Below are 57,671 nucleotides of genomic sequence, written 5' to 3' on the forward strand. Positions count from 1 at the left end.
GAATTATTTTAAAAAAACTTTTTTCTCGCTATTGCTCAGCTGATCACAAAGGGTAGAATGTTTTCATCTTTAAACGAAAGGACAGCCGAAAGTTGCACCTTCCTTCAATAACGATTTGCCGCACAACAGGTAAAATTTGAGCCGGCTGTCTGATAATGTTTCACATGGAACAAATGTGCTGAACGTTTGTCTATTGCAATAAATATGAAAACATTTATTATAAGTTATATATTTGAAAAAATGGAATTTTAAAATTTTTATTATTTCCCAGGTTAAATTGTTTGCGTTCCCTTTATTATCATGTAATAATTTCTGTTAACAACATAGATATTTAGTATTTCAAAACAGATCTCTATAATACTGCAAGTGGTGGTGTATAAAATGGAAGGAATCAATCAGTTGCCAGTGAAAGTAGGGGATTGGGTAAAAGGAAAAACAAAAAGCGGCGAATTTATTTACGGTTATGTTGAAACGATAGATTCATCACAAAAGATTATAAGAGTAAAAGTTATGGCTTGCGACAATGAAATCGTCGTTGGTAAAACAGTTGAAACATTAAATCATTGGGTAAAAAAATTGCCCGTATCTCCAATAGAAAATGAAGAGCAGATTAAAGCATTAATTGATTTAGCCTTGTTAACAAAAGATGAAAATTGGTTTATGGAGCTGTCCAACAAATTAAAACAATTAACGAAAGAAAAGGAGAAAGAAAACATAATATAAATGAATAGGACAGCTCCGATGATAATTTTTTCACAATAATTTTTATGATCGTTTTAATACGATTCACGTTCCCCCGTTATAACTTTATGTTATCCTCCCAGAATATAGAGCATTTTATTATTTCAATATATTATATTTCTTTCCCATTGCCAAAAACCTTTATTCTTTTATAGCTGCCCACATTCCTACATTGTATATATTTTTTATCAGCTCAATTCAGTTGTTATGTAATGAAGGAAGACGTTTGAAAAACATCATCATACTGATCAATATTTGTTCACAATAGGGAGTTCTGCCTACATATGCAGAAGAACCGGCGGCATTTTTCAAAGTGATCGTTGGAACGTCGTTTCGTCTTTTTTTATGAAACATACTAAAAAATCACTGATTTTAAACATTAAGAATTACCGTTTAAATGCCATGAAGCCGTTTCATTTAGAAAGAACAGGGCTTTGCCAAATCACCATTCGATCAAGTTAATAACTAGTAATACAATTTCCAAACATATGCATAACGGAAAAAAGAGAATGATTTGGCCTTCCGTGCAGCAGCAAGAAAGACTGATTCCAATCTTTTGGAATCGGTTTTTTTATGACCAATTTTGTCGATGCGTCCAGTACGATCGGCAACTGTAAATTTCTGTATTTGCGGGATATCAAAAGAAGGGCGCCCCAATTTCTCATGATTGAAAAAATAAAACATACTAACATTAGTAGTACAGACCTAGGCCAAGGTTTGTGCTACTATTTTTTTATAGTAGAAGTGAAGGAAGGTCGAACATCCCCTGGGACCAAATAGAGTCCGTATTAAAAACAGACCAACTTCACATCCTTATTTGAATCAGTTTAGTATGTTGGGTCCGAAGAGACCGTGTATAAGAAAATGGAATCAATAAGGCAATGTGAAGAACTTCTATGTTTGGCTAAAAAGGAGAGGCAGAAAATATGAAACACGTAGTGGCATTTGATGTCAGTATGGGGAAAAGTACAATGGTCATTTATGACCGTTATCGTCAATGCGAATATGAGGGTGAAATAACCCATAACCGCTACTCTTTCGAGAAATTAAACGAAACCCTTATATCTTTAACACAAAAAGATGCACAGGCACCTGATATTGTCTTTGAAGCAACAGGCGTATATTCAAAACCACTAGAACGATTCTTAGGTGATCAAGGTTATATGTATTATCGAGTTAACCCACTCGAAGCGAATATTCAAATGGCTTCAATGAGGAGACAAAAAACAGATAAAAGCGACGCTCATGAACTTGCGAAAACTCACTTTAGAGTTGAACGTGAACAAACTTATCAAGAAGGGGAATATTATAAACAAATGCGTGCAATGACGAGATATTATGATGAATTAAGTAGTGAAATGACGCATTTATATAGTCGTTTACATGCGATTCTACAATTGAGTTTTCCCGAGTTAGAAAAGCTATTCAGTAAACGTTCTGCTTTATTTTTGAATGTCGTTCAATTATACCCTCATCCGGATCATGTGTTAGTTTGTTCAAAAACAGTGATTCGTAATCGTTTAAAAGCCAACACAAGAAAAAACTTATCATTGGCACGTGCTGAAGAAAAAGGGATCGCTTTAATCGAAGCAGCAAAAGAAGCGTATCCAGCAATTTCAAAAGATGATATTCGCTGTGAACAAGTGCGGGATTATGCCAAACGGATTGCAGACTTGAAGGAGAAAAGAGATCAACTTGTCCAAAAGATGGTTAAATTATCGAAAGATAAACAAGAGTATCAGATTTTAATTTCATTTCCAGGAATCGGAGAAACGACTGCAGTTCGTTTAATTGGAGAATTAGGAGATATTCGACGATTCAAAAACCATAAACAACTGAATGCTTACGTCGGTATTGATATTATGAGATATCAATCTGGGAATACCTTTTATAAAGACAAGATTAATAAAAGAGGAAATAACAAACTTAGAAAGATTCTATTTTACATGATCCAGACCATGATCCAACTACGGAAAAACACACAAAATCATATTGTAGATTATTATGATAAATTAAAAACGCAACCCCAGAGGAAACCTCATAAAGTTGCGTCCATAGCATGCGTGAATAAGTTCTTGAAATCGGCTTATCACCTTATCACACATAATCTGAAATACGATTACGAAAAGGCAACAATGCATCAGTAATCGTAAGTAAGATTATATCACAAAGACCTGACGAAAAAAATGGAAATCGTGAGGTCTATTTGTCATGCGAAAATTTATTTTGGAAGGAAGGGGTCCCCCTTCCTTCCAAAATAAAATCTATATTAACCAAATTATTTAATAAAAAATACTTGACTAGAGGTAAGAAAGGGGATTTCCAGCATTTTTGGTTTAAAAAGTTTCAAAAATAAAAGAAGCTTCATTCAGTGGATCGCTAGTTCTCATAGCTTTTTTGTAATGCTACAATATAGGAGAATATTAGAAAAATTCGATAAACATTGTAAGCTGGCATGTGATGCGATTGGACGAAAAGCTTTAATCAACAATTGAAGGAGGTGTTTTATGATGAAGAAAAGAGAGTATGTCAAACAATGTTGGAAGCGCTTTATTTTTGAAAATAAGCTCGACGAAAAATTATCTCCCATTGTAAAGGATTCATGGATTCGTTCCAAAGAAATGAATGTTGATCCTTTTCAACGATACGGTCAAATGAAAAAAATCAAAATAGACCATTACAAGCCTTTAATTGAATGTTCGGTTCCGTTTATGGAAGGATTGTATTCAATCGTAAAGGGCTCGGGTTTTTTAGTGATTCTTTGCAACGAAAAGGGACAGTTGTTAAAATCAATTGGCGACGCTGATACGTTAAAGATGGCAGCTGATATTCAATTTGTGGAAGGTGCTGATTGGAGTGAACAAGCAATGGGAACGAATGCAATCGGCACTTCGATTGTGATCAATCAACCTGTACAAATATATGCTGAGGAGCATTATTCGGAAATTTGCCAGGCATGGACATGCTCGGCTGCGCCCATTCACGATTCAAAAGGAAAGATAATCGGCGTATTAAATGTTTCAGGCCCATATGAAAAAGTGCATCCACATACTTTAGGAATGGTAGTGTCAGCAGTGAAAGCGATTGAGTACCAACTGGAGCTGATTGAAAAGACAGAAAAAAACATTATGATGCAAAGATTTCTTGAAGCGACTACCAATAATATGAAAGAGAGCATCCTCATTTTCGATACGGAAGGGCTCATTATTAAAGTGAATGATCAATTAAAAAAGCTGCTTCAATTGAATCATTCTTGCCTGGAAGGGAAAAAGATCAGCGAAGTTTTTAGCAACAAATCGATTATTTCCAATCGCCCTCGACATCTTCAAAATCATGAACTGCACTTAAAAATAAAACAGTCAAACAAAGTTTTTCATGTTCTAGTTGATAAACTCCCCATTTATAAAGACAGCCAATGGATCGGTTCAATGATGATTATAAAAGAGATTCAAAAGATAAGACAATTTATTAATCATTTATCAGGCAATCAGGCGAAAATCACTTTTTCTGATATGATCGGGAAGCATCCCCAGTTTCTCCAAAAAGTAAACGAAGCGAAGCTAGCAGCAAAAACGGACTCAAATGTATTAATTTTAGGAGAAAGCGGTACGGGAAAAGAAATGTTTGCACAAGCGATCCATAATGAAAGTGACAGAAAACATAAGCCTTTTATAGCCATCAATTGCGGCGGAATTCCTCGAGATTTATTAGGAAGCGAACTGTTTGGTTATGCGGACGGTGCTTTTACCGGAGCGAAAAAAGGGGGAAGTGCAGGAAAATTTGAGCTTGCCGATGGCGGTACGCTTTTTTTAGATGAGATTGGAGAAATGTCTTTGGAAATGCAAGTATTGCTTTTACGAGTCATACAAGAAAAGGAAGTGGTGCGAATCGGCGGGCATAAAGTTTTGCCTGTTGATGTTCGCATCATCGCAGCGACGAACAAAAATCTTCGGGAAGAGGTCGAAAAAGGCAGCTTTCGGGAGGATTTGTTTTTCCGGCTTAATGTCATGCCGATCACTTTGCCGTCATTGCGAGAAAGAAAAGAAGACATACCGCTCCTTGTTCATCATTTTATTGAAAAAAATTGTGAAAAGTTAAATAAGCCTTTTCCTGAAATCAAACCGGATTTTTTTCAAGCGTTAATACATTATCATTGGCCGGGAAACATTAGAGAATTGCAAAATATAGTAGAAAGAACTTTAAACAAATTGACGAAGCCTGTTTTAACTATTAAAGATTTGCCTGAGGAAATTATAAAAACGGACTCCAAGCCAAAATCGGAAACGGTGTTTATTCATCGAGATGAAATGAAAAAGCAGTCGATCTTGCAAGCTTTACGTCTATATAACGGCAACATCACAAAAGCTGCGCAATATTTAGGGATATCACGAAGCACTTTTTATCGGCAAATGCAAAGATTTCAAATCCCTTATTAATATCATTTTGTTTCATTTCGTATCAAATTGTATCATTGTGTCTCTAAAAAGCGTCCCAAAACGGGACGTTTTTTGTGTAGCATAAAAAATCTTATTCATTTTCAATGAAACTAAATATATCAATCATAAAAAATGTAGTTTGGCACAATTTTTGCATTTAACTATTTGAAACCGTTTTCTATTTTGGTAGAAGGGAGAGAATACATTGGCAATTTCTAAAAATGATCTTTTATGGATGTATGAAAACATGTACAAAATTCGTTATTACGAAGACAAAATGGCAGAAGCTTATTCTGAAGGGAAAAATCCGGTTTTCAATATTGGGGCGGGTCCTGTTCCTGGCGAGATGCATTTGGCAACAGGGCAAGAACCGGCAGCCGTCGGCATATGTGTTCATTTGAAAAAAGAAGATACGGTTACGTCGCCGCACAGGCCTCATCATCATGCCATCGCGAAAGGCGTTGACCTAAATAAAATGACGGCTGAAATTTTCGGAAAAGAAACCGGGCTTGGCAAAGGCAAGGGAGGACATATGCATTTGTTTGATCCGGATGTCAAGTTTTCCTGTGGAGGAATTGTTGGAGCAGGAATCCCACACGCTCTTGGAGCAGCTTTAGCTGCTAAGAAAAAAGGGAAAGACTGGGTTGCGGTTTCATTTATTGGAGAGGGAGCTGCCAATCAAGGAGCTTTCCATGAGTCATTAAATATGGCAGCACTTTGGAATTTACCTCTTATTGTGGTGATTGAAAATAATCAGTACGGAATTTCTGTTCCGAAAACAGCATCGACATCTGTAGCATCTAACGATGTTCGTGCAGCTGCATATGGCATTAAAGGATATTACGTCAAAGACAACGATCCGATCAGCATGTACGAAGTATCAAAAGAAGCAGTGGAACGCGCCAGACGAGGCGAAGGTCCATCGATTATTGAAATTGAAACATATCGTTACTTGGGACATTTCCAAGGGGATCCGGAGTTGTATAGAGATAAAAATGAAGTGTCGCTTCTTCGGGATAAAGATCCGATCGTCCGCCTTCGAAATCTATTAATCTCTGAACAAAACATAGCGGAAAACGATCTTGACATCATTGAAAATAAAGCAAAACAGGAAGTAGACGCTGCTTATCAATTTGCACGCAGCAGCAATTATCCGAATCCGGAAGATGCTTTAAATGATTTATACGTTTCGTAAATAAACAGGAAAGGGGTTATAAGCTGTGCAAGGAACAAAAACGCGCTTATTAACGGGAAATAAAGCCATGGCGGAAGCGATTAAATTGGAGATGGAGCGGGATCCAAACGTGTTTGTCATGGGGGAGGATGTCGGGGTTTACGGGGGAATCTTCGGATCGACAGAAGGATTATTTCAACAATTTGGATCAGATCGAGTGATTGATACCCCGATATCTGAAACTGCATTTATTGGAGCGGCCGTTGGCGCAGCAGCCGAAGGAATGCGGCCGATCGTTGAATTGATGTTTGTCGATTTCTTTGGCGTTTGCATGGATCAAATTTATAACCATATGGCAAAAATCCCTTATATGTCGGGCGGTCGAGTGAAGCTGCCGATCGTGCTGATGACCGCTGTTGGCGGAGGGTACAGTGATGCTGCTCAGCACTCTCAAACTTTGTATGCAACGTTTGCGCATTTGCCGGGAATGAAAGTGGTGGCTCCATCCACTCCATATGATTTAAAAGGGATGATGATTTCAGCCATTCGGGATGATAATCCAGTAGTCTTTATGTTCCATAAAACATTGCAAGGCTTAGGATGGATGGATCAATTAGACGCATCAGTCGGTCATGTTCCGGAAGAAGCCTACACGGTGCCGTTAGGAAAAGCAAACGCTGTTAGGGAAGGGAAGGATATAACAATTGTAGGGATTCAAATGACGACTCATCATGCGCTTGAGGCTGCCAAAAAGCTGGAGCAAGAAGGAATTGAAGCAGAAGTCATCGATTTGCGTTCACTTGTCCCGTTAGATCGTGAAACAATCCTGAAATCCATTAAAAAGACTCATCGATTACTTGTAGTAGATGAAGATTATTTATCATACGGCATGACGGCGGAGATTGCTGCCATAGCTGCAGAGGAAGGCTTGTATGACTTAGAAGCTCCGGTCAAACGATTGGCTGTACCAGATGTGCCGATTCCTTTCAGCCGCCCGCTTGAACAGTTTGTTTTACCGAATGCAGAAAAAATTTATCAAGAAGCTATAAAACTCGTTAATGAATAAATCTACCATTTCTTTCACAGGAGGCCAACATGATTATTGAAATTAAATTGCCGCAATTGTCGGAAGAATATAATGAGAGCTTAATTGCATTTTGGCATGTGTCTGAAGGGGATGAGGTGGAGCAAAATGACATACTTGTTGAAGTTCAAACGGAAAAGGCGGTATCGGAGCTGCATGCACCTGCAAGCGGAATCGTGAAGGAAATCCGTAAAAAAAGAGGAGATACAGCATCTGTCGGCGAAGTGCTTGCAACAATTGAAACAGCTGAACGCGACGGGCAGCCAGACATAAAACAAGAAGAAACGAATGAAAGATCGGAAGAACAAATAGCAACGGAGCAAAAGGTCGAGAAAAGGGCGACGCCGCGAGTGAAGAAATTAGCGAAAGAGCTAGGGGTGGATTGGCGGCTTGTGGAGCCGACTGGTTTAAACGGGAAAGTATCGGAAGAAGATATTCGCAACGAGTACAAGAAGCGGGAAAAAGAGAAGCAAACAAATTCTTCATTCATAGTTGCCGCGCCATCCGTGCGCAAATTTGCAAGAGAACATCAAGTGAATCTTGAAGAGGTAATTCCATCGGGTCCAAACGGCAAAATATTAAAAGAAGATATTGAGGCCGTGATCAAAAGGCGCAAAAATCAGCAGCTTGAAATGGAAAATCAGCAAAAACATCAGAAGGAAGAAACAAAGACCAATTCGGTACAAGATGAATATATTCCGCTTTCAAACATTCGCAAACTCATTGCACGTTCAATGGTTCATTCGAAAAAGACGATTCCGCATGTAACACATTTTGATGAAGCGAATGTTACTAAGCTTGTTCAGCATCGGCAAAGCATAAAATCGTTTGCGGAAGAGGAAGCAATCAAACTCACCTATTTAGCTTATGTTGTGAAAGCGTTGACGATCGTTTTGAAAAAGTATCCACAATTAAACGCTTCCTTTCATGAAGAACGTGAAGAAATCATTTTGAAGAAACAATACCATATCGGTTTTGCTGCTGATACAGACCGCGGTCTTGTCGTGCCGGTCATACGGCATGCAGACCAAAAAACATTATTTCAAATTGCTAAAGAAATTCACGAGCTTACCCTAAAGGCAAGAGATGGTTCCATTCAAGCGGATGAAATGACAGGCTCTACATGTACGATATCGAATATCGGATCAGCTGGCGGCGCATGGTTTACACCGATTATCAACCATCCGCAATCGTGTATTCTTGGCATCGGCCGAATCGAGAAAAAAACTGTTGTGGTCGATGATTCGATTGAAATTGCATCCATGATGGCGTTATCGCTCAGTTATGATCACCGGATTATGGACGGAGTGTTGGCACAAAAAGCATTGAACGAGCTAAAAAAATATTTGAACGAGCCAAATTTCATTTTTGTCAATTAATGTGGGTTTGAAGAAATATAGACAATATTGGGGCTGTTCAGACAGTCAAATCTCCATTGAAAACAAAAAACATCAAATATCAACGTTTTTAAAATTTTAAAGGGGCACGTCTATAAGCCGAAAAAGTCTTATAGACAAGCCCCTTTGTCCTTCACAACAATTTTAAATTCTGCCCTTGAGACGTTCTTACTTTTTTTACTTATTTCAGATCAATTGAAAACAGACCGACGCCTAGCATTTTTATGGGCTGCTTTAACAGGTTTCCCTAAGAACAGTAGCTGGGGTCCGATTATTTTATTTTTTGGTTTTCTCCGCAAAATGAAGCGGATGTCTTCTCGACTTTTTATGGTAAAATAATTAACAACAGTCTCTATTAAAGGAAGAGGATGCATGTGAAAAATTGGCTGCCCATTTTGTTTATTAGCTGTGGTTTGTTTTGTGTCGCATATGGCGGATGGAAGTTATGGTCAATGCACAGCGCACAAAATGAGGCATTGAAGGAAGCCCATCAGCTTGTTGGTGCAGAAGGTCTAAAGAAAAAGGAGAGAAGCGAAGTTGTACCAAGCGACTTTCAACCGAAAATGGACGAGGTGATTGGCATTTTGCACATCCCGAAACTTAAAGCACAATTGCCGATCGTTGAGGGGACGGATGAAGACGAATTGGAGAAAGGCGTCGGTCATTACAGAGGCACTGCTTTTTCTGGGCAAAACGACCAAATCGTTTTATCAGGACATCGGGATACAGTTTTTCGCAATGTTGGCGATTTAAAAATTGGAGATGAACTCATTGTTGAAATGGAGTATGGTCGTTTCACATATTTGATTCAAGAAACAGAGATTGTTGATGCCGATGATCGAACAGTGATCCGATCTACTGCTCCAAACGAAGTTTTAACGTTAACAACATGCTATCCGTTCGGTTATATTGGAAATGCGCCACAGCGATATATTATTTATGCGGTACCGGCATAATTCAGTGGAAAAACGAGCCCTTGCTATAAAGCATCAAGGGCTCTTTTCTGTTTTAATAAAGTCATTCAGCCGTCTATCGGTAACTGTTCATTTAGCATTTGAATGAAGTTAAATGAGCGGTAATTGAATGATAAATTTGGGGCTTTAATTGCAGATTAAGGCGATGTCGATTTCAAATTATTTCATAGTAAGATCCAATGGGCATTCATAAATAAAAAATTCTAATTTTTGATTGGAGAGTTGTTCGAGTTTTGTTTTTCAATATTTCATTACTGTACACGTGCATGTATGCTGGATGTCTCTTGCAATTGGCAGTATATTTTACACTTTACATCTGCATTTTGCTGAAAAAAAGACTGCTAAACTGTCTGGATGAATAATATTGGATTACCTGTTATGACCAGAAGCCCGGTTTTTTACTATTGGCACCCAATGGTTCAGTTATTGCTGTGATTGGATATTTGCCATCGGATACAATGTGTTGCGTAGTTTGAAGAATTGACTTTGTCAATCATTTAAAATGCCGCCTCGGAATATATAACAATTTGTTTTTTATTCTAAAAACCTTTTTTCCCTTTTAACGCTAATAAAGTTTTACAAACAATTAATTTTTAAAAAAGTAGAAAAAGTATTGCTTTTTATTTTGTAATCGATTACACTAGATTACAAATCTAGCATAAAAAATAATACAGCCAAAGGATTTTTATCTAGGAAATGGAGATCTGGATATGGTTAGAATTAGCGATGTTGCAAAAATGGCAAATGTGTCCACAGCTACTGTTTCCAGAGTTTTAAGCAATTCTGGGAACGTCAAAAAAGAAACGGCTGAAAAAGTATTGGAAGCAATCAACAAAGCTGAATTATCAACCAAATTTATTGGCTCGACAGCTGAGACGCTTAGAAACAAAAACGGTTCTTGTTGTAGTGCCTGATATAACAAATACATTTTTCTCAAAAATATTGAGAGGGATAGAGCAAGTAGCGATTGAAAACGATTACGAGGTCCTTCTGGGCGACACCGGGAATAGTTTAGAGCGTGAAAAAGGCTATTTAGATATATTGCGCCAGAAAAAAGCAGATGGAATGATTTTGTTGACCGCAAGACTTGAATCTCATTTATTAGAGGAGATTTCTCATGAATTCCCAGTGGTGCTCGCATGTGAATATTTGGAGGGATCGGATATTCCAACTGTTTCTATTGATAATATTAGCAGTGCCAGAAAAGCTACGGAATATTTGATCAGCTTGGGCCATAAACGAATAGGATTTTTATCAGGCCCAATGGACGTAATATTGAGCAGAGACCGCTTAAAGGGCTTCAAGCAAGGAATGATGCAGCATGATATTGCGATCGAACCGAATTTAATTCAAGAGGGAGATTTTTCATTTGAGAGCGGTTTTAATTTAATGACAAAACTGCTTGCGCTTACTGAACCGCCAACTGCTGTTTTTGCGTCAAGCGACGAAATGGCCATTGGAGCGATAAAAGCGATCAAAGCAAAAGGATTGAAAGTTCCAGATGATATCTCAATAGTTGGTTTTGACGATATTAAATTCGCATCTATTTTTGAACCTGCGCTAACAACTGTTTCACAGCCTATGTTTGAGATAGGTCAGAAAGCGATGGAATTATTAATAAAACTTATTCAGAAAGATAAGCTGGAAAAAAGCCAATATATATTAGAAGATCAACTGGTTATTCGCGAGACATGCAAAGAGAAGAAGAAAGATATGATTAAAATGTAATGGATTACAAAAATATACGCCTTATTCCCCTGATTTTTTTCATTTTAATGTAATCGATTTCATTTTATGGGAGGTGATGGAAGCTTTTCAATACGAATGGGGTAAAAAAGCAACTGATGAACATGTAAAAGAATTAGGAGGGGTAAAAATGAAGCTAGGCTACCAGACCAATACTTGGGGCGGTGTTGTTGGCCATCCGGCAGGGGTTACGTCAATTAAAGATCTTTACTATTTGGCAAATGGATCAACAGAAGAAGCATTAAAAGATATAGCTGCTTCCGGTTATAAAGGTTTTGAAATTTTTGACGGAAATTTGATGCAATATGTAGATAGAAAAAAAGATTTTCAAGCATTAATGAACGAGTACTCTTTAGATTTTGTGGCGGTGTATACAGGCGGAAATTTTATTTTTCCAGATATTTTGGAAGAAGAAATGTTGAAAATTGAAAAGGTTGCAGCATTTGCTTCCGAATTAGGCGCCAATCATCTAGTTGTCGGCGGGGGAGCTGTACGTTCAAACGGGATTTTAGAAAACGATTACATTCATTTGGCAAATGCATTAAATAAAGTTGTGGAGATTGCCCAAAAGTACGATTTAATCCCAAGTTATCATCCTCACCTGGGTACGATCGTAGAATCACCTGCTCAATTAGATAAGCTGATGCCTTTAACAACTATTAATCTATGTCCTGATACGGCGCATCTTGAGGCAGGCGGAGGCGATCCAATCGAAATTATCAAAAAATACTCATCTAGAATCAAATATGTCCACTTTAAAGATTATGATAATGGTCAATTTTTGCCATTAGGAAAAGGACACCAAAATTTTGAAGAGATGACGAGAGTATTGCAAGAATCTAATTATGACGGCTGGATCACGATAGAATTAGACAGCTATTCGGATCCAAAACAAGGTGCAGAAATCAGCAGAAATTATTTAAAAAATATTGGTTTGTAACATTTTATGAAAAGGGGATGGCTTATGAGAAAAATTTTCGCGATATTTTCCATATTTGCAATAATTAGCAGCCTTATTCTCGTCGGTTGTAATCAAAACAAATCAAACAATGAAAATAGCTCTTCTGATCAAAACAAATCATCATCTGAAGCTCCTGCATCAGGACCTATCACGATTAATAAGGAAATTTCAGATAATCAGTTAATTTTAAGTAAAGGCCCGCACGGGGAAACAGCAGTTTCCGCCAAAACATTGGAGCTGACCGAAGAGGAAATAGCAAAAATAAAACAAGGAAACTATAAAGCGGCGATTGTCATGCATTATGCAGGGAACGACTGGTCAACCGCCCAAATTGACGGGTTAAAAGCAACGTTTGAAAGAATGGGAATAGAAGTAGTGGCTGTAACGGATGCAGACTTTAAATCTGAAAAACAAGTTTCGGATATTGAAACAGTGCTTGCTAAAAATCCGGATATTATTGTCAGTATTCCAGTAGACCCGGTATCTACCGCTGAGGCTTATAAAAAAGCTGCTGAATCAGGCGTAAAATTAGTTTTCATGGATAATGCGCCTCAAGGGCTAGAACATGGAAAAGATTATGTGAGTGTTGTTTCAGCAGATAACTACGGAAATGGAGTTGCAGCAGCTGAAATTATGGCTGAAAAACTGGGCGGTAAAGGGAAAATTGGAGTTATCTTTCACGATGCTGATTTCTTTGTGACGAAACAGCGTACAGAAGCTTTCGAAAAAACAATTCAAGAAAAATATCCTGATATTGAGATTGTTGCACGAGGCGGAATAACAGATCCAAACGATGGTGAAAAAGTGGCTTCGGGTATTTTAACGAAAAATCCTGATTTAGACGGCTTGTTTGTCGTTTGGGATGTACCTGCTGAAGGTGCACTCGCAGCAGCACGGACAGCCGGGCGTGACGATTTAGTTATTACGACCATTGATCTAGGAACAAATGTAGCTTTGGAAATTGCTTCTGACGGTATTGTAAAAGGATTAGGAGCGCAGCTTCCGTATGACCAAGGAATTTCAGAAGCTATTTTAGCTGGATATGCATTGTTAGGCAAAGAAACCCCTCCGTATGTGGCAGTTCCAGCTTATAAAGTCACAAAAGAAAATGTTCTTGAAGCATGGAAGCTTGTTTACCATAAAGAGGCACCAGATTCTATTCAGAGTGCAGCAAAATAATCATTATTCATTTTTTAAACTCAATGGGAGGTAAGGTTATGAAAAAGTTTAACATAGCAATGATCGGCGCTGGATTTATGGGGAAAGCCCATTCGCTTTCATATGCAGGTATGCCCATGTTTTTCTGGCCTGCTCCTGGAATCCCCCATCGCAAAACGGTTGTCGATGTTACGGATGAATTAGCAAAAGAGGCAGCTCAGCGTTTTGGTTTTGAAAGCTATTCTTCTAACTGGAGAGAGGTTATAGAAGATCCTGATATAGATATTGTTGATATTGTAACACCTAATGATACTCATGCTGAAATTGCCATTGCAGCGGCAAAGGCCGGCAAACATATAATAAGCGAAAAACCGTTGGCTAGAAATGCTGAAGAAGCAAAAAGGATGCTGGATGCTGTAAGAGAAGCAGGAGTTAAACATATGGTGGCTTTCAACTACAGAAGAACGCCAGCCGTAGCTTTAGCAAGAAAATATATTGAAGAAGGAAAAATTGGAAAAATACTGAATTTTCGCGGAACGTATTTGCAGGATTGGTCCGCAGATCCTCAATCACCTTTGTCCTGGAGATTCCAAAAAAAAGTTGCAGGTTCAGGTGCACTCGGAGATATTGGAACACATGTAATTGATTTTGCGCGGTATCTCGTTGGGGAGATCACAGATGTCATGGCAGTAACAAAAACATGGGTGCCGGAAAGACCGATTCAAACGAGCGGAGTTGATAAACTCGGCACAGTCAAAGGTGAGGCAGAGGCTCCTAAAGGTCAGGTTGACGTTGATGATGAATTTACAACGTTAGTAAAATTTGAAAACGGTGCCATCGGCAGTATTGAAGCAACACGTAATGCATGGGGAAGAAACAATTTCTTGACATTTGAAATCCATGGAGAAAAAGGGTCATTATATTTCAACTATGAACGACGTGATGAGCTGCAAGTTTGCTTTGCTGATGATCCAAGCGACAGCAAAGGATTTAGAACAATTTACACCGGTCCTGAGCATCCGTACGGTCAAGGATTATGGCCAATCCCAGCGTTGGGAATAGGGTATGGCGAAACAAAAATTATCGAAACTTATGATTTCATAAAATCCATTGTAGAAGATACTGAAGTTTCGCCGAATTTCTACGATGGCTATCAAATTGCCGTAATTTGTGATGCGATTTTAGAATCAGCTGAAAAAGGGATATGGGTAAATTTGAAATGAAAGAACAACTATTGAGGCTACTCTTGCTTTGAGTAGCCTCAAATTAAAAGAAGGTGATCAAAATGGACAAACCTTTATTATCATTGAAAGGAATTTCAAAATATTTTAACGGCATCAAAGTTTTAGACTCGGTTGATTTTACTTTAAACAAAGGTGAAGTTCATGCATTAATGGGGGGAAATGGCGCCGGCAAATCCACATTAATGAAAATATTAACAGGCGTCTATCAAGCTGATGAAGGTGAAATATATATTGAAGGAAACAAAGTAACGATTAAGGATGCGAACGATGCGAAAAACAATTATATTTCCATGATTTTTCAAGAATTTAGCTTAATCCCTTCACTGACTGTCGCTGAGAATATTTTTTTAGCTCGAGAGCCAAAAAATGCAATCGGGATACTTAATGATAAAAAGAGTATAGCCAGAACAAGAGAAATACTCAAGGAAATGGAAATTGACATCAATCCAAAGGATATCGTCGGAGATCTTGGTGTTGGGTACTGGCAAATGACTGAAATAGCAAAAGCTTTGTCGCATGAGACAAAAATATTAATTATGGATGAACCTACATCATCCTTAACGGAAAAAGAAACAGATGTTTTATTTAAAATCATCAATAAGTTAAAAAAGAAAGGTATTTCTATCATATATATCTCACACCGTATGGACGAGATTTTTAGAATATGCGATAAAATTACCATTTTACGTGATGGAAAAAAAGTTGCAACTGAACAATGTAATCAAATCGATATGGAAACTGTCATTCAGCATATTGTAGGGGATGATTTAGATAAATCGTTTGAATGGAAAGAAAGATATTATTCGACAGAGGGAACTCCAGTCTTAGAAGTCAAAAATTTAACTTCCAACTCCAAAGTAAAAGATATCAGCTTTCAGCTCTACTCAGGAGAGATTTTAGGAATTGCTGGATTAATGGGGAGCGGAAGATCTGAATTAGCGCGTGCCATTTTTGGCATTGACCCAATAAATAAAGGTGAAATTTATATAAAAGGCAAGAAGCATACAATCAAAAGTCCATCAGATGCGGTTAATGCCGGCATAGCACTTATTCCAGAGGACCGGAGGCTGCAGGGGTTAATTCTAGATTATAGTGTGAAAGAAAATACGATTTTACCGATTCTATCAAAATTAAAAAAAGGAATTTTCATCGACCATCGCAAGGCTAATATGATAACGGAAAAATTTGTAAAAAGACTAAATATTAAAACAGATCATATTTTTATAAACAGCAAAGCTGTTGTCTGGGGGCAACCAGCAGAAAATTGTATTAGCGAAATGGCTTGCTAATGACCCTGAAATATTAATTTTAGATGAGCCTACGATCGGTGTAGATATTGGCGCAAAAACCGAAATCATAGATATTATTCGTGAATTAGCTGACAGCGGGAAATCAATCATCGTCATTTCTTCTGAGCTGCAGGAGCTGTTAGCGGTAAGTGATCGAATTCTAGTAATACATGAAGGAAGAAATGTGAAAGAACTAAAAAGAAAGGAAATTCATTCAGAGGAGGTTCTCCAGCATGCTATCCAAGGACATTAAATTTAATGAGCAAGATCAGTTGCAAAATAACCTAAGTCCTTCGAAACGATCAATGGCATTTGATTGGCGCAATTATATTGTATATATAGCTTTTATTGGAGTGTTAATCTATTTTTCCGTTACGTTATATGACGATGGTTTTCTATCAACATCAAACTTATTGAATATCGCCCGCCAAACGGCGATGATTTCGATTATGGGAGTTGCGATGACTTTTGTAATTAGCACGGGCGAAATTGATCTTTCTGTCGGATCTATTACGGCGTTATCCTCTTTAACAGCAGCATTAGCGCTGCAAGCTGGCTTCGGCTTGATCGGGGGTCTGGCAGCTGGATTAGGAACCGGTTTGTTAGTTGGATTAGTAAACGGTTTTCTAGTTACGAAGATCGCCATCCCCTCATTTTTAGTTACGCTTGGGATGATGGAAGCGGTAAAAGGCTTGGCGATGTGGATAACAAATACTGCACCAGTGCCGATTGTCCATTCTACGTTTAATTATTTATTTGGTTCAGGAGATATCGGACCGATTCCTATTTTATTGATTTGGACAGTTGTGATTACAGTTATCGGCCATATTTTATTGAAAAAAACCGCGTTTGGCAGGCAGACACTAGCAACCGGGGGAAATGAAATTGCTGCCAAATATACAGGAATCAAAACGAATCGAATTAAATTTATTGTGTTTCTAGTTTCCGGTTTAATGGCAGGATTTGCTGGCTTATTATATGCCGGCCGGATGCATTCCGGGAGGTTTACATTTGGTGAAGGCGACGAACTATCCGTTATTGCTGCTGTAATTCTTGGCGGAACAAGCCTATTCGGGGGAGTCGGAACCGTTATCGGCACCGTTTTTGGTTCTATCATGATTGGAACAATAAACAATGGATTAATCATCATGGGGCTTGATGTAAGCCAGCAGATGATTATTAAAGGGTTGATCATCATTTTGGCCGTGGCGTTCGGAAGGAAAACGTTAAAAAAATAATCATCCAAAAGAAAAGGAGCATTGTTTATGTCAGTTATCAAAGTAGGCGTAATCGGGACAGGGTTTTCTGCTAAGTCGCACATAGAAGCACTGAGAAGATTAAATGGTGTTGAAGTGGCTGCAATTAGTGCCAGAACATTAGAGAAGGCAAAAAAAGCAGCCGAACAATTTGGAATCCCAAGGTATTATGGAAATGAAGATGATTTAATAAATGATCAAGAAATAGATGTCGTTCATAATTGTACTCCTAATTATTTGCATTATTATATCAATAAAAAAGTTTTAGCTGCCGGCAAGCATTTGCTGTCAGAAAAGCCGTTAGCAATGACGAGTGAAGAATCGAGTGAATTAGTAAGGTTAGCCGAAACAAAAAAGGTCGTCGCAGGAGTATGCTTCAACTACCGTCATTATCCGCTAGTTGCCCAAGTGAAAGAGCTGATGGCCAGCGATGAATACGGTCCGGCACATTTAGTGTATGGAACGTATCTTCAAGATTGGCTCCTGTATGATACTGATTACAACTGGCGTTTAAATGAGGAAAAAAACGGCAGATCACGTGCGATTGCTGACATCGGTTCCCATTGGTGTGATACTATTCAATATGTTCTCAATCAAAAGATTGTCGAGGTATTTGCTGATTTAAAAACGGTTTATCCTGTAAGGAAAAGACCGGTTGGAGAAATCGAAACCTTTAAAAGTGGAGGTCAAGATTCTTTCGAAGAAATAGAGATTAATAGCGAAGATTGTGGCAGTGTGCTGGTTCATTTTGAAAATGGAGCACATGGGGTATTCACCGTTTCGCAAGTAAGTGCTGGAAGGAAAAATTTCTTTACGTTTGAAATTGCCGCGCAAAAGAATACTATTTATTGGAATCAGGAAGAGCCAAACAAAATATGGATTGGACGCCGTGATCAGGCGAATATGGAGCTAGTACGGGATCCTTCCTTGCTGTCTGACTTTTCTTCTTCGCTGGCGCATTACCCTGGCGGTCATCCAGAAGGATGGCCAGATGGTTTAAAAAACTTATTCATTGATTTTTATAAAGCAGTAAAAGCGCATCCAAATCCAGCCTCTTCTTCCTTTGCCACTTTTGAAGACGGACACTATATTATGAAGCTGATTGAGGCTATATTAAAAAGCCACGAAGAGAAAAGATGGGTCAAGGTTGAGACAGGGGAGGTATTGAAATGAAATTAGGTGTTTTTACCGTACTTTACCAAGACCTGCCGTTCGAGGAAATGCTTGATAAAGTGCGAGAAATGGGGATAGAGGCGATAGAATTGGGGACTGGCAATTATCCGGGCAATAAACATTGCAATCCGGATGAATTGCTTGAAAACAGCATGAAACTAAAAGAATTTCAGCGGGCCATCGAAAGCAGAGGGCTGACGATAAGCGGTCTAAGCTTTCATGGCAACCCGCTTCACCCGGACAAGAAGTTTGCGGCTGAATCCCATGATGTATGGAGAAAAACAGTGCTGTTAGCAGAACGTTTGGAAGTATCAGTTGTGAATGGGTTTTCCGGATGTCCAGGCGATCATCCAAATGCGAAATACCCTAATTGGGTTACTTGTTCCTGGCCTCCGGAATATATGGAATTACTGGAATGGCAATGGAATGAAGTGACAATACCGTATTGGCGGGAGGAAGCAAAATTTGCCAAATTGCATGGTGTAAATAAAATTGCTTTTGAAATGCACCCAGGTTTTATTGTTTACAATCCTGAAACTTTATTAAAGTTAAGAGAAAATGTAGGGCCAAGTATTGGAGCGAATTTTGATCCAAGCCATCTCATTTGGCAAGGCATTGATCCTGTTGAAGCAATAAAAAAATTAGGACGTGAAAATGCCATATTTCATGTACACGCTAAAGATACTTATTTGGATCAAGCAAATATACAAGTGAATGGCGTTTTAGATACAAAGCATTACAGTAAAATTTTGGACCGATCATGGACATTTCGGTCGGTTGGCTATGGCCAAGGTGAAAAAGTGTGGAAGGATATTGTAAGTGCCTTGCGTGCTGCCGGATATGATTATGTTCTTTCAATTGAACATGAGGATATGCTGGCATCCATTGATGAAGGATTAGGAAAGGCAGTAAGCTTATTAAAGCAAATTCTTTTTAAAGAAGAAGTTGCTGAAATGTGGTGGGCATAACAGTCACATTGTAAAGGCAATCCCTAGGGAATTTTGAGAGTCCCTAGGTTTTTTTATTTGGGTTACGATGGGCATCACTTTTAATGCGAATTTTTTTGCGGAAAGTCCTCTGCAAATAAAAGCTTAGGATATTCATCTGTCTTTCTTAAACAATTACGAATAAAATTTATTCATTAAGCCATTTGTTTGTATGACGAGTGTAAAAAAAATAAATAATAAAATTTTCGTTATTAAAGAAAAAATGAAGATTGAATGATGAGAAAAACAAGAATTTCCAGCGTTTTCTGCGACGATCATAGATTTCATTAACTATATGTTTTTTTGACGAAATGAATAAAAAATATTGAAATTTTAAAAATTCAGATATATTATAATATTTGAAATATTAGTTCCGGAGGAAAAGGGAGGAGAAAAGATACCCAGGAAAATGAAAGCGTTTTAAAAAAGGGGAGGAGAATTTTGAAAGCGTTTTACTTAACAAGTACGGGGGGATTTTGATGAAAAAGAAGTTATTTTTGATTATGCTAGTTGTTTTCTTAGCCGTTTTATCGGCTTGTGGCAACAGCGCGATTCAGTCAACATCGAAAAAAGAAGAAGGCGGGAGCAAAAGCGGAGGAACAATAAAAATTGGTGTGCTGCTTCCAGATTCGGGGGTTTATGCTTCACTTGGAAAGCATTTGCACAAAGGTATGGAGCTGTATTTTGACAGCATTGATTGGAAAATTGGCTCCAAAAAAATCGAAATTATTAAAGAAGACAGTGAAGCTGATCCGCAAGTAGCATTAAGGAAAGCGAGAAAATTGATTGATCAAGATAAAGTGGACATTTTAACAGGAACGGTAAGCACGGCGGTAGCCTATGCCATTCGCGATGAAGTGGATAAGAAAAAAATTCCGTTCCTTGTTTCGCATGCGGGAGGAAATGATTTAACGAGAAGCAAACGAAGTGACTATATTTGGCGTTCTTCTTTTTCCTCGTGGCAGATTGGCAATTCATTAGGAGAATGGGCGTTTCATAACGTAGGAAAGACAATGTACATTGCAGCAGCAGATTATGCGTTTGGACGGGAAGTATCTGAAGCGTTTAAAGAAGCTTATACTGCCGCAGGAGGAAAAATTGTCGGTGAAGTTTACCCGCCTCTCGGAAACAATGATTATTCCTCTTATTTGACCACGATTAAAAATGCAAAGGCTGAAGCAGTATATGCATTTTTCGCAGGAAGTGATGCGGTGAGATTTGTTCAGCAATACGATCAATTCGGGTTAAAAGAAGATAAGAAATTAATTGGTTCCGGCTGGCTTGTTTCAGAGGACGTGCGGAAATCACAAGGAAACGCAGGAGTTGGAACAATTTCCTCTATTTTCTGGGATTATAGTATAAAAACAGAAGAAAATAGACAGTTTAAAGAGGCTTTTGAAAAGAAATATAATGAACGCCCGACCATTGAAGCATTGGAAGGCTATGATGCTGCCAAAATTATTGCAGAAGCGCTGACAACGCTTGACGGCGACGCCTCAGATCCAGATAAAGTGGTAGAAGCGATTTCTAATGTTGAATTCATAAGCCCGAGAGGCCCGATTAAGTTTGACAAGGAGACCCACCACGTTATTCAAAACATGTATATCATTGAAACCAAGCTTGTGAATGGACAGACGGAAAACGAAGTGATCGAAATTATTGAAGAGGTGAGAGATCCAGGAAAATAGATAAAAAAAGAGGTGATAATCATGGATATTATCGGGGCGCAGCTAGTAAACAGCATTTCATACGGGCTTTTGCTCTTCGTCATTACATGCGGATTGTCGCTCGTCTTTGGCATTTTAGGAGTATTGAACTTGGCGCATGGATCGTTGTATATGATAGGAGCTTATGTCTCATATTCGATTACCGTCCATTCTGGACAAAATTTTTGGCTTGCCTTAATCATTGCACCTTTAGCAGTAGCTGTTTGCTCTCTCATTATTGAAATGATCTTATTGCGGCCGACTTATCAGCTAGGGCACCTGTCACAAGTATTGTTAACATTTGGGCTTGCGTATGTCATTCATGATATGACAGCGGCGATATGGGGATCGGATGTTTTATCGATCCCTTTGCCTCAAAGTTTATCAGGTACGGTAACCTTATTTAATCAAGCCTTTCCTGTCTATCGTTTAGCTGTAATTGCAATAGGTTTAATTTTAGCGGGGCTGTTGTGGTTCATTCAAGAAAAAACGCGCTGGGGGGCGATCATTCGCGCTGGACTGAGCGATAAAGAGATGATATGTGCTTTAGGTGTAAATATTCAACTAGTTTTTACCGTCGTGTTTTTCATAGGGGGATATTTAGCAGGTTTTGGCGGAGTCATTGCTGCGCCGATCCTCGGGCTTTATCCAAGCATGGAATTCCAAACGCTTATTTTGGCATTAGTTGTTCTCGTTATAGGGGGCTTAGGGTCGATCGCTGGAACGTTTGTGGCCAGCTTAACGATTGGGATTGTTGAGACTTTTTGCCGATTTTTAGTTCCTGAGTTAAGCTTGTTCGTCGTTTTCGGATTAATGGCGGTCGTCTTAATCGTCAAACCGAACGGATTGCTCGGAAGGCAGGTGGTTAAGCATTGAACAAAAAAGGTTTCGTTCTTATTGCCGCAGTTATGTTGCTCATCTTTTCCCCCTTTATCTTTTCTTTGTTTTATTTAAATTTGGTAACTGAAATTTTAATTTTAGCTATTTTCGCTCTTAGTTTAAATATTTTGGTCGGATATACCGGGCTGGTTTCGCTTGGCCACGCGGCGTTTTTTGGAGTCGGGGCTTATATGTCCGCCATTCTTGCAAGGGAGATATCTCCAAACTTTTTCCTTACTCTTTTCGCCTCGCTTGCGGCTGCAATCATTGCATCCGCCATCATCGGAATTTTTTGCGTAAAGGTGAGCGGCTTTTATTTTCTTATGTTAACATTGGCTTTTTCGCAAATGATTTATTCATTTGTCCACCAGTCAACGACTATCACGGGCGGTTCAAACGGATTATCAGGCATTCCAAGCCCTTTAATTGGATCACTTGATTTTTCAAACCCGGTTTACTTTTATTATTTGATATTGCTTTTGTTTATATTGATCTACGGCGGTTTAAGCCTCATCGTACACTCCCCTTTTGGGCAAGTATTAATAGGGATTCGCGAAAACGAAACAAGATTGAAATCGATGGGCTATCATACAACACTATATAAGCTTGCCGCATTTGTTTTAGCCGGCGGGCTCGGCGGAGTAGCAGGATCGTTATATACAAGCTTTAACAGCTTCATTTCGCCTAGCGATGTATATTGGACGATGTCTGGCTCTGTTTTAATTATGGTTCTTATCGGCGGTTCCGGAACAATGATCGGGCCCGTTTTGGGAGCAGCATTTATCGTCATTTTAGAAACGATTGTCAGCTCTTATACGACCATGTGGATGATGATTATCGGGATTATCTTTATCTTGTTTGTCGTATTTTTCCCAAAAGGAATTGTCGGGCTTGGAAAATTGCTCTTTCAGTCATTTTCAAAATCCAACAAGCTGTCAGCTATTTCCGGAAAAAAATCCAATGCGTTGTATAACAATGATGTGAAGAATTGAGGGATGGGGCATGGAGAATCCTGTAATCTTGAAGATTGATCGCGTCGGCATGCATTTTGGCGGTCTTGAAATTCTTAAGGATGTTTCATTGGAAGTGAAAAAAGGTGAGCGGATAGGCATTATCGGTCCGAATGGAGCCGGGAAAACGACCTTTTTCAACATTTTAACCGGCGACCTGAAGCCGAGCAGCGGGTCCATTTATTATAAAGGAGAAAATATAACGAATGTTGCCAACTTTAAACGGACAAACGCCGGAATCGTCCGCACCTTTCAACGAAACAATTTGTTGAACGAACTGACGGTGCTTGACAATTTATTATTAGTTTTACAGCGGAAACATCATTTGCAAAACGTGTGGTTTAAAAAGAGAAACGAAAAAAAATACCCGAAGCTTTTCGAGGAAGCAAACCAATTGATCAAAACTTGGGGATTGGAAAAGCGCGCAAATGAAATAGTGAAAAAGCTGTCATACGGCGAACAGCGGCAAATCGAAATTTTGCTTGGCATTGCGATCAATCCGCAAGTTTTATTATTAGATGAGCCGACTGCCGGCATGTCGCAGGCGGAAACGGATTATATTGTCGATTTGCTGCACAATTTGCCGAAGGACTTGACCGTTTTAATTATTGAGCATGATTTGGAGGTCGTATTTGGACTGGCGGATAGAATGGTCGTTTTATATGACGGAGGAATTCTCATTGACGGCGATCCAAATGAAGTGAGAAATGACAGGAGGGTGAACGAAATATATATTGGAAAGGAGGAAGCGGCAGCACATGCTTAAAGTTTCAGATTTAAATACATTTTACGGCGACAGCCACGTCCTCCATAATGTTTCGTTAACGGTTGAACAAGGCAAGGTAACCGTCCTGCTGGGAAGAAACGGAATGGGGAAAACAACAACGATTCATTCTATCATGGGAATCATTCAATCAAAAAAAGGAAAAATTGTGTTTGAAGAACAGGAAATTCAATCAAAGACGAGCTTCCAGGTTTCGAAATTAGGCGTTGCTCTTGTTCCGCAAGGGAGAAGAATATTTCCGAATTTGACTGTAAAGGAGAATTTAATGACCACTTATAGGCCTGCCGAAAATGGCTGGACATTAGAACAAATTTATGACACGTTTCCAAGGCTGAAAGAAAGAGAAGCATCGATGGGAGGGGCTTTGAGCGGGGGAGAGCAGCAAATGCTCTCAATTGGACGCGCTTTGCTAACGAATCCTAAATTACTGCTGCTTGACGAGCCGTCAGAAGGATTGTCCCCATTGATGGTTCAGGAAGTGAAACGGATTATTCGTGAATTAAAGAAGCAAGGTCTTACAATGCTTTTAGTTGAACAAAATTTATCGATGGCGCTTGAGCTTGCAGACCGCATATATATTTTAAACAAAGGCTCAATCGTGTTTGAAGGCTCTCCCGACGAATTAAGCTCTGCTGTAAAGCATAAATATTTGCTGTTAAGTTCGTAAATTGCTCAGAAACATCTGATGATGATGCTGTCAAAAAGAAAAAGGGGCTCTTAGAAAGTCAAATCGCCATTGAAAACAAAAAATCATAAACACCGATATATCAACGTTTCTAAAACATTAATGGGGGCTAATAAGCCGTAAAATCGACTTATTAGCCCCCCTTTTTTACATATTTTCCAGAATAATAGAACGGAAGAAACAGGTCATGACGGTGATTTTCCTAAATAAACTGATGAGCGGGCAGCACCTTATTTTGCAAAAATAAATTGTCGGCGATTTGCAATCAAATTTTCCAAAAGAAAAACAGAGCTGCTGCAATTTACGGGTATCATTTCTAGAAATATTGATTCTTGATGCATAACCCGAATAGAGCTTTCGCAAAGCAGAAAAAGGTTCAATTTGGAACTCTTACATGCTGCAATTGCTTCGGAATGAACGATGAAACCAATCAATATAGGTAAAGCAAGCTGCTGCCTTTTATCGAAATTCCGCCACATTCTGTCCGCAAGCCTCGCTTAATTGATAGTTCATTGCACGAAATTCACGTTCGACAGGCTCTTAACATTACACATTTATGTAAGTATTTCTTTAGTAAACGATTATTTCCAAACCTCTTCGGCAATTTCTACGACATGGCGAAGTTTTGCCCATTGCTCGTCTTCTGTGAGCAGGTTTCCTTCCTCAGTTGATGCAAAACCGCACTGAGGGCTTAAGCAAAGCTGATTGAGATCAACAAATCGGGATGCTTCATCAATGCGCCGTTTAATTTCATCCTTATTTTCTAATTCTCCAAATTTTGACGTGATCAAGCCGAGAACGATGGATAAATTTGACCGGTTTACGAAGCGAAGGGGTTCAAAGCCGCCGGCTCTTTCGCTGTCGTATTCCAAAAAGAAGCCGTCCACATTTACGCCTTCAAACAATATTTCCGCCACTGGCTCATAGCCGCCGGATGAAATCCAAGTGGAACGGAAATTGCCTCGGCATATGTGCATCGTAATTCTCATATCATCAGGACGATTGGCAACAGCTTCATTAATTGTTTTCGCATACAATTGTCCTAACGTATCCGGATTTAAGCCGCGGGCCCGCATTTGCTCCTTTTGCTCTTCTGAACAAAGATATGCCCATGATGTATCATCCAGCTGCAAATAACGGCATCCAGCATCGTAAAATGCTTGAATTGCTTTTTTATACGTTTGGGCTAAATCGTGGAAAAACTCGTCTTGATCTTCATAAGCGCTTTTTTCAATCGTCCCTCTGAAATGAAGCATGCTCGGGCTCGGGATAGTCATTTTGGCTGTATGGCCGGAAGCGATGCTGTTTAGAAACTTGAAATCTTCAAGCATCGGATGGCCATTGAAATCTAGTTTGTCAACAACTTTAATAGAATGAGATTTTGTTTGTTTTTGATGGAATTGGATTCCGGTCTCTGTGTCGTATCCTTCAACACCTACTAAATTTTCAAGGAAGTCAAAGTGCCACCAAGCTCTTCGGAATTCGCCGTCTGTCACCGCTTTGAGGCCAATTTCCTTTTGTTTTTTGACGATGCGTGTGATTTCTTCGTTTTCCACCTCTCTTAATTGCTCAGCTGTTATTTCCCCATTTGCTTTTTTCAATCGGGCTTGTTTAATTCGGTCTGTTCTTAACAGACTGCCTACATGATCTGCTCGGTAAGGCGGCAAGTGGCGTTGCAATGATTGATGGGACATATGCTGTTTTCCTCCTTCTCCGGTTGAAATATTATGAATAATAACAAAAAATGAAAGAAAAGTAAACTTTATAAGCAAGGGGATTTTTCATTAGAGAGGTATGAATGCCATTTTTTGATAAATTTTCATAAAATAAAAGCCCTCAGCCGCCATGTGCGGCCAAGGGCAAATCACTTGCCTGAGAAAGATTAGCTAATGACAAATTCGAAGCTGCCGAATAATTTTACATCTTTGCCGATGAGGAATCCTCCTGTTTCAAGAGCAGCGTTCCATGTTAAACCATAGTCTTCGCGATTGATTTTTCCTTCTACATCAAATCCTGCGACAATGCTTCCGTCCAACGGGTTTTTCGATTGACCGTTGAATTCTACTTTGAACGTTTCGGTTCTAGTAACATTTCTAATTGTCAATTTTCCTGTTACTTCATAGTCATCGTCGGAAACCTTTTTAATAGATTCGCTGACAAACGTGATGACCGGATAGTTTTCGACATCAAAAAAATCCCCGGAACGAAGATGGTTGTCTCTGTCTTCATTTTTTGTGTCAATAGAAGAAGCTTGAACTGTTACTTTTACTTTTGCAGATTCGAGCTGATCGACATCACCGTCAACTTCTACATCAAATTGTGTGAATTCTCCCTTTGCTTTGGAAACCATTAAGTGTTTTACTTGGAAAGAAATAGAGCTGTGCACCTTATCTAATTGAAAATTTGCCATTTTTTATTTTCCTCCTTTTGTTTTGATATTATCATAACCGAAAAATATCTCGAATTCAAATATTTTTATATAAATATTTTTTGACAAGGTAAAAGAAAAAAGAACCAATTTTGATAAGATATTCTTTAAGTAGACAGTGGACAAGGCCCATATACTTAGAGGGGATTTTTTTGAAACGAAAAGAGCAAACATTTCGTCATTATTAAGAAAAAGGCTCTGCTTCCTTATTGACGAAAAGCACCCTTTAGAAAATTCGCGTTTTTTATTTTTGTTTAACCTCTGCAAGCAATTGGCTTATTGCAAAGGAATCAGGGCGGGAGAGATGGTTCGAATGGCGTTGGCATAGCCGATCAATAGAATGTTTTATAGAGAGAAGTGAAAGAATGAACAGTAAAAAGAAATCTTGATTTTGGATAATTCCAAAAAATATTTTTTTGTTTATGATTACAGCGGCTCTGATTTGAGGCGTTTTCCATCACATCATGACAGTGTATAAGCAAAATATCCACCATTAGGACAATTAGTTGAAGTAGATGGAAAGAATATGCACGTTTATACAAAAGGTGATGGAGAAAACACGATTGTGTTATTAAGCGGTTTAGGCACAGCAGCTCCCGTGTTAGATTTCGAACCCTTAGTAAATGAATTGGCAAAGAATCATAAAGTGGTCGTAGTAGAGAGCTTTGGATATGGATGGAGCAACGTAACGAATAAGGAACGAACAGTGGAAAATATAGTGGAGGAAATTAGAACCACTCTAAAAAAATCAAATATAGAAGGTCCATACATATTGATGCCGCACTCTATTTCTGGCATATACAGCATGTATTATGCTAATGCATATCCAGATGAAGTGAAAGCAGTTATAGGGATTGATTTCACCTTGCCGCAGGTTTTAGAGTATTTCGGCGAGTCAGCTCCAACAATGTCCGAATATATGAAGTATGTTTTCACCAACTGGAATTGCACGATTGGCATTATATATCATTCCTGATGATTTCCTTCCTAGTAGCTGAAAAAGGTACTTATTCCGAAGAGAATTGAACAATGACCAAAGCCATTTCTAGGCATATCAGGCGGGAAAGTTAAATTGACTGTTTGCTCAATATATTTTTTATTTCATTTGCTTCTTGTTTGTATCCTTTGCCTTGATTTTTACTTCGAAAGAAGATCGAGTGAACGAAGATGGGAAATCCAATGTAACTTTTTATCAAACGAAATTAAGCCGCAGTTTTTCAAGTAAAATAGTTACTTTAGAAGGAAATCATTATCTTCATTGGACTCGTTATAAAGAAATGAGTGCACACGTAAATGATTTCACGAAAACATTTGCAGGTGGTGTTCATTGAGGAAGCAACTAGATAAAGGACCTCCTTGGGGGTTCTTTATCTAGCGAATTATCAAATATTATTTGGTAGAGCTTAGCATTAATACGAGATTTTAATTCTTTATTGTTCAATAAATTTTATGACATCGCTCAAACTTTTTTCTGCCATGGAATGAAGTCGCAAATCATAATTTTCGAAAGGTAAAGACTCCGTTACTGGATTTGGCACAATTACGCATTTCAGTCCAGCAGCTAGAGCTGCTTGGAGCCCATTTAAAGAATCTTCAAATGCTAATGCTTCATTTGAGCTGATATTTAAGGCATCAACTGCTTTTAAATACAAATCAGGTGCCGGTTTTACCTTCTCAACATCATCCTGTGTGATAATAGTATTAAAATAGTTTAACACCCCAAGTTCATCTAAATAATGAGTTACCCACTCCCTTGTGGAGCTTGAAGCAATAGCAATTTTATATCCTAAATTGTTTGCTTCTTGCAAATAATCCTTTACACCTTCACGTGCCTGAGGTGTTTTCATCTTTTCTTTATAAATGCTTTCTGCTTTGGCATCAATTTCCTCAATATTACAGCTTTCTCCCAATTGTTGTTTGAAAAACTCGTAAAGTACTGTATTATCTGACCCAACGCTTTTTACATAATGTTCAAGGGGCAAATCAACATTATAATAACCTAAAGTTTCTTTATAAGCCTCAAACCAGGGAGTCTCTGTGTCTATAATTAAACCGTCGAAATCAAAAATAATTGCTTTTATCAAAGCTTTTTCTCCTTTCCACTCATGAGGATAAAATAAATACACCTTCATAAACTATATGCAATAAAGTTAACTCAATATGTTCCAGCAATTCTGAGCACCAATCGATTGCTCATGATTTCAATAATAGTCTAATCGTTTCTTTTTATGCGGATAAAGGAATATATATTGTATCGGTTCACGCTCATAATTAGGAGCACATTTCCTGACCTTTCAGTTTATTTCATCAAATAAATTCGGTCCTCTCCCTGCCGCAAAACCTTCATCGCCCGTTTTTTCTCTCCAATGTGAACAAAGATGTCTCACTCCGGTCTTGAAGATGAGGGGAGACCAGTTTTCTCTTTTCTGGTATTCGTCTAAGCAGAATAGAAGGACTCGGTCACATGGCAGCCGTTCTGGCAAAGACATCTGCCTGGATCACGCTGCATCGAGTCCTTTTTTTCCTTAAAATAGTAATGTTGTATTTTTCTCACTGTAAAACAACGTTATGAACAATTTTTGCATTGTGCTCCAGCTGAATACCGAAACACAGTTTTGCATAATCTTTTTTTACAACTGTCTATTTGGCAGGGAAAAGACTATTTACACAGTCTACTTACTTATTCAACGAGACCAAGCTTTTTCAAACCGTGATAGACACCGGAATTTGTTACGTCTGTTGTTTGGTGCTTCGCATATGGCAAAAGGTTTGGATCTGCGTTCCCCATTGCAAAACCTTCGCCGACTATTGAGAGCATCTCTTTATCATTCATGGCATCGCCAAAGGCAATGGCGCTTTCTTTTGGCACGCCAAGATAATTTAATATTGCTTTGACAGCTTTGCCCTTATTGACCTTTTCCCTAATGACATCGTAGCATTGGGCCAGGCCTTCGATATTCACTTGGGATAAGTATATAAGATCGTCTTTTTCATAAAGAGAAACATCGCGATCAGCTAAATTTAATATCGTCATTCCTAAAACTTGATCGATGATATCATATGAAAACAACTCATTTTTTTGTAAATGAAATTTTTGGATGAAATCTTTCATAGCAGGGGAATCAAACGAGCTAAGGACATTTTTTTCTCTTGTATACATGACGAGCTCGTGTCCATGGTGTTTGGCGGTATGCACAAAGTTTTGAACAAGATCTGGATTCATCGTCTCTTTTAAAATCTCGCGGCCCCTATAAACCGTAAATGCGCCGTTATAGCCAATAAACGATTGAACGTTCAGCTCTTTGCCGATATGCGAAATTTCATGCAAAGGTCTCCCTGTTGCCAGAAAGACCTCTACACCTTGTTTCTGAACTTCAGCTACAGCTCTTTTCGTAGATTCTTGAATTTGATCATCCGGTGTCAAAATTGTTCCGTCTATGTCCAAAAATAAAAGTTTATATGTCATCTCCATAAACTCCCGTTAAAATTTATTTTGTTGTAAGATTTTATCATAAAATAAAAATTGTGAAAACTCTAACAAGATGAATTGTCTTGCAAAAATAGTTTTTGTGCCGGGCTGAAGAATGTTTGAAACATTTCAATTCGCAAATTCGTATATTGAAAAAACGGATACAGAGGTGGATTTATATGTCAGTAGTCAACATTTTAAAATGGGTAAGCGGGGGTCTTGAAGCATTTTTCGGAATTCCAGTTATAGGTGGAACGATTATATTATCTTTCCTATGGACGCCTTTGGCGTTTATGTTTGTACTGCACCTTGTGACGTTGATTTTTGCCATTATAACAAATAAAAACAAGCATGGCAGCATTTTAGGAATTATTACTTCCTGCATTGCATGGATTCCGATTGTTGGAATGGTGATGCATATCATAACGGCAATTTTCCTCTTGATCGATGCATACCGTGAGTTTAAATATGAAATTTAATGTTTTTTTGCTTGGGGGTGTCTAATAAGTCGTTTTTACGGCTTATGGACGCCCCCATTAATGTTTTAGAAACGTTGATATATCGGTGTTTATGATTTTTTGTTTTCAATGGGGATCTGACTTTCTGGACAGCCCCTTTCTTACCTCTAGTCAAGTATTTTTTATTAAATAATTTGGTTAATATAGATTTTATTTTGGAAGGAAGGGGGACCCCTTCCTTCCAAAATAAATTTTCGCATGACAAATAGACCTCACGATTTCCATTTTTTTCGTCAGGTCTTTGTGATATAATCTTACTTACGATTACTGATGCATTGTTGCCTTTTCGTAATCGTATTTCAGATTATGTGTGATAAGGTGATAAGCCGATTTCAAGAACTTATTCACGCATGCTATGGACGCAACTTTATGAGGTTTCCTCTGGGGTTGCGTTTTTAATTTATCATAATAATCTACAATATGATTTTGTGTGTTTTTCCGTAGTTGGATCATGGTCTGGATCATGTAAAATAGAATCTTTCTAAGTTTGTTATTTCCTCTTTTATTAATCTTGTCTTTATAAAAGGTATTCCCAGATTGATATCTCATAATATCAATACCGACGTAAGCATTCAGTTGTTTATGGTTTTTGAATCGTCGAATATCTCCTAATTCTCCAATTAAACGAACTGCAGTCGTTTCTCCGATTCCTGGAAATGAAATTAAAATCTGATACTCTTGTTTATCTTTCGATAATTTAACCATCTTTTGGACAAGTTGATCTCTTTTCTCCTTCAAGTCTGCAATCCGTTTGGCATAATCCCGCACTTGTTCACAGCGAATATCATCTTTTGAAATTGCTGGATACGCTTCTTTTGCTGCTTCGATTAAAGCGATCCCTTTTTCTTCAGCACGTGCCAATGATAAGTTTTTTCTTGTGTTGGCTTTTAAACGATTACGAATCACTGTTTTTGAACAAACTAACACATGATCCGGATGAGGGTATAATTGAACGACATTCAAAAATAAAGCAGAACGTTTACTGAATAGCTTTTCTAACTCGGGAAAACTCAATTGTAGAATCGCATGTAAACGACTATATAAATGCGTCATTTCACTACTTAATTCATCATAATATCTCGTCATTGCACGCATTTGTTTATAATATTCCCCTTCTTGATAAGTTTGTTCACGTTCAACTCTAAAGTGAGTTTTCGCAAGTTCATGAGCGTCGCTTTTATCTGTTTTTTGTCTCCTCATTGAAGCCATTTGAATATTCGCTTCGAGTGGGTTAACTCGATAATACATATAACCTTGATCACCTAAGAATCGTTCTAGTGGTTTTGAATATACGCCTGTTGCTTCAAAGACAATATCAGGTGCCTGTGCATCTTTTTGTGTTAAAGATATAAGGGTTTCGTTTAATTTCTCGAAAGAGTAGCGGTTATGGGTTATTTCACCCTCATATTCGCATTGACGATAACGGTCATAAATGACCATTGTACTTTTCCCCATACTGACATCAAATGCCACTACGTGTTTCATATTTTCTGCCTCTCCTTTTTAGCCAAACATAGAAGTTCTTCACATTGCCTTATTGATTCCATTTTCTTATACACGGTCTCTTCGGACCCAACATACTAAACTGATTCAAATAAGGATGTGAAGTTGGTCTGTTTTTAATACGGACTCTATTTGGTCCCAGGGGATGTTCGACCTTCCTTCACTTCTACTATAAAAAAATAGTAGCACAAACCTTGGCCTAGGTCTGTACTACTAATGTTAGTATGTTTTTTTAGAAAAAAAGTTACTGACCTAAAAAATTGGATGTGTTATCGGCATCTGTGCTTTCTGCTTTCTAATCCAAGATGAGAAATGTCAGTCTTCAAAAGCTGAACAACTTTGGTACAAGCCGCGATGCTACGACAATTCAAATAGTACTTCCAAGCAGGAACTTCAGGCTGGGAAATATACGAAAGGCTTACCGTCCAAACACTTTTGGATGCTGATGGCAAATAATATATGAAGAACGAGTGTGTAGTGCGTAAGAGGGGAGAAGCTCCATTGAGAAAAAGATAAAGGACAAGCTTTTCGGCTTGTCCGAAATGAATTCGTATGAGATTTGATTGAAAAGGAGTTTAAGTCAACCCGTATGCCGGATACTTGCCTTGTTCACAGCACTTTGCTTAAAAAAGCTTTTGTTCGTTCGTGTTTAGGATTGTTAAAAAGCTCGCTAGGTGTGTTTTCCTCTACAATATATCCGCCGTCCATGAAAATCACTCGATCGCTCACTTCTTTGGCAAATCCGATTTCATGCGTCACGACGACCATCGTCATTCCTTCCGCCGCTAATTCTTTCATAACTGTTAACACTTCACCGACCATTTCTGGATCGAGGGCGGATGTAGGTTCATCGAAAAGCATGATTTTAGGATTCATTGCAAGAGCGCGGGCAATGGCAACGCGCTGTTTTTGGCCCCCTGATAATTCGCTTGGATAGCTTGAAGCTTTTTCGCTTAATCCCACTTTTTTCAGCAGCTGCAAAGCTTTTTCGTTTGCTTCCTGTTCCGAGACTCCTTTTACTTTTATCGGAGCAAGTGTAATATTTTCCAACACTGTTTTATGCGGAAATAGGTTAAACTGCTGAAACACCATTCCAACCTCTTGGCGAACTTTATTAATGTCCAAGTTTGGATTTGTAATATCTTGACCGTTCACGATAACCTGTCCTGCCGTAATGTCCTCAAGCTTGTTTAAACAGCGAAGAAACGTGCTTTTGCCTGAACCGGATGGACCAATGACGCATACAACTTCTTTTTCTTTAATGTCTACACTGATGTCTTTTAACACTTCAAGATTCCCAAAGCTTTTCTTTAAATGTTTTACTTGAATCATCCGGTTGTTGTTCTCCTTTCAACAAAGCTTAATAATTTGCTTAAGGACAATGTCAGAACAAGATAGATGAGCGCAACGGTGAGGTATGGCTCCCAAACGATATAATATTGCCCCTGCATAGCCCGTCCCCAATACATCAGCTCAGGGGTGGCAATGATGGCGGCGATTGACGACTCTTTTATTAAAATGACGAATTCATTGCCAAGAGGCGGAATCATCCGTTTCGTCGCCTGCGGCAAAATGACATAGCGCATCGCCTGTTTATGGCTCATACCGAGAGATCTTGCAGCTTCCATCTGTCCTTTATCAATCGATTGAATACCTGCACGGAATATCTCTGCAATGTAGGCGGCAGAGTTTAAAGAAAGTGCAACAATTGCCGCTATAATTCCATTCGTATCACCGATTAGCAGCGGTACGAGCCCGAAATGAACGAGCAGCATCTGGACAAAAAGAGGCGTGCCTCTGAAAAATGTAACGTACCATGAAAAGGGCAGGCGAATAAATTTATTTTGAGCAATTTTCCCGATGCCGATAAAAAGACCCAAAATGGTGCCGATGGCGATTGCACCAAGAGAGAGCCCAATTGTTACAAGCGTTCCTTGGAAGAAAAAGGGTACATATTCAGCTATGAGATCAAAACGAAAATTCATACATATATCTCCCCGCGTGCATTCCGGACAAGCAAAATACCTGTGGAATGCTGAAAATTATTGCTGATTTTTTAATATATCAATATCTGGTTCGACACCAAACCATTTTTTATAAATCTCACTGTACGTTCCGTTTTCAAACAGTGTATTGATCGCTTTGTCAAGTTCTGGTTTTAATTTGCTTCCTTTCGCGAACATTAGACCGTAAAACTCCGAATCGAAATTTTCCGGATCTTTAATTGCTTTCAATTTTTTGTCCGGATTATTTTTAATATATTCGTTGACAACCGCGTTATCGGCCACAACTGCGTCTGCGCCTCCGTTCAGAAGTTCCATGATCGCGAGGACGTTGTCTTCAAATTTTTTAACCGTTCCATCGCCGGCAAGTATTTTTTCAGCGGCTGTCTGACCGGTTGTTCCGTTTTGGACAGCAACTTTTTTGCCTTTCAGATCAAGCGCATTTTGAATATCGCTGTCTTCAGGAACTAAAATCATAAGAGTTGATTCAAAATACGGAACAGAAAAATCGTATGTTTGCTTTCTGTCTTCAGTAATGGACACAGAGGAAGCTGCCAAGTCAGCTTGTTTTCTTTGAACTTCAGCAAACATTGGATCCCATCCGGTATGTTTAATGTCTACTTTATAACCGGCCTCTTTAGCCACAGCGTTTATGAAATCAATATCAAAGCCGACAACTTTACCTTTGTCGATATATTCAAACGGAGCGTATGCTGCGTTTGTAACAACCTTTAACGTTTCTTTCTTCTCACTGCTTTCTCCTTTATCGCCTTCAGAACCTCCTGCACCGCATGCTGAAAGTATAAGCATTAGGCTTGTGAAAACAGCAAGTGCAATTATTTTGCTAAAATATTTTTTCATAAGTACCTCCTTATAAATGAATCAAAGAATGAAATTCGTTTCGACATTTACTGGTCTATTATAAATGAAAGATGTATATTCTTTCAATAACATGCATATTGATTCGAAATGATTGTTTTATTTGAAATTATATCATAAAAAGTGTCATGTTAAAATGAACAATTGCAGGCGGATAAAGAGCAAATTTTTCATGAAGAAGACGAAAATTTGGATTGTAAATAAAAAGAGAGTATAATGATTGGCAGAAATTATCATAAAAAAGCAGGTGCAGAACTTTTGGCATCAACCTGAAAATACAAATTCTTCTGTCTTATCGTTCAAATTTGTTGGGGAATTACGGAATTTGTTGGAATAATTTCCAATACATGATGCGCTTTGCAGATTGGACAAGATGCTTTAGCTTTCTAGAAGGAGTGAGAAAATGAATAAAGAACAATTGATTTTGGCGCTAGAAAAGGTTCGCGCCCAAAATCCTCTCGTCCACAACATTACGAATGTCGTCGTCACCAACTTTACAGCAAACGGTCTGCTGGCGATCGGCGCTTCTCCGGTTATGGCGTATGCAAAGGAAGAGGTTGCGGATATGGCGAAAATATCCGGCGCGCTCGTTTTAAATATTGGCACATTATCTCCTGAAGTAATCGAAGCAATGATTATTGCAGGAAAATCAGCGAATGAACACGGGGTTCCAGTCATTTTAGATCCTGTCGGTGCGGGAGCCACCCCTTACCGGACGGAAGCTGTTTGGGAAATATTAAAGGAGGTTCGCATCTCAGTTATTCGCGGGAATGCACCTGAGATTGCCAATGTGATAGGTGAAAAGCTTGCAATGAAAGGGGTGGATGCGGCGGATTCAGCTGCTGATCCTGTTTCGCTGGCCAAAAAAGCGGCCGAAGAGCTGAATACAGTTGCAGTCATTACCGGAAAAGAAGACGTGGCAACGGATGGGAAGACAACGTATTTGATTCAAAACGGCCATCCAATTTTAACAAAAGTTACCGGAACAGGCTGTTTATTGACTTCCATTATCGGTGCTTTTTCAGCCGTTGAAAAGGACTCTCTTGCTGCTTCAGTAGCCAGCCTCGTCACTTATGGGGTCGCTGCAGAAATCGCATTTGATTTAACGGAAGAAAAAGGTCCTGGAAGCTTTCAAATCGAATTATTGAACCAGCTGGCAAAGGTGACGGGAGACGAGTTGCTGAAAAAAGGGTCTTTTATAAAAAAATAAAGCAAAGGTGATAAACATGGCGCGAGTGTCGGCAAATAAAATGCGGGAGCTGCTAAAGGTGTATTTTATTATGGGCAGTGTAAACTGCAAAAGGAAGCCTGCTGATGTGCTTGAAGAGGCGATTGCAGGCGGAATTACGCTTTTTCAATACCGTGAAAAAGGTGCGTGGGCTTTAACAGGCGAAGAAAAATGGCGGCTTGGAAAAGAGCTGCAGGCTATTTGCCAAAAACATCACATTCCGTTTATTGTCAACGATGACGTTGATCTGGCTATTGAACTAGATGCAGACGGCGTTCATATCGGGCAAGAGGATGAACCGGCTGATCTTGTCCGGAAAAAAATCGGTGACAAAATTTTAGGCGTTTCTGCACATACAATTGAAGAGGCGCAAAAGGCGGTTGTCCAAGGCGCTGATTATATCGGTGTGGGGCCAATTTTTTCTACAAACACGAAAGAGGATGCAAAAAAGCCACAAGGTCCAAAATTGATTGAAAGCATGCGCAAACAAGGGATCGACATCCCTATTGTCGGAATTGGCGGGATCAACATCGCCAACGCCGGTCAGGTGATCGCTAGCGGAGCAGACGGCATCTCCGTCATTTCTGCCATTTGTCTAGCGGATGATGTTAAGGAAAGTGCAGCTCAACTGAAGAAAGCAACGATGTGAAACATTTTTTTCAATAAGATTTTGTGGATATAAAATATTTACATATAGGTTCGGCTTTTGAAAGTCGGCGAAAGGGGAGTTCTTTTATAAACGTAAAAAAGGAGCGGCAAGGCTCCTTTTTTAAATGAAAGTATAGAAACTGACATTTCTGCCGGTTTTATCGGGATTTGACTGCTGAGAGAATCGGGCCATACTTTTCTTAAATTTGTGCAGCAGTTATTTTTTCTCGATAGGTTTTCGCAGCTTCGACCATGACTTTTAAAGCACTAATCGTTTCATCCACTGATCTTGTTTTTAGCCCGCAGTCAGGGTTAACCCAAAACTGGCGCACGTCAAGCACTGCTAAGGCGCGGTCGATATTTTTTGCCATTTCTTCAACGGATGGAATTCGCGGGCTGTGAATGTCATATACGCCTAAGCCAATCTCTCTTTTATATTGATACGTTTCAAAAGCATGAACAAGCTCTCCATGGCTTCGGGAAGATTCAATAGAAATGACATCCGCATCAAGGTCATCAATTGCCTCCATGATATCCTCAAATTGCGAATAGCACATATGAGTATGGATTTGTGTTTCCGGGCGAACAGAGCTGGTGGCGAGCTTGAAGGCTTCAGCAGCTCCTTCGATATATTCTTTTTGTTTTGATTGTTTCAGAGGCAATCCTTCACGTAATGCAGGCTCATCAACTTGAATCATGCCTATTCCATTTTTCTCTAAAGCTAGCACTTCTTCGCGAATGGCAAGGGCGAGCTGGCGAAGAACGCTTATACGGTCGATGTCATTGCGCACAAATGACCAGTTTAGGATCGTGACAGGTCCTGTCAGCATCCCTTTAACAGGCTTGCTTGTCAGTGATTGTGCATATACGCTTTCTTTTACGGTCATCGGCTGATCAAATGCTACATCTCCGTAAATAATCGGCGGTCTCACGCATCGTGACCCGTATGATTGCACCCAGCCGTTATTTGTAACAGCAATTCCATTTAATTTTTCCCCGAAAAATTCGACCATATCGGTCCGTTCAAATTCCCCATGGACGAATACGTCTAAACCGAGCTGTTCTTGAATGTCAATCCATTTTTTTATTTCATTATTGATGACCGATTCATACTGCTCGTTTGTATATTCGCCTTTCCGCCATTTTAAGCGGATTTGCCGGATTTCTTTCGTCTGCGGAAAGCTTCCGATCGTAGTAGTCGGTAAAATCGGCAGATTCCATCTTTTTTTATGCAGTTTTTGCCGTTCGGTATAATCCAAGCGTTTCGTTGGATATGCTCCGATATTTTTGCTGGCCTCTTGAACCTTCTCATTTGTCCGAAAGGAAGAATGGATAAAATCCGTATAAGAGCGGTCATATTGTTTTAAATCATCGATCGTTCTTTTCCCTTTTGCATATTGAGCGAGTTCATTTACTTCATCCAATTTTTCATCAGCAAAGGAAAGAGCATTTTTCAATATGGACGGCAAGCTCTGTTCGTTTTGAACTGTAACAGGTACATGAAGCAAGCTGCATGAAGGCTGAATGATCAATCTATCAATATCTACATATTGCGCAAGATCATCGATTTCCTTAGCTTTTGATACTAAGGATGCTTTCCAAATGTTGCGGCCGTCGATCAAACCAGCTGCGAGAATTTTGTCTTTCGGAAAGCCGAGCGTTTTGATGTTCGACAGATTGACGCCATGATCATGTACAAAGTCCAGGCCAATTGCAGCGACAGGAAGAGACACGATTTCTTGATAATGGGTTATACTTTCAAAGTATGTTTGCAAAATGATATTTAACGAAGGAAGCGCTTTGTGGAAAGCATCGTATACCTCTTTAAACAAAGGAATCGATGAATCATCTAGCTCCTGTACAAGAATCGGCTCATCAATTTGCACCCATTTCGCACCGGCCTGAGCAAGTTCCGTCAACAATTGGACGTAAACAGGAATTAAAGCAGACAAATGTTTATGAAAATCGTGTTGATCGTATTGTTTTGCCAGCTTTAAAAAAGTAATTGGACCTAGCAAAACCGGTTTTGCTTCAATATTCAGCTCGTTTTTCGCTTCCTGAAAAAGTTCAAGCAGACGGTTCTTTACTAACGCCGGCGTTTTATTTTCAAGCTCCGGAACAATATAATGGTAGTTTGTGTTGAACCATTTGGTCATTTCCATTGCTTCTGCTTCATCAGAGCCTCTAGCCATTGCAAAATATGTTTTTAATGAAGTCGGCTCCATATGCTGGAATCTAGAAGGAATATACCCAAACATAAATGCAGTATCGAGGACATGGTCATATAATGAAAAATCTCCTACAGGAATCAGGTCTATTCCTTTTTCCTTCTGTTTTTTCAGATTGAGAAGACGTATATCTTTTAATGTTTCCTCCAAGCTGCTTTCTGAAATGTTTCCGTTCCAAAATGATTCCAGCGCTCTTTTCCATTCTCTTCTTTCACCAATTCTTGGATAGCCAAGATTTGAACTAATTAATGTCAATATTGACACCCCCATTTGATTTGTATCTCAACACATAATAAAAAAACCCTCTTTTTACGCGTAAAAGAGGGAATTGTGGACTCTAACTCGTGTTGAGATACATGTAGGGCTTAAATCTCAACATGGCTTCATCACTCCTCCCTATGACGCGTAGGTGGCAGTGCATACAACAGGCAGGTCTCCTGACTTAGGATCATCGCTTTCGATCCTCCTTCCCATTTCAAACATTGAAACAGTGGATGTTGGCCGAAAGCTCCCCATCACAGTGGCGCGACCGTGTTGGAATTTCACCAATCTTCCCTTTTAAGCGCATATTGCTGATGAAATATGACGCACCTGCTGCTTGGAACACTATATGAAACTATAATTATCAGAATAGATGATTTTTTTTGTTTTTTCAATCCCTATTTTTTAGGTTCAGAAAAGTGCTGCCCTATTTTGGGAAATCAATGGACAGAAGCAGGAATTCACATACAAATTGTGTGTTTAGAGGGTCGTTTTTAAAATTTAATTTTTCTAATAACGTAAATTCGAAAAATTTTGTTGTTTACAATACAGGATCGTTGCAGTGAATAGTTTGAGATACGATGGTAAAATTAGGTGCTTGGAGCCTTCACTGAAAAAGGAGCTATAAAAAACGTATTTTTCAATACGAATCATTTGAAAGAGCAGTATTTTCATGTTAATACTTGGATTGGAAGAAGTGTGATTTTTCAAAAAATAAGTGGGATTATAGAAAGGATGATTATGTTGAACGACATTATCAAAACCATTTTAAATCACCGTTCAGTTCGTCATTTTGAGGATCGGCCTTTGACAGATGAGCAAATCCGATTAATTGTCGAATGCGCCCAAGCCGCTTCAACTTCAAGTTACATGCAAGCCTATTCCATTATCGGGGTGAAAAATATACAAACGAAAAAAAAGCTCGCTGAACTGGCAGGAAACCAAGCTTACGTAGAGAAGAGCGGACATTTATTTATTTTTTGCGCTGATTTGCACCGTCATGAAGTCATTGGTGAAATGGAAGGCAAAAATGTAGAAGATTCATTGAGGAGCACTGAAAAATTTATGGTAGCTCTCATTGATGCTGCACTGGCCGCTCAAAATGCTGCGTTAGCGGCTGAGTCAATGGGACTCGGCATTTGCTACATCGGAGGCATCCGCAATAATTTAGAAGAAGTATCGAGGCTGTTGAAAATTCCAAACAAGGTCATCCCTCTTTTTGCATTAACTGTCGGCTACCCTGCAAAAAAAACGGCGAAAAAACCAAGAATACCTTTTGAGCATATTTATCATGAGGAAGAATATAAGCAAGATCAAGAAGCATATGTGCGCGAGCTTGAACAATATAATGAAATAGTATCCAATTATTATGATCAGCGAACAAACGGGATTCGCAAAGATACTTGGACTGGTCAAATGGCTCGCATGCTTTCGAATCCGACAAGAATGTACATGAAGCAATTTGTTCAGAAAAAAGGATTGAATTTAAACTAAAGCTTCAGCTCCTATCTCGATTTTATGAAGATAGGAGCTTTATTTTTGAACAGAAAATTGTATGTAAGTCATTTATCCGAACTCTTCCTTTCAGCATGAATTTGTTTATTTTTCCCCTGACTCGGCTGCTAACTCATTTTGCTTATTTCCTCACTTGGCAAATTTAGAATGATACATCGGTTCAAGAAAACAGATGAAAACGTCATTTTTCAGCTTCTTCATGTACATCCCTCGAAAATACATTCCCATCAGCTTTTATTTGGAAAATATAGAGAAGATTCCCTGAAAAAACGGAATTTCTCTATATTGTGTCAGATTCGTGGCAAAAATTTTACAAAAAATTTATCGTTTCTTGACTGTTTTTTGAATTAAAGTTTATTTCGATAAAAATGTGATAAAGTTCATTTACAACTCAATTATTTTTTGAATCGATTAAGTCGGTTTTTTATGAAAATTTAAAACATTTCTGATTTGAGAGGGATCGAAAATGCCGGCACAACAACAAAAATGGTTGAACTTGTTTATGAAGGTTTTACCACTGTCATTGCTTTTTTTGTTGACAGGTTGCAGTGAACGCTTTGTTTTATTAAATCCGAAAGGACCTGTTGCAGAGGTTCAAAAGGATTTAATCCTTTGGTCAATTTGGTTTATGCTGTTTATTATTGTTGTCATCTTTGTGCTGTTTGCCATTATTTTATGGAAATACAGGGAGAGACCAGAAAATCTTGATTATGAGCCTCCTGACCAGCACGGAAATACACTTCTGGAAATCATTTGGACAGCTATTCCTGTGTTGATTGTCATTGCATTGGCGATACCAACGATTAAGGCGACTTTTGAGCTTGAAAAACCGCCGAAGGAATCTAGAGGGGTTGAACCAATTGTAATTCATGCGACAGCAGCCGATTGGAAATGGATTTTCAGCTATCCGGAGGAAAATATTGAAACAGTCAATTATGTCAACATTCCAAAAGATGTTCCAGTTGAATTTAAATTGACAGCTGTCGGCGGGATGAGCGCTTTATGGATTCCAGAGCTGGGCGGACAAAAATATAATATGGCTGGAATGGGAATGACTCTTTATTTGCAGGCTGATCATGTCGGTACGTTTAAAGGGCGGAATTCAAATTTTACAGGAGAAGGATTTGCCCATCAAACATTTGATGTGAACGCAATGGAAAAAGAAGATTTTTATAAATGGGTGAAAGAAACACAAGCATCAGCTCCATTGCTGACGAAAAAACAATTTAACGAAATCATCCAAGTCGGAGTTTTAAAAGATAAATTGACTTTTTTTCTGGAACACATTTGGCGTGGGTTGATTTTGCGAAACCAGGTGAGCATTTAGACAATATCCCTGCAAAAGAAAAGCACGGTACCATAAAATTGGAGGAAGTTGAATCTGATCATCATGATAATCGTGAACATGAAAGCCATCAGCACGAAGGACATTAATCGGAAGGAAGGAGGAACGTGCTGTGAAATGGGATGAATTTTTCGTTACCGGCGAACCCCTTATATATATGGCGGATGCAGCTATTGTATTAACAATTATTGGTATCGTTTTTGTGTTAACCTATTTTAAAAAATGGAAATGGCTGTGGAAAGAGTGGCTAACGACTGTTGACCATAAAAAAATAGGGATTATGTATATTATTTCCGCCGTATTAATGCTATTCCGAGGGGGCGTAGACGCACTTTTAATGCGCGCCCAATTGACAGTGCCAAATAATACGTTTTTAGATTCACAGCATTATAATGAAATTTTCACTACACATGGAACCATTATGATTTTATTTATGGCAATGCCGTTCATATTCGGGATCATGAACATTGCAGTTCCTCTCCAAATTGGAGCTAGAGATGTGGCGTTCCCGTATTTGAATGCACTCAGCTTCTGGACGTTTTTCTTTGGCGCCTTGCTGTTCAACATTTCATTTGTGATCGGCGGCTCACCGGATGCAGGGTGGACGGCATACATGCCTCTTGCTGGAAATGAACTCAGCCCGGGGCCGGGCCAAAATTATTATTTATTAGGATTGCAAATTTCAGGGATCGGTTCATTAATCTCCGGTATTAATTTCATTGTAACGATTCTAAAAATGAGAGCTCCTGGAATGACTTTAATGCGCATGCCGATGTTTACATGGGCAACACTTATTACGTCTATATTGGTTGTTTTCGCTTTTCCGGTATTGACGGTTGCTTTAGCATTAATGACGTTGGACAGAATATTTGGCACTCACTTTTTTACGCTTTCAGGCGATGGAGTGCCAATGCATTGGGCGAACCTGTTCTGGATTTGGGGGCACCCGGAAGTGTATATTGCCATTTTGCCAGCGTTTGGGGTTTTTTCAGAAGTTGTCTCAACGTTTGCAAGAAAACGTCTTTTCGGTTATACAGCCATGGTTTGGTCCATGGTGGCGATTTCTGTATTAAGTATGCTCGTTTGGGTGCACCACTTTTTCACAATGGGTTCAGGAGCCCCGGTTAATGCATTTTTCTCTGTATCGACGATGGCGATAGCCATACCGACAGGGGTAAAAATCTTTAACTGGCTCTTCACTTTATATAAAGGTCGAATCAAATTCACATCTGCGATGCTATGGTCTTTGGCGTTTATTCCAACTTTCGTCATCGGCGGGGTTACAGGTGTGATGCTTTCGATGGCTGCGGCCGATTACCAATATCATAATACGTATTTCCTTGTAGCCCATTTCCATAATACGTTAATTTGCGGTACGGTCTTTGCTGTCTTTGCAGCGCTTCATTATTGGTATCCGAAAATGTTTGGCGTCATTTTAAATGAAAAGCTCGGCAAAATTACGTTCTGGTTTTTCGTCCTTGGCTTTAATGTATGTTTCTTGCCGCAATATGTTTTAGGATTTATGGGCATGCCAAGAAGAATTTACACATATCCGGCAGATGCCGGCTGGACGGAATTAAACGTCATTTCGACTATTGGCGCAGTTATGATGGGAATCGGCTTTATCTTCCTGTGTATTAATGTTGTGTACACGTACTTTAAAGGTGAGCGTGACCTCACGGGAGATCCTTGGGATGGCCGGACGCTGGAATGGTCTATTCCGTCGCCTGCACCGCATTACAACTTTGCCGTAACACCGCAGGTAAAAGGTCTTGACGCTTGGTGGATGATGAAGAAGGAACGGAAAGAAGGAAAAGAAGAAGAGGAGCCGGAATATAAACCAATCCATATGCCATCAAATTCGGGGCGGCCTTTCATCATGTCGATCTTCTTCTTTATAGCCGGCTTCGGTTTAGTTTTCGAATGGATGCCGGTTGCGATCATCGGATTGATCGGCGTTATCATCTGCATGATTTTGCGCTCTTTTGAATATGATGATGGATACTATGTGCCGGTCGAAGAAATTAAACAGACGGAAGCAGGGAGGGAGTAACATGTCGGAAATTGCTCCAAAACAATCGAATCTTCCACTTGAGTATTCAACGAAACAAAATCAATTAAATATTTTAGGTTTTTGGATTTTTCTCGGGGCAGAGCTTGCCCTGTTTGCCACCCTCTTTGCTACGTATCTTGTGCTCGTCTCCAGAACAGCGGGCGGACCAGGTCCCGAGGAATTGTATGAATTGAAAACAGTTTTGATTGAAACTTTTCTTCTGCTTACAAGCAGCTTCACTTGTGGTCTTGCCGTTTATGAAATGCGAAGAGGCAAGCAAGCCGGTATGATCGGCTGGCTGATTGTTACGATATTGTTGGGAATCGGTTTTTTGTACTTTGAAATAGAAGAGTTCATTTTGTATGCTGTTCATGAAGGTGCAACAATGCAAACAAGCGCGTTCCTTTCATCCTTCTTCGCTCTTGTTGGAACGCACGGGCTTCATGTCACGATCGGGATATTTTGGATTTTGATTATCATTTTGCAGGTGCTGAAAAGAGGCCTTAACGCGGATACGGCAAGAAAAGTGTTTATTTCAAGTCTATATTGGCATTTCCTTGATGTCGTTTGGATTTTCCTCTTCACACTCGTCTATTTGACAGGGATGGTGAGTTAACTTGGCACAAAACGAAAAAGGATTTCCTTGGAAGCATGTCTTCGGGTTTTTGTTGTCCATAATATTGACGTTATTGGCGGTGTGGATTACATTTTCAACCGATCTGCCGACAAATACGATTATTACATTAATTGTCGTTTTAGCATTTTGCCAAGCGTTTATTCAGCTTTTGCTGTTCATGCATATGAAAGAAGGAGAAAGCGGTTCTTGGCAGGCAACAATGATTTATTACGGGATCTATATCGCAATTGTCATTGTTGCAGGGTCTATATGGGTTATGTCCTTAGGCCATCAACATCACTATTAACATAAGCGTCCCGAAAAAAGGTTACGAAACCTCTTTTCGGGATTTTTTTGTTCAAAACAAGCAATTGAGTGTTTTCCGTTTGTAAGCTGTGCATAAGTGGATAAGTTTATCAACAAATGTGAATTATTTAATCATATATGTAGTAGGGAACAAATGTGCCAATACGAAATGTGGATAGCTAATGTGGATATGTGGATAAAATATGTGTAAAAGCTGTTTATATTAGGGGGATTTCCTGTGAATATCCGTTGATATATAAACATTTGTTTTTTAAAAGAAGAGAATTTCCGCAAAGCTTCTTTGTATACTTTGTTGTTTTTGCCCAATGAGTACGAACGAAACAGTACAAAGATAATGTGGATAAACTGTTTATATTTAACCTGATCTATAACGTGTCCAGCTATAGGAGGTAGATTTTTTTTGGAGAAGACGTATAATAAATGAGAACGTTCGATCTTCTTGCCCGCACGTGCTTTCAAGGAGGTAAAGGGATGTGAATGTTAATAAAGAAAATAATATTGTGGAATTATTGCTGAAAGAGAAGATTGTAAATGATGAGGATCGCCAAATTCTTGATATGATTGTGCCGGAAAGGCTGAATCGTTTATATGAGGTATTGAAGGAACGGACTCGTTACGTATCCATATTGTTGGAAGCGGTGGATGACGGCCATAATCAAGCGGCTGTTCTTCGTTCTGCTGAAGCTTTTGGCGTGCAGAATGTAACGGTTGTAACCGGAAGAGCGCCTTTTGCCCCTAATGAATTGGTGACGAAAAGTGCAGACAAATGGCTGACAATTGATTATCAATCAGATATTTGTGCAGCCATCAGTCAATTAAAAAAGAAAGGATATCAAATATATGTTAGCCATTTGAGTGAACAGGCTGTTCCTCTTGAAAAGCTTGATGTAAGCAGACCGACTGTCCTTGTTTTTGGAAATGAACATAGCGGTGTTTCAAAAGAGGCGGTTGACATGGCTGACAGAACGTTTGTAATTCCTATGAAAGGGTTTGTGCAAAGCTTAAACATTTCCGTTGCTGCTGCCTTGTCAATTAAACATATAACGGATCTTGCAAAGGGGAGAGCTGGCGCCGAGTATTATTTAACATTGGAAGAAAAACAGGAGATCTTTCGGGATTGGATGCTTAAATCGTTAAATAACCGGTTGAGAAAAATTGTTGCTCAATACAAGTAGCTATTACTGGACCCCTTTTTTCTTCTTAGGGGTCCTAATTCTTAATCGCTGCCAGTGACTATTAAATCTTCATCAATATATGCTAAGACTGCTCCAGGAATAACCCGATCTCCCTCTTTGACGAACAGCTTGTCAATGATTCCTCCAATACCGACGCTGATTTGGACAAGAGTACCCTCATCCGTTTGAATGGTAAACAACGGTTCCCATTCATAAATCCGGTTTTTTGCTTCGGTCATAATTTTTTTTATGACACCATAAAACGGACTTGTCACAATTTCTTTATTTCCCCATGTTTTTGTCATCACGTCTTTTCTAATCATTCCATCACTCTCCTTGAACTTAAGATTTTTTGCATAGGGCATAATCCGGGACAAAAGCGAAATGGGTGTTATGAAGAGGAGATTTGGCCAAAACTTCTCATCATGAGGTGCAGGCTGGAAACAATGGTGTGTTGTAAGATGCGTTAATTAAAAATTTTTTTATATTCTAAATACTATTCTATTCCAAAACGAAATATCCTGCAAAAGAAAAATAAAATTGTAAAAAAAATGTTATAAATTAATGTAAGTGATTATTATTTAGTATAAATCCAAAAAAAACGGGGATGGTTATGCATGCTTGATTATGTTCGTTATTATGTTCACCGCTTTTTTTATAAAATTTTTCATTTTCAAAAAGAGCCCAACAAAACAATTGCCGTCGCACACCGGGGAGCATCTGGATATGCTCCGGAAAACACATTTGCAGCCTTTGATCTCGCTATTGACATGAAGGCGGATTATTTAGAATTGGATGTACGGATGACGAAAGACGGGTTGCTCGCCGTTATTCATGATGAAACGATTGATCGTACAACAAACGGGTCAGGTTTAGTTAAAAATTTCACATATGAAGAACTAAAACAATTTGATGCTGGAGCCTGGTTTCATCGAAAATTTTCCGGAGAAAAAATACCCCTTTTATGCGATGTCCTTAAGAAATACAGGGGGAAGATCAATTTTTTAATAGAAGTTAAAGAACCGAAAAAGCAGTTCGGCATTGTAGAGAGGTTGGCAAAAGAACTGATCGAAAAAGGGGATCAGCAACTGAATGTGGTCGTTCAATCCTTTGATACCGCTTTTTTACAGGAATTCCACAGTGTCTTGCCGTCGGTTTCTCTTGGAGTGCTCATCGGATATAGACATGGCGCTATTACGGAGGAGCATTTACAACAATATGCAGCATTTGCGACATATATCAATCCGAATAAAGCGCTTGTAACCCCTAAATTAGTTTATATGATTCATCAGAGCGGCATGAAAATTATGCCTTATACAGCTAGAGATATACACGATATTCAACATTTGATGGCCATGAATGTCGATGGAATTATTACGGATTATCCCGATTATTTGACAAATTTTCCAAAATCACCCTCTCATAGTAAAAGAAGCAGGATTAGGTAATTTCGGCTTTTAAAATGGACACTAATTTTGGCAAATATTGAATGACGGTATAGAAAGGAGTACAATACGGTTAGTGCTTTCATAATATAATGGAGATTCGTCCTTGAGATTTGTTTCAACGATTAAGCCCGTTAGAAAGATCTGATAGATTGCAAGGAAGCTTGAAGGGGATGCCTGCTCTGAAAGGTTTCAAATTTTTGCTGAACAGGCTTCATCCATCTATCATCGCCGCTAGACACAAATGGGCCTCTTGGACATTTCAACATTCCGTATGGAACAGACAGCGATTAAATATTATGGGGGTTTCATGATGATGAAAATGTATAATGATGATAGTTTGATGCTCCATACCGATTTATACCAAATCAACATGGTCGAATCGTATTGGAGGGATGACATCCACCAAAAAAAGGCAGTTTTTGAGTTGTTTTTTAGAAGACTTCCTTTTGGGAGCGGTTACGCTGTTTTTGCCGGCCTGGAACGAATTATTGATTATATACAAAATTTCCGCTTCACAGAAGAGGACCTTGCTTATTTAAGGGAAGAGCTGAATTACAAAGAAGATTTTATCCGTTACTTGGAGAACCTTCGTTTTACCGGCACGATTCGGTCCATGAAAGAAGGAGAGCTTGTATTTGGAAATGAACCGATTTTGCGTGTGGAAGCCCCTCTAGGGGAAGCGCAGCTTATTGAAACAGCTCTTTTAAATATTGTGAACTATCAAACGCTTATCGCAACAAAGGCTTCAAGAATTAAACAAATTATTGGAAATGAATCAGCGCTTGAATTTGGAACAAGAAGAGCCCATGAGATGGATGCAGCTATTTGGGGAACCCGTGCAGCTTATATTGCCGGCTTTGATGGGACAAGCAATGTCCGAGCAGGGAAGATTTTCGGAATTCCTGTTTCCGGAACCCACGCACATGCATTTGTTCAAACGTATCGTGATGAATATGTTGCATTTTGTAAATATGCAAGTACTCATAAAGACTGCGTTTTTTTGGTGGATACATATGATACGCTTCGCTCCGGTGTTCCGAATGCCATTCGGGTTGCAAAAGAATTTGGCGATAAAATTAATTTTATCGGTATTCGCCTTGACAGCGGGGATTTGGCTTATCTGTCCAAAAAAGCGAGAAAAATGCTTGATGATGCTGGTTTCCATAACGCAAAAATTATAGCTTCGAGCGATCTTGATGAACATACGATTGTCAATTTAAAAGCTGAAGGAGCGAAAATCGATGTGTGGGGAATTGGAACGAAGCTGATTACCGCCTACGACCAGCCTGCATTGGGAGCTGTGTACAAATTGGTTGCCATTGAAGGGGACGACGGCAAATTAGTCGATACAATAAAAATTTCATCAAATCCGGAAAAAGTGACAACACCAGGCTTGAAAAATGTATATCGAATTATCAACAACAAGGATAAGAGGGCTGAAGGAGATTATATTACATTACATTTTGAACAGCCGCAAAAAGAAAAGCGGCTGAAAATGTTCCATCCTGTCCATACATTTATCAAAAAATATGTAACCGATTTTACGGCAAAGGATTTGCATCACGATATTTTTGTTGATGGCGAGCTTACGTATGAATGTCCTTCATTGGAAGAAATCCGGTCATATGTAAAAGAAAATTTGGAGCTGTTATGGGATGAATATAAACGCATTTTAAATCCTGCCGAATACCCTGTTGATCTGAGCGAATTGTGCTGGGAAAATAAAATGAGAAATATTGAGGAAGTAAAGCAAAAAGTTAAAAATATGGATTATTAACATGAAAAGAGCCGAACGAACAGCCACAATGGTCGTGAGCTAATCGATTCGGCTCTATTATTTATTCGTATAATCTTAATGCGGCATGACAAGTTGGGCCGACATATTGATTTAAAGGAAAGGAATGGCGGATGGCTGCTGTAATAAACTTTTTGGCGGAATAAACGGCTTCTTTAACCGTTTTGCCATTTGCTAGTTCAGCTGTAATCGCGCTTGAATATGTGCACCCAGCACCATGTGTATAGGTTGTGTCGATTCGTTCGCCTTCTAGGATTTCAAAATCCTTTCCGTCATATAAAACATCAACAGCATATTTATGTTCAAGCTTTCCGCCGCCTTTCACCAAAACATATTTTGCACCAAGATCATGAATAATGGCAGCTGCTTCTTTCATTTGATCGACCGTTTGAATAGTACCTAACCCGCTCAATTGCCCTGCTTCAAAGAGATTTGGAGTAATAACCGTCGCGACTTTTGTCAGAGAATTGCGAATCGCTTCCGCATGGTCGGGATAAAGCACTTCATCTGCCCCTTTGCATACCATGACAGGATCGATGACCGTGTTTTTTAAATTATATTTTTTAATTGTATCTGCTGCCAGCTCGACAATTTCTGCTGTCGGGAGCATTCCGGTTTTCATGGCATCTACACCGACTCCCTCTATAATCGTTGCGAGCTGGGCCTTTATGGTATCGATTTCAATAGGGAATACTTGATGCTGCCATCCGTTATGAGGATCCATTGCTACAATTGTAGTGACCGCAGTCATTCCATAAACTCCGTATTCTTGGAACGTTTTTAAGTCCGCTTGTAAACCTGCTCCACCGCTGGAATCGGAACCTGCGATCGTCAAGGCTTTTTTCATTGTCATTTTGTTACCTCCATCCAGCTGTAAAGATTTTATAACAACATTATAGCAGTTTGTACCATAAGAAGAGAAAAACATTTGCTTAAAAACAAAAAAAGGATTAAAATATAATTAACCATCGGTTAATAAATAAGAATGCAGCTAAATGCCAACACGCCAAAATCAGAGGCACGCTTGTTGTTGTTAAGAAAGGAATGGAACAATTGGCTCCTAGAAAAAAAGACACTGAATTAACGAAAGAGGCAATTATGAATGCTGCTAGAGAGCTTTTTGTCATAAAAGGATATGAACATGTTTCCATGCGAGAAATCGCCAAAGAATTGCACTGCACACATGGAGCACTTTATTATCATTTTCAAAATAAAGCAGAGCTTTTTTATAAAATTGTGCAGACGGATTTTCAATTTTTAGACGGGCTGTTAGAAAAAGTGCTGCAAGCCTCGTATTCTTCTAAAGAAGAAGCTGTAAAAACGATCTTGTTAAAGTTTATTGAATTCGGGCTGACATATAAAAGTCATTATAAGCTGATGTTTTTAACACAAAATCTCGAGCTTGATATGCTGATGGAGCAAGAGCCGAATAAGTCATATGAACGTTTTGCGCAGGCTATTTTTCAGTTTGCTCCAGATAAAGCAAATCCAACAGTCATTTGGTGTTTGTTTCTTGCAGTAAGCGGTTTTGTAACGAAATATGTACAGACCGATGCTGAGTATAAAGATATGGAAGGACTTGCTGAACAATATGTTGCTTTTTTAATCAAAGGATTTTTAAGTTGAAAAAAGTAATAAGCACTTAAGCTTATTTACTTTTTTGCATATTATTGACCAATGGTTAATTTTAAGATCGGAGGTAAAAAGGATGAAAAAAGCGGTTATTTTAGGTGCATCAGGCGGAATGGGCTACAATTTAGTTCATGAATTGCTGAATAGAGAGAATATTGAGGTTGTCGCCGTAGCCCGCAATACAGAAAAAATGAAAAAAATGTTTCACCGTTTGAACGATCGCGTCAGCATTGTCGCTGGAGATGCCCTCCATCGATCCAGCATCTTGCAAGCATGCGAAGGTGCGGAATGGATTTTCCATGCCATTAACATACCGTATCCGCAGTGGGAGAGAGATCTACTGATCATCATGGAAAATGTGCTGGCGGTAGCAAAAAAAGAAAAAGCTAAGCTTGTTGTCGTTGATAATATTTATGCATATGGCCGGTCAAATGGAAAAACAATGTCCGAGACTGATCCGAAAAATCCTCATACTAAAAAAGGAAAAATACGATTGCGGCTTGCTGAAATGGTGGAAAAGAGCGGAGTAGACTACTTAATCGCTCACTTCCCCGATTTTTACGGTCCATGTGGGGAAAAAACATTGTTGCATCATACGTTAAAAAAAGTTGTCCAAAATAAACGATCTCAATTTATCGGGGATTTAAATATACCGAGGGAATATATTTTTTTGCCGGACGGTGCCAAAGCTTTAGTTGAGCTTGCATTAAGGGACGATACCTATCATGAGCACTGGAATATACCGGGGGCGGGAGTTATTTCCGGACGGGAAATTATTCAAATCTTGAGGGAAAAGCTTCAATATGAAAAGAAAGTAAGTGTTGTCACGAAATCGATGATTTATTTTTTAGGGTTATTCAGCCCGATGATGAAGGAAATGGTTGAAATGATGTACTTAGTCGAAGAGCCTGTCGTATTATCGGATGAAAAATTTGAAAAAAGAATCGGGCCGCTGCCAAAAACTCCTTACGAACAAGGCATCATCGCAACTGTTGATTTTATGAAACATCAAGAAGAAGCGTGATCACCCCGATGTTGCAACTGGCTTCGCATGGAACGGAGAGACTAAATGCTCAATACTTTCCCGATTTCGTCTAATTCAGCAAACCTTTTGAGTGGAACGGAGTAATTCAGCTGCTTGCTCCGTCTCCGCCCCATGGTTTATTGTTTAGCAAAAGCTCCCTGCGGTGAATACATATTTTCGGGTGATTTCGTTAACTGTTCCCTTTCAAACAGCACTCTTCCATTCCGAATAGTGACAGGAACCCCTTGTTCAGTATAATATCCGTGCTCTTTTGCAATAACGTCAAAGCTTTTATTGGATTTTAGAATAATGACTGGCGTATGCAGCTCAACTTTTTCAAAGAGCCAGCGAATTTCGGCGTTATGCATGCGGACACATCCGCTGCTTGCATACGTTCCAATCGATCTTGGATTATTATTGCCGTGAATGGCAAAATTGTTTCCATAATATCCTAAAGCATCAAGACCAAGCCAGCGATCACCCAATGGATTTCTCGGGTCTCCTCCTGGAATCTTTTCTTTAAAATAAGGGCGGTTTTTAATTTTTGTGACAATGGGGAAAATGCCTTCTGGAGTTAGCTGAGCATATTTTCCTGTTGCGACATGAAATACTCTTTGAAGAATTCCGTCTTCAAAAAATGCCAGTTTATTTACGCTCTTGTTTATTATGATCAGCTGACCATCAATCTTTTGTTCAGCTGCAACTGGTGATGAAAGAATAAAAAAGAAACAAGAAATAAATGCGATACCTATATAGATTTTCTTTATGCTCATATGTTTTTAAACCTGTCCTTTCTGTCCATTCTCTTTATAAAATTATGTGCTTATGCAAAGAACTATTCAAAAAAAGCTGCAATTACGAAAAAATTTGTAATCAAAAAGAAACATAAATAATTTTTTTGTGAACTTGAATAAAGGAGTAAGCAAAAAAATTATTTCCGTCTTGTGTATCGACATCAAGCTCGAAACCTCTTCTAGCAAATGATTGGGATGAGGTGTGCCTCAGGATCATGACCCTCGCCTAAAATGCCTTCCTTATGGGCGTCTGCCACATTAAAGCATCGAGGGGGGGGCAGCACCTTTGATGTCGTAGGCCTTGTCCGTCTGTTTCAGCATTTTTTCAATGACGAGCTTTGTCTCATTTGGCTATTCGGTAATTGTTAAAAATGAATGGATATTCCGTTTACCTGCGAGTTTCTAACAGACGAAAATCAATAGAATCGTCAGAACATTTGCGTTATCTTGGAACATTACGGCGTGTTTAAACGTGATAAAAATGCATCAAATGTTTTTCGTACATTTAGGGCACCAAGCTTCTCACTTTAAAATGGGAACGGCAAAAAAGTTGATATTTCAGTCTTTACTGGGATTTTTGCCCTCTTGCTTCTGTCGAAAGCCTTAATGTTTCATGTGGAACATTTTGCAAAATATTAGCGACAGCTGTCACCCTTTGACAAAAAAAGCCGAATCATCATAACATTAAAAATAGTGATAGATCAGTAGAAGCTAAGAGGGTGGCAAACGTTGAAGCAGATTTTAAAAAATGATTGGTGGGGACTGTTGAAAGAAGAGTTTGAAAAGCCATACTACAAAGAGCTGCGGGAATTTTTGAAGCAGGAATATGCCCATCATACGATTTATCCGGATATGTACGACATTTTTAATGCTTTGCATTACACGCCTTATGAAGAAGTAAAGGTTGTCATTTTAGGCCAAGATCCGTATCATGGGCCAAATCAAGCACATGGATTAAGCTTTTCCGTAAAGCCGGGGATTGCTCAGCCGCCGTCTCTGAAAAATATTTTCATCGAGCTTGAGAACGATCTCGGCTGCAAGCCTCCAAACCACGGTCATCTTGTCAAATGGGCGAAGCAAGGTGTTCTATTATTGAACACTGTGCTGACGGTAAGGCAGGGACTAGCCAATTCTCATAAAGGAAAAGGATGGGAACAATTTACCGATCGAGTGATTAGCTGTTTAAACGAGCGAGAGCGTCCAGTCGTCTTTATTTTATGGGGAAGGCATGCACAGGCGAAAAAAGAAATGATTAACATGAATAAGCATTTTGTCATTGAGTCGCCGCATCCATCGCCATTTTCGGCAAACAGAGGCTTTTTTGGCAGCAGGCCTTTTTCTAAAGCAAATCAATTTTTAAAGTCCATCGGATCAGAAGAAATTGACTGGTGCATCAGCGATAATGACATTTAATTGCTGCCTGCCGTTTGCGTGATAAGTGGAAACATGAAAAAGGGACTATCCAAAAATAAAACGGATGAAGAAACATCATAAAGTTTTTCTTCATCCGTCTTTTTATTTTTTTGGAGATTCTGTTGAAAGTGAATGACTTTCCGGTCGCTTTCAATAGATTGTGTTCCATGGCCACAATTCCAACTCCGTTTGGACTTTCGAAAGCCCTCGAAAAGAAAATTTGCGGAACGACCGATTGCCTTTAATATGACGGGGCGCACTTTCTGCCTCGGTTTTTCTTCAAGAATAGATTTGTGCACCCTCGTCATTGCATTGGAATCTGTCATATTTGCGCATAAAAGGATTTTTTAGGAAATATTGAAACAATATAGACTTGTAAAACGTCTTTCAAATAAAAAGGAAGTTCGAAGCAAATGAGCAATATACCAAGACTACAAAAGCATCGCTTTGTTCTTTGCGGAATAGAGGATTTGACAAAGTACGATCATTTCTAACAATTTTATTTATTACAAAGGAAAAATATGTTAAAAAAGGTATCTTAATCTTAAGTTCTTCAGCAATACTATTAACAACATTCGTAGGATTTGAAGGTAATAAAACAAGTGCTGCGACAAATGAACCAACTACTGTATTACCAACTGAAAATGATTATGATGCTTTAAATAATGAGAAAAAAGAGTTAGTTCTCGACTATAATAGTTTTGCTAAAAATTATCAATTAGATAGACCAGGTTCTATTACAGTAACTGACCCAGTTAGACCTGGCGGCGTTCAAACAAACTCTGTTCCTAGCTATGCAGTTAAAAAAGCTTTAAAATGGGCGATTAATAACACTACTACCATAACTAATTTTGTAGTAAAACTTTAGGGAAAGACGCAGCTGTTAAAGTAGGAAATTTAATGCATACTTACGTTAAACCTGCTTTAAGAAAATTAGAAAGTGTGGAAAATTTAACCTATGGTAAGATAGAAGATGCTGTTTATCAAGCATTAAAAAAACCTCTAGGAAAAACCACAGCTAGAATTGTAGCCTCCGTAATTAGAGAAGCTATTGAATTTTTGGCTCCAGTGTAAGACACATAGGTAGGGAGGGGAAGTATGAATGAAAGAATTAGAGGATAGAATTAAACATATTGAAGAAGAAATTGAACAAATTAACAGACTTGATAAAGAAACATATCAATTAACACAAAAACTGGGTAAAGTAATGAAACTATTGGTTGAACTTGTTGAAACAAACAAACATATTGATAAAAATGATATAGACTATGTTCTTTTAAAATTAAATATTGATGCAACTAAGTATCATAAATTAACCTTATTAGTCAGTAAAACAGAAAGAATGTATAGAAAAACTGGTGAATTTCCAAATCTTCAGGAGTTTCATCAGTATGTCATTGAAACACTTTCTCTCACTGATGAAGACAAACAAAGTTTTCCAATTGAAGTTACTGAAAACCTATTAAAAAAATTTGCAAAAGATGAAGATAACCTTTTTCCAGTATGCAAAAAGATTCTTTCAACAAAATAATAAAAGAGCACACTCGTCCGAGTCGAATTCTGGTTAACTAAAACTGTTTTCCGAGCAATAATTAAAGGTGGAATTTCAAATGGAGCGACATACTTATGTTCTTTGTTTGGTGGAATTGGTGGAGCAGTTGCAGGAGCTATCGTAGGGGCTATTTTATCTGAATATGTAACTGGCGTCCCAGTATAGAAAGTATAAATATAGTAAATATTCTATAGTCTTTCCCCAATTGGGGGAGAAATGATTATTATGAAACAAGCCGTTTTTTCCGCAGTTTTTGCGGGATTAGTTGTTTTAGTAGGTGAGTATATTTCACAAATAGTTTCATCAAGTTATCAAAATACCATTTGATGATTGGCATCCCATTTATTTGTAAACTGTTTGAAAAATAAGCAACATATCATATTTTAGACTTTCTGATAAAGTCGCTAAATGAAGTAAGTGGAGAAAACAGCTCGTTTTTCTTCATTGGCTTTTGTATTTTTGAAAGTAGCTGGCGAATACCAGCATAGGCGAATTCCCAGTTGCAAAAGAGATTTTATCTAAGTGAGAGGTGCTTTACCATCGCCTCTCACTTTTTGCGTTTCTTTAAGCAAATTCTCGTCTTTGTCTGATTGCAATATAATTATGTACTTTATTTTGCAGCACACAGTTCTTTCTTTATTGTTCGTTTGACGCTTGCATTTTTACTAGAAAGTATGTTTTTTTGTCAAAACAAATAGAGGCCCAAAAAGCCAACTTTCAATGACTTTTGGGCCAGCTCCATTATTTCAATGCTTGCTGCAAAAACTCAGGAAGCTTAAAGCACCCTTCGAGAATAGCTTGATTTACATATTTTGTATCTTTCGAAAAATTGTCCGACTTTACATCTTCATATTTTTTCGATCCGATTGTAAAGCTCCATAGTCCTCCCGGATATGTAGGAACAACAGCTGTGTATAGTTTTGTAATCGGGAATAAAGATTGAATATGGCTATAAGACCGTTTTAAAACATCCAAGTGGAAAACAGGCGATTGACTTTGGCATACCATGAGGCCATCGTCTTTTAACGCTTTATATAGGTTGGTATAAAAATCTTTTGAAAACAGCTGTTCTGCCGGTCCAATCGGGTCAGAAGAGTCAACAATGATCACATCGTATTCATTTTGTTTGTTTTC

51 protein-coding genes, 1 pseudogene and 1 riboswitch (1 of these 53 running past the window's edge) are annotated in these 57,671 nt (G+C 38.8%); of the genes and pseudogenes, 39 read left to right on the plus strand and 13 right to left on the minus strand.

All coding sequences use genetic code 11. The annotated features are described in order from the left end of the window. The first annotated feature begins 381 nt into the window (after nt 1–381). The 21 genes and pseudogenes from ACVIJU_RS02455 (at nt 382) to ACVIJU_RS02555 (ending at nt 24,665) form a co-directional block, all read left to right on the plus strand. Nucleotides 382–723 (plus strand): IDEAL domain-containing protein, encoded by a 342-nt coding sequence (locus ACVIJU_RS02455; RefSeq protein ID WP_063389111.1) that lies wholly within the window; start codon nt 382–384, stop codon nt 721–723. Nucleotides 724–1,667: 944 nt separating this feature from the next. Beyond that, the gene (locus ACVIJU_RS02460) at nt 1,668–2,888 is read left to right on the plus strand and encodes an IS110 family RNA-guided transposase (RefSeq protein ID WP_063388609.1); all 1,221 of its coding nucleotides are present in this window, start codon (nt 1,668–1,670) and stop codon (nt 2,886–2,888) included. 360 nt (nt 2,889–3,248) lie between these two features. Next, nucleotides 3,249–5,177 (plus strand): sigma-54-dependent Fis family transcriptional regulator, encoded by a 1,929-nt coding sequence (locus ACVIJU_RS02465; RefSeq protein ID WP_339198090.1) that lies wholly within the window; start codon nt 3,249–3,251, stop codon nt 5,175–5,177. A 205-nt stretch (nt 5,178–5,382) separates the two neighbouring features. Then, a complete protein-coding gene (locus ACVIJU_RS02470) occupies nt 5,383–6,372 on the plus strand; it encodes a thiamine pyrophosphate-dependent dehydrogenase E1 component subunit alpha (protein ID WP_456687205.1) in 990 nt (329 codons plus the stop codon). 25 nt (nt 6,373–6,397) lie between these two features. Beyond that, entirely contained in the window at nt 6,398–7,417 is a 1,020-nt protein-coding gene (locus tag ACVIJU_RS02475; protein ID WP_456687206.1) for an alpha-ketoacid dehydrogenase subunit beta, read from the plus strand. A 29-nt stretch (nt 7,418–7,446) separates the two neighbouring features. Continuing rightward, complete coding sequence (locus ACVIJU_RS02480) at nt 7,447–8,814, plus strand: 2-oxo acid dehydrogenase subunit E2 (RefSeq protein ID WP_446651373.1); 1,368 nt, start codon at nt 7,447–7,449, stop codon at nt 8,812–8,814. Between the two features lie 392 nt (nt 8,815–9,206). Then, nucleotides 9,207–9,788, plus strand: coding sequence for a class D sortase (locus ACVIJU_RS02485; RefSeq protein ID WP_222422786.1), 582 nt, complete (start codon nt 9,207–9,209; stop codon nt 9,786–9,788). 728 nt (nt 9,789–10,516) lie between these two features. Next, nucleotides 10,517–11,534, plus strand: a pseudogene (locus ACVIJU_RS02490) (LacI family DNA-binding transcriptional regulator). Nucleotides 11,535–11,610: 76 nt separating this feature from the next. Beyond that, complete coding sequence (locus ACVIJU_RS02495; protein ID WP_456687207.1) at nt 11,611–12,492, plus strand: sugar phosphate isomerase/epimerase family protein; 882 nt, start codon at nt 11,611–11,613, stop codon at nt 12,490–12,492. Nucleotides 12,493–12,516: 24 nt separating this feature from the next. Next, nucleotides 12,517–13,692 (plus strand): substrate-binding domain-containing protein, encoded by a 1,176-nt coding sequence (locus ACVIJU_RS02500; protein WP_327859078.1) that lies wholly within the window; start codon nt 12,517–12,519, stop codon nt 13,690–13,692. A gap of 38 nt (nt 13,693–13,730) precedes the next feature. Further along, nucleotides 13,731–14,894, plus strand: coding sequence for a levoglucosan dehydrogenase (locus ACVIJU_RS02505; RefSeq protein ID WP_063389101.1), 1,164 nt, complete (start codon nt 13,731–13,733; stop codon nt 14,892–14,894). Between the two features lie 62 nt (nt 14,895–14,956). Next, nucleotides 14,957–16,204, plus strand: coding sequence for a sugar ABC transporter ATP-binding protein (locus ACVIJU_RS02510; protein WP_456687208.1), 1,248 nt, complete (start codon nt 14,957–14,959; stop codon nt 16,202–16,204). Then, entirely contained in the window at nt 16,155–16,457 is a 303-nt protein-coding gene (locus ACVIJU_RS02515) for an ATP-binding cassette domain-containing protein (RefSeq protein ID WP_456687209.1), read from the plus strand. Before ACVIJU_RS02510 ends, ACVIJU_RS02515 begins: the two co-directional genes overlap by 50 nt. Then, entirely contained in the window at nt 16,438–17,442 is a 1,005-nt protein-coding gene (locus tag ACVIJU_RS02520) for an ABC transporter permease (protein WP_130156905.1), read from the plus strand. The genes ACVIJU_RS02515 and ACVIJU_RS02520 overlap by 20 nt, the downstream gene beginning before the upstream one ends. A gap of 27 nt (nt 17,443–17,469) precedes the next feature. Then, entirely contained in the window at nt 17,470–18,633 is a 1,164-nt protein-coding gene (locus ACVIJU_RS02525) for a Gfo/Idh/MocA family protein (protein ID WP_066251420.1), read from the plus strand. Next, nucleotides 18,630–19,601, plus strand: a complete 972-nt coding sequence (locus ACVIJU_RS02530; RefSeq protein ID WP_066251416.1) for a sugar phosphate isomerase/epimerase family protein — start codon at nt 18,630–18,632, stop codon at nt 19,599–19,601. The genes ACVIJU_RS02525 and ACVIJU_RS02530 overlap by 4 nt, the downstream gene beginning before the upstream one ends. Before the next feature lie 497 nt (nt 19,602–20,098). Then, nucleotides 20,099–21,307 carry an ABC transporter substrate-binding protein gene (locus ACVIJU_RS02535; protein ID WP_063389097.1) on the plus strand — a complete coding sequence of 403 codons (1,209 nt, stop codon included), beginning with the start codon at nt 20,099–20,101 and terminating at the stop codon, nt 21,305–21,307. A 21-nt stretch (nt 21,308–21,328) separates the two neighbouring features. Continuing rightward, complete coding sequence (locus tag ACVIJU_RS02540; RefSeq protein WP_063389096.1) at nt 21,329–22,201, plus strand: branched-chain amino acid ABC transporter permease; 873 nt, start codon at nt 21,329–21,331, stop codon at nt 22,199–22,201. Further along, on the plus strand, nt 22,198–23,196 hold the full coding sequence (locus ACVIJU_RS02545; protein WP_327856166.1) for a branched-chain amino acid ABC transporter permease: 999 nt from the start codon (nt 22,198–22,200) through the stop codon (nt 23,194–23,196). Before ACVIJU_RS02540 ends, ACVIJU_RS02545 begins: the two co-directional genes overlap by 4 nt. A gap of 10 nt (nt 23,197–23,206) precedes the next feature. Beyond that, complete coding sequence (locus tag ACVIJU_RS02550; protein WP_117016884.1) at nt 23,207–23,980, plus strand: ABC transporter ATP-binding protein; 774 nt, start codon at nt 23,207–23,209, stop codon at nt 23,978–23,980. Continuing rightward, the gene (locus ACVIJU_RS02555) at nt 23,973–24,665 is read left to right on the plus strand and encodes an ABC transporter ATP-binding protein (protein WP_066251407.1); all 693 of its coding nucleotides are present in this window, start codon (nt 23,973–23,975) and stop codon (nt 24,663–24,665) included. Before ACVIJU_RS02550 ends, ACVIJU_RS02555 begins: the two co-directional genes overlap by 8 nt. A gap of 599 nt (nt 24,666–25,264) precedes the next feature. Here ACVIJU_RS02555 and ACVIJU_RS02560 read toward each other — a convergent pair. Together ACVIJU_RS02560 and ACVIJU_RS02565 are read right to left on the minus strand one after the other, a co-directional pair. Further along, nucleotides 25,265–26,377 carry a cobalamin-independent methionine synthase II family protein gene (locus tag ACVIJU_RS02560; RefSeq protein ID WP_117016882.1) on the minus strand — a complete coding sequence of 371 codons (1,113 nt, stop codon included), beginning with the start codon at nt 26,375–26,377 and terminating at the stop codon, nt 25,265–25,267. Between the two features lie 188 nt (nt 26,378–26,565). Then, nucleotides 26,566–27,093 carry a YceI family protein gene (locus tag ACVIJU_RS02565; RefSeq protein ID WP_063389090.1) on the minus strand — a complete coding sequence of 176 codons (528 nt, stop codon included), beginning with the start codon at nt 27,091–27,093 and terminating at the stop codon, nt 26,566–26,568. A 544-nt stretch (nt 27,094–27,637) separates the two neighbouring features. Here ACVIJU_RS02565 and ACVIJU_RS02570 point away from each other — a divergent pair. Beyond that, a complete protein-coding gene (locus ACVIJU_RS02570) occupies nt 27,638–28,087 on the plus strand; it encodes an alpha/beta fold hydrolase (protein WP_117016880.1) in 450 nt (149 codons plus the stop codon). A gap of 454 nt (nt 28,088–28,541) precedes the next feature. Here the strand turns inward: ACVIJU_RS02570 and ACVIJU_RS02575 are convergent, their stop codons facing one another. Beyond that, nucleotides 28,542–29,195 carry an HAD family hydrolase gene (locus ACVIJU_RS02575; protein ID WP_117016879.1) on the minus strand — a complete coding sequence of 218 codons (654 nt, stop codon included), beginning with the start codon at nt 29,193–29,195 and terminating at the stop codon, nt 28,542–28,544. Nucleotides 29,196–29,791: 596 nt separating this feature from the next. Further along, nucleotides 29,792–30,577: an HAD family hydrolase gene (locus ACVIJU_RS02580; RefSeq protein ID WP_117016878.1), complete on the minus strand. Its 786-nt coding sequence runs from the start codon at nt 30,575–30,577 to the stop codon at nt 29,792–29,794. A 182-nt stretch (nt 30,578–30,759) separates the two neighbouring features. Here ACVIJU_RS02580 and ACVIJU_RS02585 point away from each other — a divergent pair, with 182 nt between their 5' ends. Further along, a complete protein-coding gene (locus tag ACVIJU_RS02585) occupies nt 30,760–31,059 on the plus strand; it encodes a hypothetical protein (protein WP_063389087.1) in 300 nt (99 codons plus the stop codon). A gap of 303 nt (nt 31,060–31,362) precedes the next feature. Here the strand turns inward: ACVIJU_RS02585 and ACVIJU_RS02590 are convergent, their stop codons facing one another. The 4 genes from ACVIJU_RS02590 to ACVIJU_RS02605 all read right to left on the minus strand — a co-directional run bounded on the left by ACVIJU_RS02590 (nt 31,363) and on the right by ACVIJU_RS02605 (nt 35,465). Further along, entirely contained in the window at nt 31,363–32,583 is a 1,221-nt protein-coding gene (locus ACVIJU_RS02590) for an IS110 family RNA-guided transposase (protein ID WP_063388609.1), read from the minus strand. Between the two features lie 627 nt (nt 32,584–33,210). Next, nucleotides 33,211–33,933: an amino acid ABC transporter ATP-binding protein gene (locus ACVIJU_RS02595; protein ID WP_063389086.1), complete on the minus strand. Its 723-nt coding sequence runs from the start codon at nt 33,931–33,933 to the stop codon at nt 33,211–33,213. Next, entirely contained in the window at nt 33,930–34,586 is a 657-nt protein-coding gene (locus ACVIJU_RS02600) for an amino acid ABC transporter permease (RefSeq protein ID WP_117016877.1), read from the minus strand. Before ACVIJU_RS02600 ends, ACVIJU_RS02595 begins: the two co-directional genes overlap by 4 nt. Nucleotides 34,587–34,643: 57 nt before the next feature. Continuing rightward, nucleotides 34,644–35,465 (minus strand): basic amino acid ABC transporter substrate-binding protein, encoded by an 822-nt coding sequence (locus ACVIJU_RS02605; RefSeq protein ID WP_117016876.1) that lies wholly within the window; start codon nt 35,463–35,465, stop codon nt 34,644–34,646. Between the two features lie 421 nt (nt 35,466–35,886). Here ACVIJU_RS02605 and thiM point away from each other — a divergent pair, with 421 nt between their 5' ends. Together thiM and thiE are read left to right on the plus strand one after the other, a co-directional pair. After that, nucleotides 35,887–36,693, plus strand: coding sequence for a hydroxyethylthiazole kinase (thiM, locus tag ACVIJU_RS02610; protein ID WP_117016875.1), 807 nt, complete (start codon nt 35,887–35,889; stop codon nt 36,691–36,693). A gap of 16 nt (nt 36,694–36,709) precedes the next feature. Further along, nucleotides 36,710–37,360 (plus strand): thiamine phosphate synthase, encoded by a 651-nt coding sequence (gene thiE / locus ACVIJU_RS02615; protein WP_117016874.1) that lies wholly within the window; start codon nt 36,710–36,712, stop codon nt 37,358–37,360. Between the two features lie 199 nt (nt 37,361–37,559). On the opposite strand, the gene metE is transcribed toward thiE, so the two are convergent. After that, a complete protein-coding gene (metE, locus tag ACVIJU_RS02620; protein ID WP_269467020.1) occupies nt 37,560–39,857 on the minus strand; it encodes a 5-methyltetrahydropteroyltriglutamate--homocysteine S-methyltransferase in 2,298 nt (765 codons plus the stop codon). Between the two features lie 140 nt (nt 39,858–39,997). Further along, a riboswitch (cobalamin riboswitch) is annotated at nt 39,998–40,197 on the minus strand. Nucleotides 40,198–40,592: 395 nt separating this feature from the next. Between metE and nfsA the strand changes: the two genes are divergently transcribed. The 6 genes from nfsA (at nt 40,593) to ACVIJU_RS02650 (ending at nt 46,879) form a co-directional block, all read left to right on the plus strand. Further along, nucleotides 40,593–41,342: an oxygen-insensitive NADPH nitroreductase gene (gene nfsA, locus ACVIJU_RS02625; RefSeq protein ID WP_456687210.1), complete on the plus strand. Its 750-nt coding sequence runs from the start codon at nt 40,593–40,595 to the stop codon at nt 41,340–41,342. Between the two features lie 487 nt (nt 41,343–41,829). Beyond that, nucleotides 41,830–42,690 (plus strand): cytochrome aa3 quinol oxidase subunit II, encoded by an 861-nt coding sequence (gene qoxA, locus ACVIJU_RS02630; RefSeq protein ID WP_456687211.1) that lies wholly within the window; start codon nt 41,830–41,832, stop codon nt 42,688–42,690. Between the two features lie 130 nt (nt 42,691–42,820). Then, nucleotides 42,821–44,761, plus strand: a complete 1,941-nt coding sequence (qoxB, locus tag ACVIJU_RS02635) for a cytochrome aa3 quinol oxidase subunit I (RefSeq protein WP_063389079.1) — start codon at nt 42,821–42,823, stop codon at nt 44,759–44,761. 1 nt (nt 44,762) lies between these two features. Further along, the gene (gene qoxC, locus ACVIJU_RS02640) at nt 44,763–45,377 is read left to right on the plus strand and encodes a cytochrome aa3 quinol oxidase subunit III (protein WP_063389078.1); all 615 of its coding nucleotides are present in this window, start codon (nt 44,763–44,765) and stop codon (nt 45,375–45,377) included. A gap of 1 nt (nt 45,378) precedes the next feature. Beyond that, a complete protein-coding gene (gene qoxD, locus ACVIJU_RS02645) occupies nt 45,379–45,684 on the plus strand; it encodes a cytochrome aa3 quinol oxidase subunit IV (RefSeq protein ID WP_063389077.1) in 306 nt (101 codons plus the stop codon). Between the two features lie 493 nt (nt 45,685–46,177). Continuing rightward, on the plus strand, nt 46,178–46,879 hold the full coding sequence (locus ACVIJU_RS02650) for a TrmH family RNA methyltransferase (protein WP_063389076.1): 702 nt from the start codon (nt 46,178–46,180) through the stop codon (nt 46,877–46,879). A gap of 41 nt (nt 46,880–46,920) precedes the next feature. Here ACVIJU_RS02650 and ACVIJU_RS02655 read toward each other — a convergent pair whose 3' ends face one another. Continuing rightward, entirely contained in the window at nt 46,921–47,202 is a 282-nt protein-coding gene (locus ACVIJU_RS02655; protein ID WP_235600486.1) for a biotin/lipoyl-binding protein, read from the minus strand. Between the two features lie 294 nt (nt 47,203–47,496). Here ACVIJU_RS02655 and ACVIJU_RS02660 point away from each other — a divergent pair, with 294 nt between their 5' ends. Continuing rightward, on the plus strand, nt 47,497–48,327 hold the full coding sequence (locus ACVIJU_RS02660) for a glycerophosphodiester phosphodiesterase (protein ID WP_066251375.1): 831 nt from the start codon (nt 47,497–47,499) through the stop codon (nt 48,325–48,327). Nucleotides 48,328–48,637: 310 nt separating this feature from the next. Next, a complete protein-coding gene (locus tag ACVIJU_RS02665; protein WP_066251373.1) occupies nt 48,638–50,104 on the plus strand; it encodes a nicotinate phosphoribosyltransferase in 1,467 nt (488 codons plus the stop codon). A 61-nt stretch (nt 50,105–50,165) separates the two neighbouring features. Here ACVIJU_RS02665 and ACVIJU_RS02670 read toward each other — a convergent pair whose 3' ends face one another. Continuing rightward, nucleotides 50,166–50,975: a bifunctional hydroxymethylpyrimidine kinase/phosphomethylpyrimidine kinase gene (locus ACVIJU_RS02670; protein ID WP_066251370.1), complete on the minus strand. Its 810-nt coding sequence runs from the start codon at nt 50,973–50,975 to the stop codon at nt 50,166–50,168. A gap of 200 nt (nt 50,976–51,175) precedes the next feature. Here ACVIJU_RS02670 and ACVIJU_RS02675 point away from each other — a divergent pair, with 200 nt between their 5' ends. Both ACVIJU_RS02675 and ACVIJU_RS02680 read left to right on the plus strand, forming a co-directional pair. Next, nucleotides 51,176–51,748 (plus strand): TetR/AcrR family transcriptional regulator, encoded by a 573-nt coding sequence (locus tag ACVIJU_RS02675; RefSeq protein ID WP_157727879.1) that lies wholly within the window; start codon nt 51,176–51,178, stop codon nt 51,746–51,748. Between the two features lie 82 nt (nt 51,749–51,830). Next, nucleotides 51,831–52,778: an SDR family NAD(P)-dependent oxidoreductase gene (locus ACVIJU_RS02680; RefSeq protein ID WP_456687212.1), complete on the plus strand. Its 948-nt coding sequence runs from the start codon at nt 51,831–51,833 to the stop codon at nt 52,776–52,778. 137 nt (nt 52,779–52,915) lie between these two features. Here the strand turns inward: ACVIJU_RS02680 and ACVIJU_RS02685 are convergent, their stop codons facing one another. After that, entirely contained in the window at nt 52,916–53,551 is a 636-nt protein-coding gene (locus tag ACVIJU_RS02685) for a L,D-transpeptidase (RefSeq protein WP_063389070.1), read from the minus strand. A gap of 750 nt (nt 53,552–54,301) precedes the next feature. Here ACVIJU_RS02685 and ACVIJU_RS02690 point away from each other — a divergent pair. From ACVIJU_RS02690 to ACVIJU_RS02705, 4 genes are all read left to right on the plus strand, one after another. Beyond that, nucleotides 54,302–54,985 carry a uracil-DNA glycosylase gene (locus ACVIJU_RS02690; RefSeq protein ID WP_063389069.1) on the plus strand — a complete coding sequence of 228 codons (684 nt, stop codon included), beginning with the start codon at nt 54,302–54,304 and terminating at the stop codon, nt 54,983–54,985. Between the two features lie 454 nt (nt 54,986–55,439). Further along, the gene (locus tag ACVIJU_RS02695; RefSeq protein WP_063389067.1) at nt 55,440–55,853 is read left to right on the plus strand and encodes a hypothetical protein; all 414 of its coding nucleotides are present in this window, start codon (nt 55,440–55,442) and stop codon (nt 55,851–55,853) included. Between the two features lie 32 nt (nt 55,854–55,885). Further along, nucleotides 55,886–56,059, plus strand: a complete 174-nt coding sequence (locus ACVIJU_RS02700; protein WP_161939832.1) for a hypothetical protein — start codon at nt 55,886–55,888, stop codon at nt 56,057–56,059. A gap of 28 nt (nt 56,060–56,087) precedes the next feature. Continuing rightward, complete coding sequence (locus tag ACVIJU_RS02705; protein ID WP_063389066.1) at nt 56,088–56,516, plus strand: hypothetical protein; 429 nt, start codon at nt 56,088–56,090, stop codon at nt 56,514–56,516. Nucleotides 56,517–57,278: 762 nt separating this feature from the next. On the opposite strand, the gene speE is transcribed toward ACVIJU_RS02705, so the two are convergent. Continuing rightward, nucleotides 57,279–57,671, minus strand: the 3' end of a protein-coding gene (gene speE / locus ACVIJU_RS02710) for a polyamine aminopropyltransferase (protein ID WP_063389065.1). Its footprint extends 456 nt past the window's final position; 393 of the gene's 849 nt are visible here — the last part of the coding sequence; the start codon falls outside the window, past its right edge; the stop codon is at nt 57,279–57,281.

This window comes from Aeribacillus sp. SP014 (genome assembly GCF_054055575.1).

Coding starts and splice junctions, on each gene's coding strand:
- ACVIJU_RS02540 (WP_063389096.1), top strand. CDS start 21,329: ATGGATATTATCGGGGCGCAGCTAGTAAACAGCATTTCATACGGGCTT.
- ACVIJU_RS02700 (WP_161939832.1), top strand. CDS start 55,886: ATGCATACTTACGTTAAACCTGCTTTAAGAAAATTAGAAAGTGTGGAA.
- ACVIJU_RS02680 (WP_456687212.1), top strand. CDS start 51,831: ATGAAAAAAGCGGTTATTTTAGGTGCATCAGGCGGAATGGGCTACAAT.
- ACVIJU_RS02505 (WP_063389101.1), top strand. CDS start 13,731: ATGAAAAAGTTTAACATAGCAATGATCGGCGCTGGATTTATGGGGAAA.
- ACVIJU_RS02520 (WP_130156905.1), top strand. CDS start 16,438: ATGCTATCCAAGGACATTAAATTTAATGAGCAAGATCAGTTGCAAAAT.
- ACVIJU_RS02465 (WP_339198090.1), top strand. CDS start 3,249: ATGATGAAGAAAAGAGAGTATGTCAAACAATGTTGGAAGCGCTTTATT.
- thiE (WP_117016874.1), top strand. CDS start 36,710: ATGGCGCGAGTGTCGGCAAATAAAATGCGGGAGCTGCTAAAGGTGTAT.
- ACVIJU_RS02685 (WP_063389070.1), bottom strand. CDS start 53,551: ATGAGCATAAAGAAAATCTATATAGGTATCGCATTTATTTCTTGTTTC.
- ACVIJU_RS02605 (WP_117016876.1), bottom strand. CDS start 35,465: ATGAAAAAATATTTTAGCAAAATAATTGCACTTGCTGTTTTCACAAGC.
- ACVIJU_RS02495 (WP_456687207.1), top strand. CDS start 11,611: ATGGAAGCTTTTCAATACGAATGGGGTAAAAAAGCAACTGATGAACAT.
- ACVIJU_RS02565 (WP_063389090.1), bottom strand. CDS start 27,093: ATGGCAAATTTTCAATTAGATAAGGTGCACAGCTCTATTTCTTTCCAA.
- ACVIJU_RS02525 (WP_066251420.1), top strand. CDS start 17,470: ATGTCAGTTATCAAAGTAGGCGTAATCGGGACAGGGTTTTCTGCTAAG.
- ACVIJU_RS02500 (WP_327859078.1), top strand. CDS start 12,517: ATGAGAAAAATTTTCGCGATATTTTCCATATTTGCAATAATTAGCAGC.
- ACVIJU_RS02560 (WP_117016882.1), bottom strand. CDS start 26,377: ATGTCCCATCAATCATTGCAACGCCACTTGCCGCCTTACCGAGCAGAT.
- qoxC (WP_063389078.1), top strand. CDS start 44,763: ATGTCGGAAATTGCTCCAAAACAATCGAATCTTCCACTTGAGTATTCA.
- ACVIJU_RS02555 (WP_066251407.1), top strand. CDS start 23,973: ATGCTTAAAGTTTCAGATTTAAATACATTTTACGGCGACAGCCACGTC.
- ACVIJU_RS02705 (WP_063389066.1), top strand. CDS start 56,088: ATGAAAGAATTAGAGGATAGAATTAAACATATTGAAGAAGAAATTGAA.
- qoxA (WP_456687211.1), top strand. CDS start 41,830: ATGCCGGCACAACAACAAAAATGGTTGAACTTGTTTATGAAGGTTTTA.
- ACVIJU_RS02530 (WP_066251416.1), top strand. CDS start 18,630: ATGAAATTAGGTGTTTTTACCGTACTTTACCAAGACCTGCCGTTCGAG.
- ACVIJU_RS02460 (WP_063388609.1), top strand. CDS start 1,668: ATGAAACACGTAGTGGCATTTGATGTCAGTATGGGGAAAAGTACAATG.
- ACVIJU_RS02455 (WP_063389111.1), top strand. CDS start 382: ATGGAAGGAATCAATCAGTTGCCAGTGAAAGTAGGGGATTGGGTAAAA.
- metE (WP_269467020.1), bottom strand. CDS start 39,857: ATGGGGGTGTCAATATTGACATTAATTAGTTCAAATCTTGGCTATCCA.
- ACVIJU_RS02535 (WP_063389097.1), top strand. CDS start 20,099: ATGAAAAAGAAGTTATTTTTGATTATGCTAGTTGTTTTCTTAGCCGTT.
- ACVIJU_RS02600 (WP_117016877.1), bottom strand. CDS start 34,586: ATGAATTTTCGTTTTGATCTCATAGCTGAATATGTACCCTTTTTCTTC.
- ACVIJU_RS02550 (WP_117016884.1), top strand. CDS start 23,207: ATGGAGAATCCTGTAATCTTGAAGATTGATCGCGTCGGCATGCATTTT.
- ACVIJU_RS02510 (WP_456687208.1), top strand. CDS start 14,957: ATGGACAAACCTTTATTATCATTGAAAGGAATTTCAAAATATTTTAAC.
- ACVIJU_RS02665 (WP_066251373.1), top strand. CDS start 48,638: ATGATGAAAATGTATAATGATGATAGTTTGATGCTCCATACCGATTTA.
- ACVIJU_RS02590 (WP_063388609.1), bottom strand. CDS start 32,583: ATGAAACACGTAGTGGCATTTGATGTCAGTATGGGGAAAAGTACAATG.
- ACVIJU_RS02595 (WP_063389086.1), bottom strand. CDS start 33,933: ATGATTCAAGTAAAACATTTAAAGAAAAGCTTTGGGAATCTTGAAGTG.
- ACVIJU_RS02585 (WP_063389087.1), top strand. CDS start 30,760: ATGTCAGTAGTCAACATTTTAAAATGGGTAAGCGGGGGTCTTGAAGCA.
- ACVIJU_RS02480 (WP_446651373.1), top strand. CDS start 7,447: ATGATTATTGAAATTAAATTGCCGCAATTGTCGGAAGAATATAATGAG.
- ACVIJU_RS02660 (WP_066251375.1), top strand. CDS start 47,497: ATGCTTGATTATGTTCGTTATTATGTTCACCGCTTTTTTTATAAAATT.
- thiM (WP_117016875.1), top strand. CDS start 35,887: ATGAATAAAGAACAATTGATTTTGGCGCTAGAAAAGGTTCGCGCCCAA.
- ACVIJU_RS02655 (WP_235600486.1), bottom strand. CDS start 47,202: ATGATTAGAAAAGACGTGATGACAAAAACATGGGGAAATAAAGAAATT.
- ACVIJU_RS02580 (WP_117016878.1), bottom strand. CDS start 30,577: ATGACATATAAACTTTTATTTTTGGACATAGACGGAACAATTTTGACA.
- ACVIJU_RS02570 (WP_117016880.1), top strand. CDS start 27,638: ATGCACGTTTATACAAAAGGTGATGGAGAAAACACGATTGTGTTATTA.
- ACVIJU_RS02670 (WP_066251370.1), bottom strand. CDS start 50,975: ATGACAATGAAAAAAGCCTTGACGATCGCAGGTTCCGATTCCAGCGGT.